The following is a 45,972-nucleotide window of genomic DNA, read 5'->3' as shown; positions in this document are numbered from 1 at the left end:
AGTATTAGATATCCTATTCGCTTCAACATGAGCTTGGCAATCATAGCGTTGCTAAGAACCTGTATTTGAATGGTATCAGTATTTTGTTTGTTAAGAGCTAAAAACTGTAACATCTATGTACCTCGGCTTTTATAAGGTTATATGTTGTATATGCAATTGTTTTATAAAAGTTACATTTTTATTGAAATATTACGAATAAATTATGAAAGACTGTACATCCATGCCACTTGAGGCGGCAGTGATGCACATTTCATCTATCATAAAGTTATTGCAAGGAATAATTATTGAAGATATCATGTATATTATCATGATTAATGTGTCTACTATTTTTTAAATAATGAGAACATTATTACAACATATCGATTCATTAGAAAAAAAAGAGCGCTATACTCTTGCTAAAATGCTTGGCTTCCAGGATCCTAAAAAAACAACATCTAAAGATATAGCTTCCCTCATGTCAAGCCATGTAGGTATTGAACTGATTCTTTCACAATGCAATCCTGATGAAATCTCAATACTCAAGCTTTTAGTTAAAAATGATGTGCATTTCAGGGATATTGAACACAACCTGCATATTCCCATCCATCAGATTGAAAAAAGTGCCCAGTTATTGGCCAGTAAATCCATTGTCTACATCCTGAAAAATCGACAGTTACTATCTAACAAATTAGATAAAATATGTTTATACAATGAACTGCGACAAACGCTGAACCTTATTAATACCCATACATTATATGAATATTTCAATGAAATAATCAAACACATCACATCAAATAAATCATATACTGCTAAAAAGCCCCACCTGAGTGAAAATGCATCAAGTTTTTTAAAACTTTGCCTTCAACGAGGGTGTGTTGTTTCAGTAAACTATGCAATAACCACTCTTGGGATTATAAAAGCTAATAGCGTACTGAATGAATTAATTATTAATAACTGCATCAAAATTTTTCATAGTATTTCTTCACATTTTTCAGGCATTATCATGGTTAACCCCGATTATATACACATTAAAAATGAGAGCAAAAATATACATATTCACAATCATTTCATGGCACTTATTGCTATGTTAAAGGCGTATGACTGTATATCATCAAAGGGATTGTTTTTAACTCAGGAGGGAAATTTACGCAAATCAGATGTTGATAAAATCACAAAATCATTGCATACCTTATCAATCCAAACATCAGGAAAGCCATTGACTGTGACTCAAATGACACAATTGGCATTATACTTATTGTTTATCACAAACTCACTATCTGTAACAACAAACAATGTTAACAGTACACTGAAGCACTTACACAAAATGTTATTACACCCTCATCAGATAACTCAGATGATTGTACATGCAGCAGGAAAAGAAAATAACCCTTTATTTCCCAATCCCTTCCCTGTGAATAATGATTTCATAAAAAATGTTTTACGCATTATTAAGAAGTTTACTAACAAGACACCAGATACCTATATACTTATATATTTTTTAGAATCACTTCCTGAAATATTCTCTGATTTGCTGCAACAAATTGATGATTATTATGATAATGTCCGAATTAATGTACTGGCTGCTATTAATTTCCTTTGTATCATAGGTGTAATAGAAATCATCAATAATACTATCCGCTTAAGTGATATTGGCAAAATTATTTCCCAGCAGGATAAAAAAGCAACCCAGATACCAGTAAGGACCATTTATATTAACCCCGACTTTTCCATTGTTATACCATTTCACGAAATACCTTCTGATATTTCATACATTCTTCTGGCGTTTACCGAAATCACATCAACCGATGTTACAATTCATGCAAAAATTTCTAAAATAGCTATACTCAATGCTATCAAGCGAGGGATGAATCCTGAAACTTTTATTTCAGTATTAAAAGAATATGCAAAAAATCAACTCCCACAAAATATACGATTTCAGCTTAATGAGTGGATAGAGCGTACTCCATCAGTAACGATCAAACAAGGGGTAATTCTTCATTCAGATAAAAGGGAATTTATTGATGAGCTATCGCACAGTCTTCCTAAAGGAGCGATAGTTGAGAGGATAAGCGATAATCATCTACTAATCAATGAATCAGCAATAGACACCGTCATAAAGTTTGCACAAAAGAAGGATGTGGTTATGACAATTCAGCTTGTTAAAGAATGATTAAATTACATCAATACGCTGAGTAATTTTCCAGTTAATATATTCACTTAAGGCGTTAATAGTTTTTTCAGTTACAAAATATATATTGCCCCTCAGTTTAACCAGTGCACCTTTGTAATGAGTGAGTTTCATAGGATGGTCAATCCAGCCTATTGGCTCCACCTCCCGCCAGTTATCACATGTCTTCAACACAGGAATCTTTTTTAAGTGTAATTCCTTTATTTTCCCATCCTGTACTGCATCAGATAATATTTTTTGCCATTCCATAACAATATCTTCACTAAATTACAGTATTAAAACTAATTAAATCATTTATAGTAGTATAACTATTTCTATAAGCACTGCCTGCCATCTGTCAAGAACCATTTGCCATTTTGGTAATAAAAATAGATTTTCATGGTAAAATTATTTCCTTTATATGTCAATATAGCGCATTTAAAATCGATTTTCTTATCAACCAGTTCCATCCCATTATCCAAAAATGCAAATAACAAAGATAACGCAAGTGCAATTCTTAGGTAAGCACTATTTTTTATATTTGAAGGCTGGCTATAATGAGGATTCTTCATTACATCAAAAAAACGTATCATAATATCTCTGGATGTTGCTTTGCGATATTGTTCAATGTTTTTATATTGCAGTCTTAAAGCAATTTTATTTTCATCAGTCTTTTCAGCTTTCATTGCGTCAATCAGTTTCATTATATCATTCTTAATATCACCGTGTACATAATTGTCATAGAGCTGCACTAATTCTCTTTGATTAAACATCTTATGCATTTCCACCAATGTATCATCAAGACCTCTGTTAAACCATGCATACACTGGTGATTGAAAATTGATAAATGAGATAATTGAAATTATTAAAACACCAATTAAATGATAAGCCATAATTTACCGTGATTGTAACTTGTGTATTTGTTTTTCCAGAGATTCAATTTTTTTTAACAACTCTTCGTTTTTTTGTTTTTCTTTTTTTAACTGCTCATGTAGTTGCATGGCTTCCAGTCTACCTAATTCCTGGACTGCTTCAGTGGCATGGAGTATTTCAGTTGCATCTTTAAGCTCTTTGCTTGAATATTCAATTACAGCATTCTGTGCCTCAATTATACTCTGAGCATCCAATAATTCCTTCCTTCGTAATTCAGCAAGCATCTCTTCGGCATCTATTCTTTTTTTTAAATCAAATAATTCCTGCTGCCGAATTTTTGCAAAATTTGTTATTGCTTGATTAAGCTTTTTTTGCTCATCAATAATGTGTTTTTCAAAATGTATAATTTTTTCAAAAATATTTTTTTCTTTCTCATCAAAGAATGACTCTTTCCTGTTTATATCCAGCAAATTGGCATATGTTTCCATTCTTTCTCCCGCTTCATGCGAAAAAAGGCTCAACATTTCTTTATATCGCTCAACAATAATAGATTTTTCTATTAATAATGAAAATTCACGTTTTTGTAATGGGCGAGATAGAATTTCCAGATGCATCAATTCCGAGATAAAATGTGAAGCTTTTCGAATCTGTTTTTTATATAACACAAGATATTTCAGAAATTTATGAATCCGTTCGTCTTTTCGAATCATAGCTAAAATTTCTGAAATATCACTATTTACAAGATCAATAATAAATATATTTATCCGCGAAGGGACAATATTGCATGATAAAAAGTTTTTATCCTCAATTAGTGTTATATTCAACCCTAATATCTTTAATGCAGTAAAGATTTCTTTACCTTTATCATTATCTGTACAATACCATATATCAGCACGTTCCATAATGTTTAAAACCCGATTAAAAAAATATTTATCAAATGTTTTTTATCTTATATTAATAAATTATTTTTGCAACCGTTTTTCTTATTAAATAAAAAAAAATAAAGGCCTACTGATAAAGTAAGCCTTTATAAAACTGTAATTGCTTTATTTTTTAATTACTGTTTAGCCTTATCCCATTTTCCTTCACTGCGTAACCTTTCTACTATCTTCTTTGCCTCCTCTTTGAGTAATACATAATCAGTCTTAGCAACCCTGTTGAGAGGAAACTGCCCCGGCTTTACAATCTCAACATGGGAAGGTCTGGAATAGGCTGATATATCATCACAAGCTTTCATAACATCTTCAGGAGTTACCTCTACACCCTGCAGTGGTTCAACAAATGCAATGATTGCCTCAGAATATACATTATGCTCAGCACCTACTACAGCAACCATATTGACTTTACCTTTTAATTTTTCACTGATATGATGTTCCACATCATCAGGGTATACCTGGTATCCTTTTGGTTTTATCACCAATTTTGATCTGCCAGCAAAATGCAATCCTTTTTCATCATAGTATCCTAAATCCCCGGTATAGCATATTCCTTCTTTTGAAATTGTCTTTCTGGTATTATCAGGATCATTGAGATAGCCTAAAAATATCTGAGGCCCGCTAAAGCAAATTTCACCAATTTCCCCTTTTGATTTTTCTCTGCCTGCTGAACCATCAGCATTCATGGGCTCACGTATACTGATTGGGCATAGCGGCATGTCATAACCAATACCCTGAACAATCTCATCAACATCTGCATCAACATCAGTATACGTACAGAAACCAGATGTTTCGGTTAAACCCAAACCTGTGCCAATCCTGGGAGCCATAGATTTCATCTTTACTAAAAATTCACGGGACACTGCCTGACCACCATAAATAGCAAAACGCAAACTTGATAAATCGTAATCCTTATAATTTGGTAGCAGCCATTCCATGTTAAATAATGCAGGAATCTGTCCAAGGCATGTTACTTTATGAGTTTGAATTGCTTCAAGGCTTAGCTTGGGATCAAAAATATGAAGGATGACCGATGTTCCTCCACCAAAAATGGTTGTTGCCAGCTGTTCAGTAGTACAACCAACATGGGAAGGAGGTAGATTAACCAGAAATCTGTCATTTTCATTTAATTCAAAACCAACAGCAAGACCTATATTCTGTACAAGTATTCCTTCATGGCATAGCAATGCAGGCTTTGGAGATCCCGTTGATCCTGTTGTAAAAATTATCAAACATGCATCTCTTTTTTGAACTTTTTTTCGAGCCCTTTTTACGCTGCCTGTAATTAAACTTTTAATAAAAACTTTTTTGATGTCTTTCACAAAATCGGCAACGCCAATAGCACCTTCCATTATAAACTCGGGTTCTTTTTGAAACTGAACCCAGTATTGCACATATGGAGATGTCTTCATTACCTCAGCTATCATGGGTCTGAAGTCTGCCACTGGAGTTTTCCCTAAGAAGAAATACGCTTTAGGTTTCATCCTGTCCAAACAGTATTGTATCTCTTTTGTTTTCAGTCGCAAATCAAGTGGAGCAATTATTATACCAATCCTGTAACAGGCATACATGAGGTAAATATGTTCTTTTAACAGTGGCAAACTGGTTGCTACTATATCACCCTTTTTCAATCCAATGGAAAGCAACTTTGCAGCAAATGCGGATACCGAGGTATTGAATTGCTTCCATGTTACTTTTTCACCGGTATTATGTTCAATGATAGCCAATGCTTTAGGCTTCTTTTTAGCATAATACTCTACATAATCAGCTAAATTAGGAAGCAATTCTTTATATTTCTCCAAACATAACTGATCTTTTTTAGGATCTTTCATATAAACCTCCCCCTTTATAAAATTATTCATAATGCCATTTCAAACCCCAAGGAGTTAAAAATATTGTTCACCCTCATATCATCCTGAAAAGCCCCTATTCTATAGGGACAAGTACAACGAATAGGAGAAGTTAATGTTCCCCTTCTCTTTATCAAAATCAGTAACCATACTTTAATAGGACTCAGTGACCATACTTCATTCTTTGAAATGACATTATTGTCTTAATTCCATCAATTTGATTTAAGCTACCCCGATAATGGTGAAAATCCTCCTCCATAATATTATGATATTGAAAAATCAATTTTTTATCTTATATTACAATATGATAATATATACAAATTAATTGCAAGCAATAAATTATATATAAAATTATGTATAACATTACTATTGTTAATCATTAATTATTCCTAAAGGTGGAAATTTGAACAAAATAATAATGTACACCCTGCCGCCTTCGGCAGTGGGGTGTATACTATATTCATATGAAATTTTTAATGAATTATTACTGATTGTTAATCGTGAATTATTACAGGTTAGTGATGAATTGTTTAAAAGAATACTAATATTACCATATATAAATACTTTCTTTATCAATACTTACCAATGTAGTACTATCCACTATCTTTTTAGTTTTCTTTATTGACAAATATCTATTATTGGTTTTTTGATTAAAAAATTCTTCAGTTCCCTCTACGAAAGTGGTGAGGTTCTACATATTTTTTCTATATATCATTATATAAAACAAGTAAGCTATACACAGCGTTAAACGTATAGTTTTGATTTAACGTATATTACTAAATAACATAACAATTTACTTTTACAAAGAGGTAATCATGGGCATTACATATAAGGATTCTGGAGTTGATGTTGAAGGTGGCAACAGGTTTGTAAAACGTATTAGCACCATAGTAAAAGAAACATTTACAAAAGAAGTTTTAACTGATATTGGAGGATTTGCCGCACTATTTGACGCTACCTTTAAACAATACAAAGAACCCGTACTTGTTTCCAGTACCGACGGTGTGGGAACAAAACTAAAGATTGCGCAGATGATGAACGTACACACAACCATTGGCATTGATGCTGTGGCAATGTGTGTAAACGATATTGTGGTAACTGGTGCCAGGCCTCTATTTTTTTTGGATTACATAGCTTGTGGCAAACTTCATGAAGATGTTTTAGTTGATGTCATAAAAGGATTGGCCACAGGTTGCAAAATGGCGGATTGTGCTCTAATAGGTGGCGAGACAGCTGAACATCCCAATGTTATGCAGCCAGATGATTATGATATAGCGGGATTCAGTGTTGGTGTTGTCGATAGGCATCGCATCATCGATGGAAGTACCATACAACCTGGTGATGCAATTGTAGGCATTGCCTCATCGGGAATCCATTCTAATGGATATTCGCTTGTCAGAAAACTATTTTTTGATATCAAGAAATATACAGTTGAAACAAAACTCAATGAATTGTCAAAACCATTAGGTCAGGTACTGCTTGAACCAACACGCATATATGTTAAACCCATTTTAAAAGCTTTGGAGATAGTTACCATTAAAGGGCTGGTTCACATAACCGGTGGTGGCTTTTATGAAAATATTCCACGCATTTTGCCGGATAGTGCCACTGCATACATTGAAAAGAAATCATTTACCGTACCACCAATATTCCAGATAATACAGCGTGAGGGCAACATTGAAGAAAAGGAGATGTTCACCACATTTAATATGGGTATTGGCATGATATGTGTTGTAAAAAAAGATGATGCAGATTCACTTATAAAAATCCTTACACAACACGGCGAAAAAGCATACATCATTGGTCATATACAATCACGAAGTGGTAGCCCTGTAATTCTTGGCTAACTCAATTCGCTTAGCAATTGTTGGATGGCTGTACAGGAGAAACTCAATGACAGGATGCTGTTCTTTTTGCGAAAGATTCATTGCCGCTAACTTTTCCATTGTTGATATAAAAGACTCAGGATCGCCTGTTACTTTAAGTGCATACATATCAGCCTGTTTTTCATAGTACCGCGACAGGGTGTTGAGCAGCGGCATAAGCAGCATGCTGAAAATTGAAAGATAAAATATTAGTAGTGGCAAAGCTGCAATATCAAATCTGCTTGAATATCCAACAGTATACAATGTTATTTCATACAGGTAAGAACATACATAAAATGACCCAACAATTATAATGCCACTGAGCACAATGTTTTTTACAATATGTTTATACACATAATGCCCTAACTCATGGGCAAATACTGTTTTGATTTCATTAACGTCAAATACATTGAGCATGGTATCACTTAAGATAATCCTTCGTGTTCTACCCAAGCCGGTAAATGCAGCGTTAGCTTTTTTCGTGTCCTTAATCATATTAAACGAAAAAATTCCACTAACATGTAATCCGTGTTGTTGCATGAGTTCATTCAATGAGTTTTTTAAATCATTATTGTCAATGGGTGTAAACGTATAAAATAATGGGAAAATCAATACAGGAGCAATTTTTGCAAGGATAATAGCAAATATAAAAACTACAATAGCAAAATACAGCCACCATAGCGCAGTAACTTTAATCAAATAATAAAACAGCAGTATCAGTGGAAGGCCAATAACAATTGAAACCAGCAAAGATTTTAATTCTTCAATACACCAGTCAAAAACTGTTTGATTTGAAAGTCCAAACGTGTGTTCAATAATGTAGCTTTGATAAAATTCCAGAGGCAAAAGAATAAGTGACAATAAACCGCCAAAAGAAACAAAAAAGGCTAAAAGCAAAATATAATCATTTTTTATTAAGGGCGATAATAACTGGTAAAGTGGCTTTGATATTGTAAACGAACCAACACCCAAAAGAAAAAGTTCCAGCACCATATGCACTATTGAAAGTTTTACTTTTGTCTTTGTATAGATTGCTGACTGGATGTCAGGGTTGGTGTTAGTCATAGAATTGTTTCCTATTTAACAAAAATCCATGGCACAAGATTAACCCATAGAGCAAGGGTTGTTTGTGAAGAATTGTTTTTTATTTTATGTGAACGCAAGCTTTTGAATGCAATGCTGTCCCCCTGCTGTAAATTGTATTCATTATCTTCCAATGCTACTGTTAGCTCACCTTTCATAATATAACCCACTTCATACCCGTCATGGTGATAATGTTCTTCCCCTGTTGAAGCACCCGGAGGAAACTCAATCAAGATAACTTCCATTTCGTTGGAATCGGGATTTAATAAAGTGTATGAAACATTTCCATCAGTAAGCAGTCTTCGGTGTGTATTCTTTCGTATTACAGGGGAAGGTGCTGTTTTTTTTATCTCATTTTCAAAAAATAAGCCAATGGGAACATTGAATACATCAGCAATTGCCTTCAATGTGGCCAGCGAAGGATTTGCTTTCCCATGTTCAATCTGACTAATAAGGCTTGGTGTTGCATGTATTTTTTCAGCTAATTCCTTTAAGGTTATATCATTTTTTTTTCTGAAATATTGAATCTTCTTACCAATATTTTCTATAAGCTGATCCATACAATTCAACCTTCTATTTAATGTATTCTATTCTGATAAATATAATTATTTCATTGAATAATGTCCATCACTTTTTATTTATTGTTTATTAAAATATATATAAATCATGTATTATTCCATACAACAATTAAATACTACATCCATCAGTAATGTTAATACAACTTAACTTTTTTTGTACAATTTTTTTGACATATTATTCCATTTTTGCTATCATGATATGTGACTATTTTTTATTTACTATTTATAGTATATTGTTCATTTAATTTTATATATAATACTTTATAAAAATTAGGAATATTTTAGCGGATGAAAAAACTGCATTACATATCATATTTACTGATTTTTATTATACTCATTGAATTTGTTGACACTAAACTTTTTTGCAAAAATCTCTTAGAATTGTATTCCGATCCTGTGTTCTCAGAAGAAGGATTACAAAATGCAATAAATTATAATCCCGATAATGATAGCATATTCTTACCTAAATTAGAGGGTAAAGATATATTTACTGCTATAAATGATTTGTCCGTGTGTAGAATTCCTGATGTACGAAAATTTTTGTACATTTATCTCACCAGAGGCAGGGAATATACTATAACCGCTATAAAACGTTCACACCTATACATGCCTTTAATTAGAGAACAGATGCAGCAATATGAAGGTATTCCTGAAGATATTGCACTACTTCCACTGCTGGAAAGCGCCTTTAATCCCTATGCTGTTTCCAGGAGCAATGCAGTAGGGATATGGCAATTTTTACCATCAACAGCAAAAATTCTAGGATTACAGATAAACGATTTTGTTGATGAGCGCCGTGATATAATAAAATCAACAAATGCTGCACTACGACATCTCAACCATTTGAATAATACATTTAATTCATGGGAACTTGCACTGCTTGCATACAACGGTGGATGTGGTTATTTATCACGAACAATGAAAGCCAATGGCTATCACCATTTCTATGACCTCATCGAATCTGGAGTTTTACGTAAAGAAACTGCAGAATATATATACCGCTATGCTGCATTAGCACTTATTTATAAATATCCTGAACTATTTTCTATTGAAAAAGATTTACTGAAACCTGATAATGATTATGATATTGAACTGGTAGAAATCAGATACCCGGTAAGGATTAATGTGCTTACTGAAAAATGCAACATTCCTTCTGAATTTATTAAGCTATACAACCCTCAACTTAAAAAAAATATAACCCCACCCAAAGAACGTAATTATATACTGTTATTACCAAAAGGTAGTAAAGAAAAAATAGAAGAATATAAAGATCAAATTTACACATTAAAGTTTACATCTATTAAAACTCATAAAGTAAAATCAGGTGAAACACTGTCACAAATAGCAAAGCGTTACCGGGCAAGCCCACAGACTATTATTACAATTAACAATATAACCCACCCAGATTTTATTCACCAAGGACAAGTTTTATATATTCCAATTAATTGATTATTTTAAATATTTATCATTATCACTGACTTTTGCTTGCTAAATTCTTTAATTCCTCACTAGCCCTGTTAATATAATATTCATTTACACCAATTGTAATAATCTTTTCAAAAAATGTCTTTGCGCAATCATAATTACCTTTTTGTTTATATATAAATCCAATATTGAATAAAACTAAAAGATCTTCTTTATCTATTTCATATGCCTTAAAATAGTATTCTAGAGCTTTATCATATTCCTTATTGTTAAAATACATAAATCCTTTATTTGCATAACCATATTTATTGTCAGGATAGTACTTAATCATTAAATCAATATAATTGTTCAAGAATTTCTGGTTTGAATAAATCTCATCATTATTTACAAATTCATGCAATATATCCTGTATTTTTTCTATAATGAAACCATCAGGATCTGAAATTTTTTTATTATTATTCCAAAAGATATAAGTAAGCTTTTTATCAGAAAAATATTTTAAAGCATCTTCCAACTCACCTATATATTGGTCAAAATCCTTTAATTCTTTTAATGCCCATAATAACCCAAAACGCATTTCATAATGGTCTGGAAATTTTTGAATGCCTTCCTTAATGAATGTTATTGCAGTATTTGCTGTAGCTTTATCATAGACAATTGTAGCCACCATAAATCCTTTGACGGATCCTGTATTTGGGTCTTTTAATGTTAAAATGATTTTTTCCCTATCGCTTGGTGGATTAACCTGAATAACATATCCTTGTGTAATTGCTTTATTCATAAAATAATTAAAGCAACATATATAGTATTGCGGATCAGATTCCTTTTGTTCACCCCAATTATCTATAACAATTTTTGCTTCATCAAGTTTTCCTTCTTTTAGCAAAGTGTTGAACTTATCAAAATTTGTTGTATTTACCTGCAATAACGAAAAACATAGTATAATACTAGCAATACCCATATTACTTTACACCTATTTATTTTTTATAATAATGATATTCTTCAATTGATTATATATATCATCAATTCCTGATTCAGTATTAATTTTATAAACCTGTTGTTCATCATTATCTGGTTTTTCAAACCTATCCTTTAATTGCATAAAAGTTTCAACATCGGCATCTGAAATTGATGCATCCTTTTCCCTTTTCTCTATTCTTCTAAGAAGTTCTTCCTCGGGGCACTGCGCATAAACAAATTGTATACCAATCCCTTCATCTTTAAAAAATTGATAAAAATTTCTTCGTATTTCTTTGCTGTAAAATGTACCATCAAGAATAACAGGCATTCCTGCATGAGCTATCGCCAGAGCTTTTTGTTTCATTGTTGCATACACTTTTTCAGTCATCTGAGGAGTATAAATGCCTTCACCAGCTTTTGATTTTGCTTTATCAAAAACATCAAGACCCGCTAACTTTTTGCGTACCGCATCTGAATTAATGACAATGCCACCTGTTAATGAAGCCAACTCCATGGCTATAGTGCTTTTACCACTTCCGATGTTGCCAAAAACAGTATAAACAACACCTTTTGTATTTTGCTGCATATAATGCTTTGCTAGTTGAAAATATTGTGAAGCCTTTTGTATGCACGCGTCTTTTTCTTGTTGTGTTATCCCTTCATTATCTGATTGGAAGCTATTAATTTTTGCCCTAACCATGGCACGGTATGCCTTATAAAAAGGCAGTACAAGCACACCATCATAATCTCCTGAAAGCTGAATATACTGTGCACACAACCTGTTTGAATCAGCCGTATTTCCATTTACATCTAAGTCCATGAGCAAAAATGCAATATCTGAAATTGTATCTATATACCTGAACCGTTTATTAAATTCAATACAGTCCAGGATGATTATTGTACCATCCTTATAGTAAATATGTTCGCAGTGCAGATCACCATGACAATCGCGCACAAACCCTTGAGCGTTACGATTTTCAAATAACGTTGTGTTGTGTTTGATGAAATTATCAGTCCATTTTCGCATACAGTCATAATCATCCTCAGTAACTATCGCCCCTATATATTTTTCAATTTGGTCAAAATTTTCCAGTGAGTTTTTGCTTATCTCGTTGATACCACCAAATCCTTGTAATCCTTCAGTATTATCTGCTTCTTTATGAAACATATAAATTTTTTGAGCTATAAGCGATAGTAACTGATTATTAATCCCCTGCATTAACATATTCTTAAGTGAATATGTGTCGTCGATATATTTCATTTTTAGACAATATGCTGCGACATTTTTTTCATCATACTTTCCATCTTCAACCAATCTTAACTTTTTTCCATCTTTGACAACAACAACCACCCCAAGATAGATTTCAGGACTAATACGAGAATTTAATCGATATTCCTCAAATGTATAAAATTTTCTGTCTTCAAACGAAACAAAATTTAAAAAACCAAAATCAACAGGTTTTTTAAGCTTATACACATACGGTTTTGCAATAAATACATACGAAATATGAGTCTGAACAACAGTAACTGTATCAACAGGATGATCATAAGCTTTGGGATTTGAAAGGAAAGATACTAATTCCTGCATATGTGCCTCGTATATAAATTTTCATTTAATAAATAATTTTTCATCACACCATCGTTTTGGATAACTAAAGATACAGATGTAGTGCTATTGGCTATAAATGTCAAACATTTAAGCTTTGTAATTGGTGACTTATCAACTTTAAAATTTATAAATACTATAGGGGTGATATCAGGCTAATTCTAATGTTAATTTTTTATTTAGTATTTGTGGGGGTGGCCCCCAGTAAAATTTGCAGCAATGTATGCCTTTTTCTTGATAAAAGTCAAATGTGTAGGATCTATTTTGGTAATAACTAAGATAGTTATCGGTATCTTTTCTTTTTTCAAATTCAATATAATAGTTGATAAATTCAAACAGAACGTTTTCAATACAAAACTCAATACAAAGCGCCAACGACATCTTCCACAGTTTTTTCACATCAAGAATAAATTCGTATTCGGATTGATAAAGTACAAGATGTAATCTGCGCCAGGGTTTTTTATCACGTTTTCTATACGAAATTCTTTTAAATGCTATTGGTTTTCTCTTTTCTTTTTTAGCAGCAAACATCAATAAATATACAATCAATGACCGTAGCGACATATTAAGTTTTTTTGCATACATTTCCAATAATACAACATTCTCTAATGAAACACAAGTAGTTGTCTCAAAATGCATATTTCCCTCCAAAGTCTTATATTATTTAATTAATCACCGTTCTTTACAAGTACAATGATTAATTTGTATTGCTACTATTTATAATCATAATTCAGCAATAATTCCTTAAAAAATTTCATAATGAATATAGTGTACACCCCCGCCGCCTTCGGTGGCGGTGGTGTACACTATTTTATATTTTATTAAAATTTCCACATTTAGGAATAATTAGTGATCATAATTTTATTTTTCAAGTACTTTTTAAATTAAAACTTTAATTTATATACTATCATTTAAAAAAGAATTTGAATTTTTTTAATATATATACTAATCATTCTTATATTTTATAAAAAAAGAGGTATGTCATGATAGAGCGTATTGATCATGTTTCACTTGCTGTCCCCGATTTTGAGAAAGCAAAAAATTTTTTTGAAAGCTTGGGTGCTGTTGCCGGCGTTGGAGCAAAAGATGATAATACAAAATTTTACTGGCAAATATTTTCCCTTGGCGATATGAGCAGAATTGAGTTAATAACACCAACCGACAAAGGAAGCTTTTTAGATGGTTTTATGGAATCACGAGGAAGTGGCGTTCATCATATAACACTGCAGACTCATGACATTAAAAAAGCTATTTCAAAATTAGATCAAATGGGAGTCCCTTACTTTGGTTATCATGAATACCCAGGTGGGGTATGGAAAGAAATCTTTATTCATCCAAAACATGCATTTGGTGTGTTGATACAGATTGCGGAATTCAATGCTGATGACTGGTTATCGCCTGAGGTAAAAATGCCGGATGGGCAGTATAAAATCGAGGTGAACAATGATAAGGTTTTATTAATACTGCCTCATCCGGGTGGAGGTACGGCAACAATTCAACTTACAAAAGAGCAAGCAAAAAACTTAGCACAGAGTTTATTGTCATATACTGAAGCATAACTAAAATTCAATTTTTTCATATGGCATATTGAATGCTTCTGCAACATGGTCATAAGTAAGCTTACCTTTATACACATTAAGTCCTTTATGCAGTGCTTTATTTTTCTGCATTGCCTTTTCCAGGCCTTTATCCGCTAATTCTAGCACGTATGATAACGTTGCATTAGTTAAAGCATAGGTAGAAGTACGTGGCACTGCACCCGGCATATTTGCAACACAGTAGTGCACAATACCTTCTTCAATATAAATGGGATCATCGTGGGTTGTGGGTTTGCTTGTTTCAGCACAACCACCTTGATCAATAGCAATATCAACCATGGCTGAACCCTTTCTCATTGCTTTAAGCATATCACGGGTGATTAGCTTCGGAGCTTTGGCACCAGGTATTAATACCGAACCAATAACCAGATCAGCCTTTGTTACAAAATCCCATATATTTGCCTTATTTGACATGACAGTAATCACCCTGCCCTTGAATATATCTTGAATGTATCTCAATCGTTGTGCACTGATATCAAGAATGGCCACTTCAGCACCCACTCCAACAGCTAAATGGCATGCATTGGTTCCTGCAATACCTGCACCAATAATAGCTACCTTTGCGGGCGGAACACCAGCAACCCCTGAAAGTAATATACCTGCACCACCATTTTTTGCTTCCAAGCACATGCACCCCATCTGTATGGAAAGCCTTCCTGCAACTTCACTCATAGGCGCTAAAAGGGGCAAGCTACCATCATCCAGTTGAATGGTTTCATAAGCCACACCTATTACCTTTTTATCAAGAAGTTCGCGGGTTAATGCTTCATCAGCAGCTAAATGCAGATATGTAAAAATAATCTGACCTTCTTTCATTCTTTCAAATTCCGGTCCCAGCGGCTCTTTAACTTTCACAATCATTTCAGCTTCATTCCATACATCATCAGCATTTTTCAAAATTTTTGCACCTGCTTTTTTGTATTCATCATCTGAAAAACCCGAACCTTCACCTGCGTGGGTTTCTACAAACACAGTATGTCCATGAGCAACTAAAGCATTCACTCCCGATGGTGTCAGAGCCACACGATTTTCCTTAATCTTTATTTCTTTAGGTACCCCTATTTTCATAATTCCTCCTTTTTTTTCTAATATACATTTTTATCAAATTTTATTCAAGTTGTGCGATAGTTCCTGGTATCAGCACATAGATTAAATAATGAGTGAGTGCTTACTCACTTTTCAATATATTGAACTATACCCTCTTATTGTCAAGAATTAATTTAAAAAATTTATCTAATTGAATTGACATTTTTTGCAACCATACATACTTCAAACAAAAAATTAATAACGCAATCGAGGATTAACCGTGGATACCTATTTAATTAAAGGCGGCAAAAAGCTTAATGGTTCAGTAACTATCTCCGGTGCTAAAAACGCTGCACTGCCAATTATTGTGGCAAGCCTTCTTGCTGAGGGTACTACCGTGTTACACAATGTACCCAATTTAAAAGATATTCAAACAATTTTAAAAGTTATTGAATGCTTAGGCGCCAATTATGAATTTGATACTGAACACAATACGTTAAAAATCCATGTAAATTCTTTAAAAAACGCCGAAGTACCCTATGATTTAGTTAAAACCATGCGTGCTTCCATATACGTTATGGGCCCGCTATTAGCACGGTGTGGCGAGGCCGATGTATCAATGCCCGGTGGTTGTGCCATTGGCGAACGTCCTGTAGATATTCATCTTTCAGGTTTTGAAGCTCTCGGTAGCACCATAACCATAGAACATGGATATATTAAAGCGCGAGTTCAAAAGCTTCAGGGTAATCGCTTCATTATGCGAAAAGTCTCCGTTGGTGCCACTGCAAACATTATGATGGCAGCAGTCCTTGCCGATGGGCAAACCATACTGGAAAATTGTGCAATGGAACCAGATGTGGTTGATCTGGGCAACTTCCTCATAAAGATGGGCGCAAAGATTCAAGGGCTGGGAACAGAGCGCATTATTATACATGGTGTAAAGAAGCTTAAACCTGTCACCTATTCCATTATTCCTGATCGCATTGAAGCAGGCACATTTTTAATTGCAGGAGCTATCACACGGAGTAACATTACCATAAACAATGTCATCCCCGAACATTTCAAGGCTTGCATTGATGTACTGTCTGAAATGGGTTTTGTTATTTCAGGCGGCGATAGTTCCGTTACAATAGAACCTTCTAAAAAATTGCAGGGTAGCATGATAAGGACCCTGCCATACCCCGGTTTCCCAACCGACCTGCAAGCACCCATAATGGCATTGATGTGCACTATACCAGGAATCAGCGTGATTATTGAAACAATCTTTGAGAACAGATACACACACGTTGGCGAACTGCGCCGCATGGGTGCTGACATTGAAATAGAAGGGAATGTTGCTGTTGTCAAGGGTGGGAAACAATTACAGGCTGCGCCGGTTCTGATGTCTGATCTGCGTGCAGGAGCTTCGCTGGTACTTGCTGCACTGGTAGCAAAAGGACAAACTGAAATACGCCGTATATATCACACTGACAGAGGTTATGAAAATTTTGAGCAAAAGTTACAGAGCTTAGGTGCCGATATACAAAGAGTAAAAGGAGGAAAACCATAATGGTACGAGGATTGTATACCGGCGCAAGCGGCATGATAGCACAGGAAGCACGTTTAGATGCTATTGCCAATAATTTAGCAAATGTTGACAAGACTGCGTATAAAAAGGACTTAACGTTATTCAAAGCCTTCCCGGATATGATTATTCGACGCCTGAATGATGATGGTCTTGGGATAACACCTGCTGGAAGCTATGATACCATGCCATTTGTTGGCAAATTAGGTACCGGTGTCGAAGTCAATGAAGTATATACACTCTATGAACAGGGTTCACTTATGCGTACGGAAAACCCATTTGATGTTGCACTTGATGGCAAGGGTTTTTTTGCTGTAATGACCGAACGTGGTGAACGATATACCCGCAATGGCGCTTTCACACTGAATAAAGACGGTATACTCGTCACTCATAATGGGCTGCCAGTCCTTGGTGAAAATGGCATCATTAAATTACAAAAGAACAATTTTATGATTAATGAACGTGGCGAAATACTTGTTAATGCTGCCCTTTCGCTTGAACCAACTGATCTTGTAGGCATGACACAGAATAACTGGGAACAGCCTGTGGTTATTGACAAACTTAAAATTGTTGATTTTGAAAATATTCGCGAATTGAAAAAAGAAGGCGAATCTCTTTACCGTGAAACCGAGTATTCAGGCCCTGCACTTCCAGCAGAAGAATACAAGGTTGTTCAGGGGTTTCTGGAAAAATCAAATGTAAATGCTGTACGCGAGATGGTAGACATGATTGAAGTTCAGCGCAGTTACGAAGCAAATCAGAAAGCAATGCTAACGCATGACCAGGAGTTAGGCAGGCTTATCAACGAAGTTGCACGATAAATTCACGTTACAACAGCAATTAACGGGCAAGTTCACCAATGGGCTTGCCTTTCTTATTTATTGAATCCCAGTAAGGCGATATCTCAAGTAACTGGTTCACCACTTCTGGCATAACCCTCAGTGTATAATCAATCTCTTCTTCAGTAGTATATCGGCTTAAGCTGAATCGTATTGAACCATGTGCTGAGGTAAACGGTACGCCCATTGCTCGCAATACATGCGATGGTTCAAGTGAACCCGAAGAACATGCAGAACCAGATGAAGCTGCTATCCCTTTTTCGTTCAGGTACAGTAAAATGGCTTCGCCTTCAATAAATTCAAATCCAATGTTGGTGGTATTATCCACACGCTTGTCCTTATTGCCATTGAGATGTGCATTGGGGAATTGATTTAACAGCCCTTCTTCAAGCTTATTTCTCAACTTTTTAACTCTTTGCACTTCATCCTTATTTGCTAAGTGATGTATGACCAGTTCAGCCGCTTTTCCAATTCCTATTATACCTGGCACGTTATGTGTTCCAGGCCTTCTGGCTTTTTCCTGATGCCCACCATATAAAATTGGACGTAGTCTTGTACCTCTACGGACATAGAGTACACCAATACCTTTTGGTGCATGAAATTTATGTCCTGAAATGGCCAGCAAATCACACTGAATTTTATTCACATCCACAGGAATCTTCCCAATTGCCTGCACAGCATCAACATGGAACGGCACCCCACGTTTTTTACAAAAAGCACCAATTTCTTCAACAGGAAATATCACACCTGTTTCATTGTTGGCATACATCACCGATACTATCGCCGTATCATTAGTTATTGAATCAAAAAGATAATCTATATCTAAATTGCCTTCCCTGTCCACCGGTACATAGGTAACTGAATATCCTTCCCGTTCCAACTGCCGGCACAAATTGAGTACTGCAGGATGTTCAACTTTTGTTGTAACAATGTGTTTTTTATCACGGTAATACTGCAATGTCCCCAGTATAGCCATATTATCGCTTTCGGTGGCACCACTGGTAAAAACTATCTCATAATCATAATCAGCACCAAGCATTTGTGCAACGCTCTGCCGCGCCCTCTCAACATCATGCGCTACATCACCGCCAAAATCATGCATACTGGAAGGATTACCATAACGCTCCATAAAAAAAGGCAACATTGCTTCCAAAACTTCAGGAGCAACCTTTGTTGTAGCATTATTGTCCAAATATATAATAGTATTCATCACTTCACCTCAATGACTTCAATATCCTGTTCAACAAACTCACGTAATTTTTCCTGAACCAGATTTTTCATGGTAACATCTGAAATAACACAATGTGCACAGTGACCACGTAATGCCACATACACCTTTTTACCATCAATATCAATAAGTTCAATATCACCACCATCCCGCATAAGCACTGGACGTATTACATTCTGTATGGTTTCTTCCACCAGCTGCATCCTTTTGAGATTTGACATAGACTTTGTACCAGCAGTGGCTTCAGGCTTAGCAACAACTTTAGCCAATTCTTCTTTGATAATATCTTCAATTTTGGGTATACAGGAACCACAGGCACCACCAGCTTTTGTGTAATTGGTAACCTCTTCAACTGTGGTAAGATTATTTTCTTTGATAACGCGCCTGATTAAATTTTCCGAAACACCAAAACACTGGCACACTATAGCACCCTCATCTTCATGCTCATCCTCAACCTTTTGGCCTTTGATTTTCTTTATGGCTTTTTCCAGTGCCTCCTGTCCCATAACCGAACAGTGCATCTTCTGGTCAGGCAGTCCTCCTAAAAATTCAACAATATCTTTATTGGAAATTTTTGCAGCTTCTTCAACTGTTTTTCCTTTAATCATCTCGGTTAGCGCTGATGAAGAAGCTATTGCACTGCCACATCCAAATGTTTTGAACTTTGCATCAACAATTTTATCACCATCAAGCTTTAAATAAAGGGTCAGAGCATCACCACATACAATGCTGCCAACTTCCACCACGACATCAGCATCGGGGATTTCCCCAACATTCTTTGGATTTTTATATAATTCCTTAACTTTTTCAGTATATTCCCACATGGTAAATCTCCTCTTGTGCTTCTACAATACCAACAAACCTAACAATAAAAAAAATCAATCTAATTTTGCAAAAGCATTTATAACCTTTAATTACTACCATTATAGTAGTATATCTTGTGTCTGTCAAGATAATTTAAAAAAATTCCAATTTTTTTTCGATAGTCACCTGATATTTTAGATTTCGATAATTTCTCTTTTATCTGATATATAATAGGAACGCTTTCAGATATTCAGTTTCGGGGCAGTATATTGAAATGGGATGATCGGCAGGTTGCATAAATTTTCCTATTATCTGGACGTCACGTCCAGCATCAAATGCTGCACCAAATATGACCTGTTGAAAAAGTTTGCTATCAATAAACCGTGAACACGAACAGGTTAAAAGCAACGAATTGCGTGGGATTTTTTTTATAATTTTAAGATTCAATTCCTTATAGCCACGAAGGGCATGTGGTACTCCTGCTTTATTTTTTGCAAGCGCAGGTGGGTCACACACAACAAAATTCTGAGTAATCATGTGTTCATTGATATAATCAAACACATCTGATTTTACAACCGTATGCTGAACATGCACTCCATTCAGCTGACAATTTTTCACTGCTAAATCTAGAGCACCTTTTGAGCTGTCAACTGATATCACAACCTGTGCACCACCAGAAAGCGCAGCAACTGAAAAACCACCCGAATATGAAAAAAGATTCAACACCTCACTCCCCTGCGCAAGTTGTTTTACCGTTTTTCGATTATCCCGTTGATCACAGAAAAATCCTGTTTTTTGTCCACGCCTGACATCAACATAAAATCTCATGCTATTCTCATTTATTTCAATCATTTCCGGTGTTACACCATACAACTGCTGATTAACTGGATGCAAACCTTCAATTTTTCTTCCTTCATGATCACTGCGCTCAAATATGCTCACTGGATTCAATTCATCCATTATTATCTGCGCGATAGTTCCTTTTAATTGCTCCATGCCTAACGTTAACACCTGCATGACACAATGCCCATTATACCAATCAACAATTATCCCTGGCACCATATCGCCTTCTGAATGGATGAGCCTATATGCATTGGTACATTGTGTAACGCCTGATATTTCACGTAGCTGCAGTGAAGTACGAACTCTTTGTACCAGAAGATCAGTATCAGGTTGGCTTTCACCAAATGTCAGCAATCTCACAGCTATATCTGTACGGCTGTTGTAATATCCCCACGCAAGTATACTGCCATCATGCTTACACACTGCTACCATTTCACCATCAAAGGCCTCTGCATGTTCTATCGCCCCTGAAAAAATCCAGGGATGATGTTGCAATACAGATTTTTCTTTGCCCTGTTTTAAAATAACTTTACGCATAGTCATTGTTCCCTGTGTATTTGATACACCATAACAGAATGATACACAACAATACCGTATGCTACAGCCACATTAAGTGAATGTTTAATCCCAAACATGGGGATCTCAAGTGCTACATCACACATAGAAATTACTTCATTGCTGATGCCTTCAACCTCATTGCCAACCACAATACACAGCGGAAATGAATAATCATATGTATAATACGATATGCTTGCTGTGGTGTGTTCCAGTGCTGCAATGGTAAAACCCTGATTCTTCAACATCCTGATAACGGCTGCAGGTTTGATGGAATGTTCCCATGGTACGCTTTCAGTACTGCCCAGGGCTGTTTTTTCAATTTCTTTACGTGGGGGATGTGGTGTGTAACCACATAGATACATATACGCAATACGTGCTGCATCAGCGGTCCTGAACATTGAACCAACATTATACAGGCTTCGGATATTTTCAAGAACAGTAACTACAGGGAATCGAGGTAATCTGAAAAGATCCTGCAAATCAGGACGATTGATCTTTATATCTTCATATGATAATTTTTTCATTTCACCATTATATATTACAAACTTTTGGTACTGATACCCTGCCACATACCACTGGGTCCCTGCCCTATACGCCAGAAAGCAACATTGTCAATTGACATTGATGAATACAATTTTAGCCTGTCAAATATTGCACGCTGATCAGTAAAATAAACTCGCACTTTCACCTTTTCCTCATACTCAAAATATGCACCATTCTCTGGGTCATAGTGTGGTTGAATGTTTGATGTTTTTATCATTTCCTCTACATGCTTGTAATGAACTGATTTGTTAAAATTTTTGTCCTGCCATGCCCTTCCATATAGTGGCAAACCCATAATGAGCTTTTCTTTTGGTATAAAACTCTTTGCAAACTCAGCTACTTCCCTGCACCATGATAATCCAGCTATTGGACCTGGATTACTTCCTGACCAGTGCTGGTCATATGCCATAATGATAACTCTATCAGCTATTGCTGCTATGGAAGGATAATCATATGCATCGGCTATTCGGGTTCTGCGTGCTGGAAGAGCAACTGAAAGCATTTTATCTTTTCCCAGAGTAGAACGCAACTGTGCTAAAAAGCTAAAGAACCATGCAGCATCCGATGAAGCAACCGATTCAAAATCTATCTGCACTCCATCAAATTTTGAAGCCACTGTGCATATGTCATTAATAAATTTTTTTAAAACAGGCAAATCAGGATTAAGTACAAAATGCATGAGTGCAAAATTATCAAGAACAGCTATGACGATATGATGTCTGATTTTATTGTTAAACTTACTTTCAACTGGTGCATAATCGCCAGTTATCTGCCCTTTTCCAGTTACTTTTGCGCTGAAATAGCAAAGATCAGTAATGGGCTCATCCCCCATAATTTTATCTTCTTCACCTTTCATGAGGTATGCCCACACTTCATTGAATTCAAGATTGTCTGCTATCTGATATGGATTTTGGGTAGATTGTGTTAGGCTTGTATCCTCTTTATGTGATACACCATTTAATGAGGAACATCCTGATATAAGCACCATAAGCAAAACAATACATTTTTTCATACGTGTTTCTTCCTCAATAGTAAAATTTCCAATAAAGTGATACCAACTTCAATTTTTGTATAGCAAAGATTTTTTAAAAAGAATAGTCATTATTGGCAACGTAATTGTTAACCTGATGCACTACTACATTTGTCGGATGGAATTAATTCAAAACAACAGTGTTTGTTTTAGTTTCCTTTCAATAATTTATTAACTTTGTCAATCAGCATGTCTTCATTGATGGGTGCAGCTAAATAATCAGCTGCACCGCGCTCCAATGCATCAAAAACAGCCAGCGGTTCATTGCGGGAAGATACTATAAGGACTGGAATTTGTGCATATTCCTTGACAGCGTACAAACGTTCCAGCAAATAAAGGCCATCTATATGCTTTAAAAAAATATCCATTACTATAAGAGGAGGATTTGTTTCCTTTACTTTTTCAAACAGAGCCAAAGGGTCATTGCAGCGTTCAATTGTATAGCCCGCAGTTGTCAGTACAAACTGCAATAGCTGGGCAAATCTATCATTATCAAAAACCAGCAATATTGGATTCATACCACCACCTATTTAAGCTGTCGCAATAGCATTTCACGAATACGGGTGCTTTCAAATACACGCACAATTCTTCGGCTTGTATCATACCGCAAATCTACAGTTATGTTGTTCAATTTTTTATTTCGCACTACATCGTAAAAGATCATTACTCTGGGATTCATAAAATTAATACGCGATATGTCTTCAATACGTGCTATCTCATATACTCTTACTTTTTTACGGGTATCTAAACTGACCTTTTCAGACTCAAGCATTATGAAATCACCGGTCCGCAAAAATGGATTTCCCTTATTTAGCGAAAGTCCCAAAACTTTAATAAAGCGGTGCACATCATCAGTGGAATAGAGATAATTAGAAAGGTTGAGGATATATCGTAATGCTTTGTCCACCGACATGGGCATTCTGAATGGCGTTGCACTGGTAAGTGCATCATACATATCGCAAATGCCCATGATGCGTGCAAGGTCGGGAAGCTCATTATATTGTGTTTCACGGGATTTATCTTTATCATCATCACGAAATGGATATCCCGGGCTTTGCAACTTACGGTGATGAAACAGTGCCACATATTTTATGATGTTGGGGACAACCTTTCGCCCAGTAGAGTCCACCACGCTATCAAGAATTCTGTAGCCTTCCCTGGTATGTTCCAATACTTTTTTAAATTCATCATACGACAGCAATCCAGGTTTCTGAATTATAGTCTGATCAACTCTCAATTTGCCAATATCGTGAAGGTATCCCGCCAGAGCTGCCAATTTAACTTTATCCCCTGTTGAAAGCTCCTTATACACTAAAATCATTGCCAGCACACCAACATTAACCGAATGCGTGTACGTAATATAATCAAATTCTTTGATTTCTTTCAGCAATGACAACACACCACCTGTTTTATCTTCTGCTCGCAAGCTATCAACTATTGCTGCCAGCTGATTATGTGACTGCAAAAACTGCTCATACGACATTCTGCCTGTTTTACGTATATCAACATACATAGTTGCTGTATCATCAGCAATAGCCTTTAGTTTTTTCATGTCAATAATTTCACGGTCATAAACACCAATGGTTTCCGTAACACGGGGGATAAAAAACTTGACCCCTTCTTCCGATTTCTTTTTCAGCAATTCATCATTAAGTGCCTGCCCTGCGGAAAAAACAGTATTGCCATTTTGATCCAGTACATCAAATGTCAGTAATTTATCGCCGCTCAGTTTCTTTAAATATGATATGGATATTTCCTGAAAGCGGGATGTATCAATTGTGATATTGTCTTTTTCCATAACACATACTAATAAAATTAACTTGATTTAATGTTAATTATGATACAGTATTGTATTTGTTGCAATATTTTTTTTACATTTAAAAGCATTTGTGCGATAGTTTATAATAAATAATCCCATGAAAAAATATCACAGTATAGTAATTATACTATTGCTTATAGTGCCAGCATGCTGCAAGCAATACATGCCAACAACATCCACCTATACTGTGTGGGTACATTCCGATATCCAGCCTGTATATAAAGCCGATAGATGGCACTATAAAAGAGCTATCGAAGATTTAAAAAACATTAAACCATACCCAATCATTGCTATCGTTGCAGGCGATATTGTGCAGCACAAAACGTCAAATGAGGACTTTGAATGGTTTATTGAATTACGAAAACAGGCAAACATTCAATACTGGTATGAAATTGCAGGCAACCATGAATGGAAAAATATAACTGGCTATCAAAAATATATTGCTAAACCTTTAAAATATACAGTTACTTTTGGGAATATAATTTTTATATTTATGTCCAACGAACGTGGAAGACCGCCAACCTATCTTTCCGATGAAACATTTCAATGGTGGAAAAACATTGTGATATCCAATCAGAATAAGATTATTATTACCGTAACCCATGCACCACTGAAAAACAGTAAATTACTTGGGTCATTTTCTCAAAAACACAACATAATCAACTCAGAGCGCTTTGAAAAAGTATTAAAAAAATACCATGTGGACGTATGGATAAGCGGGCATATTCATATGCCAGTATGGTTACAGCAAAATAGTAGATTTGCACCAGAATTTGGGAATGTTCTTTTTATCAATGTATGCGGAATACGTAAAGATCCAACTATGAATGTGGAATCACGGATGTTCTTTTTCCAGGAAGGTTCCAACAAACTTTTAATTAGATTACGTGACCACGAATCCGAATCATATAAAAGTGCTTATGATATTAATGTTACCCTACAACATCCATTTACTTGTAATGGTTGCCTGCCCATAATGTCAGAAGAAATTTTGACTGCTGAATAATAAAAAATACTTGCCATATTTTTATTGTATAAAAAACATATACTTTGTGATAATTCTTTATATTTTAATTTTGCTATTCAGAGGTGATATATGAAAAAGAATGTTGGACCAGCTGATAGGTATATCAGGGTTTTAATTGGGGTTTCTTTTTTACTTCAAATCTTTGTTTTAAAACCAGGTGCAATAGGGACCATACTATTCCTGGCGCTGGGATTAGCAGTGCTGTATTCAGCCTATAGTGGTTACTGCTGGGCATATGATCTTTTAAAGGTTAGCACATGCAAGGAATCATGTGCAGCTGAGGTTGATGCTGAATAAAATTTTTTTTGGTATCATAATCTAAAGAAGCAGGAGACTATCCTGCTTTCTTTATTTTATAAAAAGTAATGTATTAAAACAATTCAGTAATTATTCCTTAGCTTTTTTAAGTGACCAAATGCTTTATTCCCTCCTCCACTAACAGTGGAACTAAATAATTCATTGCTGTATACTTAAAATATTTTTATTAATGAGCACTGAAAATAAAATCACAAAAATATATGTAGATTTGAATTGCTTTTTTTAATACACATTGATATATTTTCAAATATAAATAAATAGGAGGTTTGCATATGAATTATAAATATATTTTTCTAATTGCAGCAATCATTTTTCTTACAAACTGTGGAGATTCAGGTTCTAATTCTGACTCTAATACACCTACAAACTACTGGCAGCAGATTGACTGGGAAACTGCAGATAACGGTAGTTATGCTTCATTCTATTATAATGGATTGTCACCATCCTGCTCAAATCACCCCTCAACTGCAAGCTCAAAGTTTTTATTTTTTGTCCGCTATGGTACAACCAATAAGTTAGTCATTTATTTCCAGGGTGGTGGTGCATGCTGGCACTATAACAATTGTGTGGAAAAACCAACGTATTCAGAAGAGCTTATGTATTATGACAATGCAGATATTCTCAATTTAATAAGCAATGGGCAAGCAAAGTCTATGGGTTATAGTGGAATATTTGATTTTACTAATCCTGAAAATCCTTTTAAAGACTGGAATTTTGTGTATATACCCTATTGCACAGGCGATCTCCACTGGGGGCAGAGTGACACCGAATATACAAAAAATACTTTAAGTGCAACAATTCGCCATAGAGGTCATGTAAATTTTCAGCTAGTACTGCAATGGCTTAAAGACCACTTTAAAAATCCTGATCCAGATGTTATTTTTGTAACTGGCATTAGTGCCGGCTCTTATGGTGCAATATTCAATTTTCCGTATATTGCAGAGGAATTTACTAACTCAGAAATTCACCTTTTGGGAGATGCCGGCAATGGAGTTATCACTAATACGTTCAAACAAAATATTGATACGCTATGGGGTGCTTCCTTGCCTGATACAGGAACTTTTCATGAGTTTGATTCATATAATATTGATGGATTAACCATTGCAGATCTTTATTCAACAATAGCCAATTTTTACAGTAACTATCGCTTTGGACAATACACTGCTGCATGGGATGAAAATCAGGTTTTCTTTTATAATGTGATGCTGAATATAGAAAATCCTGGAACAGATTATGAAAACTGGTATAACCCCCTTGAAAGTGTATGGTGCGATTGGCATGATGAAATGCTATCAATTTTAGATACGACTGTTGCTAATTTGACCACAGATCCCAATAATTATGCCTATTTTATTTCACCTGGCGAGGTTCATACGATACTCATGAACAACGAAGTGTATACACTGACAGTAAATGATGTTCGTTTTGTTGACTGGTTGCGCAGCATTGTTGAAGGAGGTGCAACTTTCACAAACGTTGTTTGTACTGATTGTCAGCAACCGGAAAATGTAGTTTGCCAGTAACCATATTCGCTATTGTGCTATTATATGGAAATGCTCATTCGGTTTTTTTATCACTTTTGGTATCATTATAATATAACGAGCTTACACCAGTAACTATCTCCCGTGTGGAAATCCACATAAAGCGATTTAAATACATTTGAAGTGCAAAAAGTGCCTTTTGAGGATTATCATTCATTCTTTCTTCACTGTTAAATGGTTCTTTTTCGTTTACCATATTGCAATCTTTTATTATTTTTTTTAAATTACCTATGAAACATTAATAACTATAGTATACTACGAAATCAAATAAAAAAAGGGGCTAAGTGTTATAGCCCCTTTAATAATAATTAAATTATTCTTTTGTTTAACACCCCTGCATCTTTTTCTTCTTTACTCCCTGTGGTTTTTGTGGTGCTGCAGGTGCAACATTATTAATTGGTTTTTGCATTTGAATATTGCTCCCACCAAAATATTCTGCAACAGCTTTTTGTTTGGCATACAGCAATACTTCATCATCAGTCGCATTTGACCCAGTTGCAGGATTAAGTACAACAGCATTCCAGCCATTATATCCGCCCTCAAGTATATAACAGTCAAACCCTAATCCTTTCAGCACAACCCATGCCTGCGATGCATGTGAGCTTCCATTTGAATACAATACAATTTTTTTATCATGATTGAGTTCATCAGCTATTACGTTCTTGTTTAAAAGATTTTCAAGGGGGATATTTATTGAACCTTCAATATGTCCTTTATCATATTCATCTTTTGATCGTATATCAATCAATTGATAGTCATTATTCCCTGCTATGATCCACTGCGACAATTCTCCAGGTGTAACATGATCTTCCTTATTCCCAATAATTTGGGCCATTGCATGCAAATCTAAATTAATCTTAGATGGATCAGGACCAGGAAGAAACAGCATAATTATTGCTAATAGAATTGCCGTGTATACAGCTATTTGTTTGTTTTCAAGTTTCATAGCACACTCCTTACTGTATAATTTGGTTACCAAATTTTTCTTCTATCTTTTCAGATCCCCAGAATGCACCAATTGCCACAATTAAGATAATAGCTGCAATGATACCAGGCCGCACACCCAAAAATTCATTCAATGTTATTCTTCCCATATTACCACTGTACTTGCCATGATATAGCTCTTCCAAAATTGGAAACATTTCACCAAACAAAAAGACACCAATAAAAAGGCCTATGATGAAGAAAAGAGCATCCATTTTTAATGTAGATAGACCAACAAAACTGGTGCCCGGACAATAGCCTCCAATAGCAAACCCAACGCCCATGATAGCACAACCTACTATCTGAGCCCAGATATAAGTCTGAGGTACAAACATGCTATTGGTATCTAGCCATCCAAAAGCAGTAAAGAATACTATCCCGGTCATTGCTGTAACCATTGCTGAAAACATAACTTTTAAAACTGTTAGGTCACGGAAGTAAAACTGCATAGCTAATTTTCTTGAATTTCCAAAACCACCCTGTTCCAATGCAAATCCAAATCCAATACCTATTATAAATGAAACCAATAAATCAATTCCATTACTCCAATTAAAATATACTGATAATGGTGCAAACATATCCCCACCCCTTATATCCAAAGTTTTCTAACAAAATACGCTGTGATATAAGCAACTGCAAACATCACCATCATTCCAACCCAGGCACCCAATGCCAGTCCGGCTCCACCAGTTAATATAAAACCACTGGTGCAGCCACGTGCAAATTTTGCTCCAAAACCAAAAAGAGCACCACCAATTATTGCATAAAGCCATCGTTGTTTTGGCGTAATCTGAGGCCCATGATTGATTTCCTTTCTAAATCTTCCTGCAATAATTCCCGAAAGCATACCGCCCACGATAACACCCAACAATTGAAAAACAAGCCAGTTATTCAATGGGTTTGTATCACCTCCACCATACTCAGCAAGATACGCATTATTGTCAACATGCTCCTGTGATATGACTTTTTCAACAGCAACAATAGAACGGGTAATTGCTCCAGAAGCTCCAAGCCCATGGCCAGTAAAGAAAAAAGCTGCCAATAACACCAACCCCAAACCCACTCCAGCTATGTAGGGTGATGCGTAAGGTTTCTTTTCCATACAATATTCCTCCTGAAAATAAATGATATTTAATAAGGAAGCCAGTTAGAAATTTGACCAGCCTCAACAAAGATAAAACGTAATGCCAATCCCCCAATAAGTACTAAAGACGCAGCAATATGTACGGGTATTGCTTTTCCTCTGAGTTCAAGTATCTCAAGTGCTAATGGGATTATCATCCCAATAGCAAATACAAAAGACCAGAATACCGGGGTTAGCTCTCCCCCTAAAATTAATTGTATAGCATCAATATGCTGCAATGAGGAAGAAAGCATTCCAAAAATATACAAAACCAGAATTATAGCTTCAATAGTAATAAAACCTATATCCAGTTTTGTTATAAAAATCCTCTCGTGATGCTCTTTTGCTAATAAAATAATTAATGCAGCACCTGTTGATAAGCCTGAGATCAAAAATAAAAATCCAAGAAGTCCGGAATTCCAGAATGGTCGTGCTGAAAATGCACTTAACAATATCCCGGTATATATCCCCAATAATATTCCCACAGGTATTGCTGCCATTGCTACTGGCTTTTTATATTTCTCTGACCAATTAATCAGTTTTTCAATTATGGGCGATAGTTTATTATATTTTGTTCCTTTCAGCCACGTAGAAAACTTTTGGTAATATTCAGCATAACCCTTTTTAACTGTTGCTAATAGTAACACCATACTTAAAGGATAAACCAGGATTAATATCCAGGCACCCCACGACATTACTGATGTAATGCGAAAAGCTGTGTAAAATCGCCATACATACAATTTATGGTCAAGATCCAGAAAAAGGAAAAACATACCAATACTTAAAATAATTGGTGACAGTAGAATCAATTTATTGGTGGAAAAGGGGAATTCCTTTTCTTTATCTTTTAAAATCATCCATGCTGCAATAATTAGAATTCCTGCAGTAAGTCCACCCAGGAAAAGATATAGGGGCACTTCCCATCGCCATATTCCTAATGAATGGCCAGCTTCTATTGCTTTTTTTGTAGTCAATGCTATTTCATTCATAGTCAAACCTCATATAATTTCTTTAATTTCACAGTAAATAAAATATATTTGGTTCAGTCCCAGCTTCAGGGATAATTGTTTTATATTTTCTTACCTTTAATAATTTAGAAACATGACTCATTTTGTCATGTAAGTTGCCAAATGAAATTGCATGTGTTGGACACGCAGCTGCACAGGCAGGATCCAAACCCTCATCCAATCTGTGCTCACAGAAAGTACATTTGCTGACATATCCATCGGGCATTACAAAGCGTGCATTGTATGGACAAGAAGCCATACATGCTTTACAACCTGTGCATTTATTGGCAGTAACAACAACTATATTTGTCCCTTCTTTACGATGGCTTGCCCCAGTTGGGCAGGAGGTAATGCAGGGAGCGTTGGAACAGTGATTACATCGTTCAGAACGAATCTCCATAGAAAGATTAGGATAAGTTCCTGTAACCTGTTCTACAATCCAATCCCGGTGTAAGCCTTCAGGAACCTGATTTTCCATCTTACATGCTGCAACACATGCTCCGCAACCAACACATAAACGGGTATCTATTACCATTGCATATTTTTTAGTCTTACTATTCATGCTAACCTCTTTTCATTATCTGAAGTATGGTTCAAAAATTGACTAAACTTTAAAGGTAACAAAATTACCATGCATAGCCTGGCCACCCATAACCGGATCAACATTAACTTTAGTTATAAGTTGTTGATCATCAGCGCCTTTCTTAAATGCACGCTTAAGATGCTTTTGCCTACTTCCAAATCCATGAACCATATACACACAATCCGGACGTATTCGTTCGGTTACCTTAACCTTTACCTTATTACTCACTACACTATCCTGATTTTCTAGTTTTACATATTGGCCGTTTTTTAAACCCCATTCCTGAGCAACTGTTGGATGTACCCAAACTGCATTTTCATTTTGTAATTGTGACAGTATAGGGTTATTTATGGTACGCGCAAATGAATGGAAAGGTGATCTGCCATATAACAGCCTATAATAGCCTTTTGGAGGATCTTCATGCTTTGTATAAGTAGGTATAGGATCAAAACCATAACTTGCTAATGTAGATGAATACAACTCAATCTTCCCACTGGGAGTGTCCAAACGTGACAACTGAGAGCCAGTAATATATAGGGGAGTCTGTCGTTCAAAGTTCTTAACCCCAACCTGTTTCATTTCTTCTAAAGATGTGCCAACTGCTTTTAATTTATAATCTAAATATTCTTCAATTGTTTTCCAGGGGAAATAATCTCCAAGGCCCATTTTTTCGGCCAGGTTTTTAGCTATCCACCAGGCAGGTCTGGAATTATATTTTGGATTGAATGCAGGCATTCTTAAAGCAATCTGTGGTGTCCTCCCCTGCGAGGTTCGTATATCATCATATCGCTCTAAATAAGTAGTATCGGGAAGAACAACATCAGCCCAGCCCGTTATTTCTGTTGGCAAAATATCTACAACAACAACCAGTTCAAGATCCTGTAAGGCTTTGATAGTTTTTTCCTGTTGTGGGAGAGCTTTTAGTAGATTAGAACCATAGATAAACCATCCTTCATAAAATGAATTTCCATTCATTACATTATGAATAGTAGCATCACAAATTCCTGATGAAACAATCAAATTTGCCAATTCATATTTATTATTCACGGCATCCTTAAATGATTTTTTTGGATGAGGAAATGGTGGGGTTGGATATTCTGGCAATTCAACTTTTTCAGGATAGAAGAATCCACCTTTTCTTCCCCAGCTACCCAATAATGCATTTAAAATTGCACCTGCTCGTACTCTTTGGGTATCATCACCATACCATACATTATGCCTGCCAGGGTGTATTATTGTGGCAGGAGAGCACTTTGCCATTTCTTTGGCTGTTTCACGTATTAATTCTGGTTGGATTGATGTAATAGGGTATGCCCATTCAGGAGTAGTATTTTTAACCGATTGTTTTAGTTGCTCAAAACCAACAGTATTATTAAACACATAGCGTTTATCAAATAATTCATCATAAATCAATACATGCATCCATGCTAAAAGCAAAGCAATATCAGTACCTGGTTTAATTGGCAACCAATATTTAGCCTTGCTGGCAGCCACTGAAAAACGTGGATCTACTACTATAATACTTGCTCCATTTGCCACTGCCTGTGAAAATTCAATAACCTGCTGACTGTGAGTATTTTCGCCAATATGAGAACCAATAAGCACAAGACATTTGGTATTTTTCATATCGGTACGTTCTGGGGTATCAATTGGTTCACCATAGGTTAAGACATAACCTTCTTCACGAGGACCACGACAATTAGCATAGGAAGGTGCAGCAAAACTATTAGTACCATATGCCTTCAATAATGTCTTAAACCAATGTCCACCTGAGCCATGACTGAATAACGCAACACTTTCAGGACCATACTTTTGCTTAATATATTCCATTTTGTCGGCAATATAGGCAAATGCTTCATCCCATGAAGCTTCTTTAAATACCTGCTTTCCTCTTTCCTTTTTTCTTATTAAAGGTGTTTTCAGCCTATTGGGATCCAAATATGCACCAAGACCTGATAAACCTTTTGTGCACATTCTTCCATAACAATGCTCATCAAGTTCATTACCAACAATTTTCCATGGTGCAGTGCCCTTTTTATATACCCACCCTGCACACTGATATGTACACATTTCACAATAGGTTGGTGTTTTTACTACTGGTCCATTATCATCATTATTAAAAATAACATCACTTGCTAATTTATATAGACTACCACCCACCGCCAGAGCTCCAACACCAGTTCCTGCAATCTTGATAAATTCTCTTCTACTAATTTTACCTAACATTTACATTCTCCTGACGAAGAAAGATATTTAACATATAATTATATAGTAATTTAATTATTTTAGAATTATATTTATTGCTGATTATACCTTGTCAATCTTTTTTTTAAAATATTTTATTTTATATTCATTGTGTAATTATTGCTTATGAAATTTTATATTTAATAGAATACGATTGTAGAAAGATATCCTAATCAAATTCCCTCTAACATAGCACTATCATTCATAAAAAAAGCTTTTGAAAATAATTTGACTTTATCATTTAAATAGTTTATTTTTCAGTAAATCATAGCTTACCAAATAATTATATAATTGTATGATAAAAAAATTTTTTAATTCTAAAAAATGGCATATAATTATTTTAGTATTTTATTAAATATTTACTTTACAAATTATTATTGGGGGTATACAATGGATGTTACCAAAACGTTAGAAGACATTCAGAATCAGATTAAAGAGATTCAGGATGGTCGTAAAGACAAGCTTTCAATGGTTGTATTCAGCGGCGACCTGGACAAGCTCCTTGCAGCATTTATCATTGGTACCGGTGCAGTTGCCATGGGTATGGAAGTTGTTATGTTTTTTACCTTCTGGGCTACACCAGCACTCAGGGACAAGAAGAAAAAAGGAAAAGGCAAAAACCTCTTTGGCAGGATGTTTAGCTTCATGCTGCCTAAAGGAGCATCACAAGTTAAATTGTCAAAGATGAATATGGGTGGCATGGGAACCGGAATGATGAAATACTTAATGAAGAAGAAGAACATGCAGAATCTTGATGGAATGATTGCACTTGCTGCTGAATTGGGTGTTAAAATCTATGTATGTGAAATGTCGATGGATTTGATGGGCTTTAAAATGGATGAGATGATTGATTATCCGGATATGAAATCAGTAGGTGTTGCTACATTTTTACAGGAAGCCTCTGACAGTAAAATTCAGTTGTTTATCTAATTTTTTTAAAATTTCTTCTTGTATTATGTATGTTTGCATTATATTATTCCATTGGTAAAGCTAACTATAACTTTTAATTACAAATTTTAAATTTTGAAAATTTAAGGAGTAAAACTATGAGTGACATTAAAGCAGATGTAACAATGGATTTAAAAGGATTGGCATGTCCACTACCTGTGGTTAAAGTTTCACAGCAAATTAAGAAAATGCAGGTTGGTCAAATTCTTATGGCTGAAACAACTGACCCCGGAGCACTGGCAGATTTCCCTGCATGGGCAAAAACAAGTGGCAATGAAATCATTGATACAGTCAAAGATGGTAATGTAACAAAATTTTTTATTAAAAAGCTTAAATAGCTAACAATAAGGCGAGGTGAATAATGCTGGGCTATATATCCTATTTTATACTTGTTCCAATGGTATATATTGCCTTTGTAACCTTGATTGTAGGGCTTATCTATAAATTTTATGTTATTTTTAAAGCTCCTGTACCAGCCGGGACGGGAGCAATTTTTCCTAAAAAAGGTTCAAAGGTATTGGGGCTTATCTATGATGCCATGATAGTCCCCAACGTGTATAATAAGCAGAAGATATTCTGGTTTATAATAATGATTTTTCACATTGCATTCCTCTTCCTTTTCTTAGGTCATCTTGAACTGGTAGATGATTTTTCATTTATTCAGGTAATACCCCATAAAATCTTTCTGGGTGGCGGTGTTGTTGGTATTATTCTTATAATAACAACACTGTACTTTTTATTCAGGCGTTTTGGTACACCCTATCGTGAAATATCCATCCCAGAAGATTTTGTGATTTTACTGGTACTTTTCTTCTGCATATTGTTTGGCTCTATTCTGCATTTAGCTGAACGCTACAGCGACTGGGGAGCTGTGTTGCGGGTTAACGTAGATGTTTACCGACAATGGCTGCAAAGCATGATTCTGCTTAAACCGGAACTATCGTACAAAATAACTGAATTGTCCCATTATACTATACTGGTTCTTCATGTACTCTTTGCAAATATCTTCCTCATGATGTTCCCATTCAGCAAGATGGTACATTCAGTTTTTACATTTTTAGCACATTATCGTAAAAGGAAATAGCCATGGATAAGGAAAAAGTTTTGGAACTTAAACAGGTTATTGAAAAGAAATTAAACAGGCCCATGCTGTACTATCTGGACCTATGTACTCGATGTGGCCTTTGTTATGATACATGTCATGCATATCAGGGTATCCCCAAAAAGGAATACTCCCCTGTTGGAAGAGCTGAAGTTGTTCGTAAAGTATTTAGAAAATATTTCAAACCAACAGGAAAATTCTTCCCGTGGTGGGGCGACGCACAGGAATTTGACGAAAACCTGATGGAAGAACTCAGGGAAGCTGCATTTTCTTGTACCGGATGCAGGCGTTGTACTATGTTCTGCCCGTTTGGTATTGATATGCCGTATATCCTTGGAATTGCCAAGGAACTACTTATTGCCTATGGCAATGCCCCTGAAGAACTGGTAATGCTTGCCGATGGCGCTGTGGAAAAAGGCAAAAGTGTTGATATGTTCAAAGAAGGATTTAAAGGCGTTATCAAAGACTTAGAAAAAGAGGTTCAGAAGCTTATCAATGCTCCAACCAGTGACGGGCTTATCCCTATGGAAAAAAAGGCGCCAATATACTTTTTGTTGGCCTTTCAGGCGCACACTCAATTGTGTATCCTGCTGCAATCTTCAATGCAGCAAAAGAAGACTGGACACTCAGCTACTTTGAGGCAGTGAACTTTGGTTTCTTTGCAGGCGATAGTGAAAAGGCAAATTTTATTGCCAACAGAATCATTAACGAAGCAAAAGAATTAGGAGTTAAGGAGATAGTTATTGTTGAGTGTGGCACCGCATACAGAATACCTAAATTCTTAATGGGACCTTTGCCCTTTAAAGTATCAAGCATAGTAGAAGTGATTCATCGATACATAAAAGAAGGCAGAATCAAGGTCAAAGAAGGTGTCATCGCTGAACCAGTAACCTGGCATGATCCATGCCAGTTAGGGCGAAATGGTGGTATTTATGATCAGCCACGTGAAGTATTGCAGATGCTGGCAAAGGATTATCGTGAAATGAATCCAACACGTGAATACAACTGGTGCTGTGGCGGCGGCGGTGGACTTGTTGCTCTGGATAATGAAGAATTTAGAATTAAAAGCGGTAAACCCAAAAAAGAGCAGATTGAAAAAACCGGAGCTAAAATGGTGGTAACCGCCTGTGAAAACTGTCACCTGCAACTGTCAACAATAAGTGCAGGCTATGGTATGGGGGTCACCATTGAATCATTTACTAAATTAGTTGGCGAAAATTTAATTGTTTAAAAAAATATAATAAAAAGGCGGGTTTAATTCCCGCCTTTTTCCTCATATCTTCTTTTTAATTATTTCCAAAAAATCATTACTCTTTTTATACGGTTGTATCATCGATAAGTCAGCAAATGTATCCAGTGCTGTCTGGTAATCTTTAAGAGCAAAACATATCTGTCCAAATAAATAATTAAATTCTTTATGTTCAGGTTTTTCCTTCAGAGCTAAGAGTATTGCCTTTTTAGCTTCTTCATAACGCTTATTCTTCATTAGCAATTTAGCCTTAAGATAATTATACGATGCTGAAAGGGGGACTGTTGATATTGAATTTAAGATTGACAGTGCTTCATTGTAATTTTTCTTTTTATATAAAGTAATGGCTTTTTTGAGATAATTTTCAACAGCTACAGGCTCACCTATTTCAATAACACAAAGGGTCACATCATCACGAATGACACCCTCTTCTGATTGAATGAAATTTTCAAGATCTTTAATAATTATATCTATTTGATCCTGCGGAGCAAATTCTCGTGATGCAACAAGAATATTGGTAAATCTTTCATTACCATATAAAAGACCGCTCTTTGACCTGGCTTCAGTTATTCCATCAGAATATAAAATAATACGGTCTTTGGTATTTAGCTCAAAAATGCATTCCGGGTAATTAATATGTTCATCAGCGCCTATAAAAAGTGAATCGGTTGTTAATGGATACACTGTATCATTTAATGTGATAATATAAATATCAGTATGCCCACAGTTGGTATATAACAATTCCATATTGACAAAATCAATGATACCTAAAAACAGCGTAAAGTAAAAACCACTTTCCTGTAATATTGGAGTAAGCTTCCTATTAAGCTGAGTGCAGATTGCTGCAGTTGATCGGTATAATCGTGATAAATTTTCAATCTCAGTCTTAATCATTGACGTAAGTAATGCCGATGGAATCCCATGCCCTGAAACATCAACAATACCAATCAAATAATGCGTGTCATCAAGTTGCTCCAGTAAGAAGAAATCCCCGCTTACTTCCATATATGGCCTGAAATATACTGAAGCATACAATTGATTATTTGCTGGAAGAATAGAAGGCAAAAGCGTTTTTTGAACTGTTTTTGCTAATTTAAGCTCAAATTCAATCTGTTCATTTTTTTTCTGTAGCTGCTCAGTACGTTGCATTACCAGAGCTTCAAGATTATTTTTTAAGTTGGTCAGGCTATGATACATAAGAGAATTAGCGATAGCTATTGAAGAAGAAGATTTAATGTTGTGTAAAAAATCAATCTCATCATTGGATAATGCTTTTAAATTGGCACGTTCAGATAAAGCAATAATACCAATAAATTCATTATGCTCAAGGGGGATAATATATTCTGCAGACAATTGTTCAAACCATGGCAATAAAATACTCTTTACCTGTTCATATTGAGGCTTATTTTCAATCAGTTTTTTCTCAATCACTAATGGATTTTTTAATAAATAATCCTTAACCTGTTCATCTATTACTATAACATCGCCATTGAGATTATATAATTCATTTTCCTTATCTTCAGCTTTAATATAAATTTCCACATTCTTTATGAGCAACGTGCGCTTCAATATGTATGATAGTTCATTTAATAACAGATGCAAATCTTTCAACAATGCAATATCATTAATAAACTGTGATTCAACTTTTTTTAGATTATATTTTCTTCGGTTAAAAACCTGGTCTATGACTGGCTGTACTTTTATAAAATACAGATAGTTAACTGCAAACCAGATAGTTAATAGAAAAAACAGTAATGATTTATCAATAGATTTAAAAAAAGGATACAATATATTGAAAATAATCACATTGGGTACAATAATCACTGATGAAATGCATAACCATATAAATGTGACATGCAATACACTCTGTATATCCATTAATCGATAACGCAGGATACCATACCCCAGAAAAATAAGAGGGATAAACATTAAATTGCTCAGCGGATAAAAATTATACCCAAGCATTGCAGGAACATTACAGGCAGTAAAGATACCAATTAAATTGAGAGCCAGTATAATATATTTTATTTTTAAACGAACCAGCTCGTTCTTTTCTTGCCTTAATTTTAAAATACTGATAACAATACCATATACAAGAACTGAAAAAGCATAAACACCAAAAATCTGGAAAACTATGCCACCCCGTGCAATATGCCCCCATGAATATGTTAATAGACCTGTTATATAATACGGTGTATGGACCAAAATTGCAAATATTGCACTTAAAATAAAAGTTATTATCTCAAGATATGTCCGTTTTATGTTCAACGCAGTGTGATAAAATAACATTCCAATAAAAGGTATGAAAACATAAAGAGTATGGATGGACCTTTCCATTTTTAAAATTGTATTCACATCTTTAATGATAAAATGCCCCAAAAAATTTGGGGTAAGCAGTGCATACCACAAGCAAAAGAGTGCAAACAATATATTTTCTTTTTTCAGTTTCCCTTTCAATATTGCTATGCTGGCAATAACAATGCTGGTAAGCAAGGTTATCAATGGTGGCAACATAAAGATGTTAAGCGATGCTATAATAGTGTGCATATACAACCTCTACAACCGCAAAGATATTGGTAGCACTGTATTTTTAAATAAGCGTATAGTCAATAGTATTTTTTTTAAGGTTAAGGCTTTTCGTCCTTTTTAGAATTTTTCAGTCAGCAGGCTTCATTTCTTTAATTATACTATCGACAATATTCGGAATTTCATAAAAGGAGTGCGCAATCCATCTGCAATGAGCTATCTCGTCATCATTATGGCCAAAAGCACAAGCAATAAAAGGCACATTGTTCTCGTGCGCAGCCATCATATCATTTGTTCTATCACCAACCATAATGAGAATGTCACAGTTGGGCAAAGATTTTTTATAATATGCCAGTAATTGTGTTTTATTGTGTAAATTTTTGTCTTCCAGTGCTGTTATAGTTAAAAAGTATGGCGATAGTTCATAGGCATTAAGCACAGCCTCAACATATTCCCTTCTTCCATTTGATGCTGTTAAAAGGCCATATCCCTTATTATACAAAACTGGTATTGTTTCAACAACTCCAGGCAAAATATTTCCTTTCTTTTGCAAAACAAGATGTGACAGTTTAGCAGTACAATAATCATTAAGCGTTTGCGATAGTTCCTGTGAAAGTGCTGGAAAGAGTGAGGCAAAAATTTCATCAACAGGTATACCAACAAGCTTCATGATTTCATCAGTGGATGGTTTGCGCAGATTGAGCTTGGGATGTTGCACTAAAAATGCATCAATACCCTGTTCAAACGCCATGCCAACAACTGGAGAGCAATCATATACTGTTCCATCAATATCGAATGCAATATATATCATGGTGGGAAATATTTTTTAATTACAGGTTTTGGCAACAAATTTTTGCTTCAATAATTTATTTTCTTGACTCATTTGTGGTATAATTATACTTCACAATTGCAAATTACAACTATGCTGCTGGAACAACCGTGAATCTTTCTGTAACAATTGGCAATTTACAATTAAAAAACCCTATAACCGTTGCATCCGGTACTGCAGGCTATGGCCAGGAACTATCGCAATTTGTTGATATTGGCAGCCTGGGTGCAGTTTTTACAAAAGGGTTATCCTTAAAACCACGTGCTGGCAACCCTGGACCACGCATAGCAGAAACACCTTCAGGAATGCTTAACTCTATTGGACTTGAAAATGTGGGACTGGAAGCATTCCTATCGCATAAATTACCGTATTTGTTAAAAGCTAATGCCACAGTTATTCCCAATATTGCAGGACACTCAGTTGAAGAAAATGTTGAACTGGCACAAACACTTTCACACACAAATGGCATAGCAGCTATTGAACTCAATGTATCATGCCCCAATGTAAAAGAAGGCGGGATAGCATTTGGGCAGGATGTTACCGTATTTTCAAAACTACTGGAAAAAGTTCGTGATGTAACCCGCGGCGTTTTAATTGTAAAGCTTTCGCCAAATGTTACTGATATTACACAATTTGCACGAGCAGCTAAAGAAATTGGCGCTGATGCTGTGTCAGCGGTGAATACTTTTATAGGAATGAAGATCGATATAACGACTGGCAAGCCATACTTTGCAAATACTTTTGCAGGATTAAGTGGCCCTGCAATTAAACCGTTAGCATTACGTATGGTATATCAGATTGTTCAAAACGTTGACATACCGGTAATTGGCATTGGTGGTATATTCAGTTTTGAAGATGCATTAGAATTCTTAATGGCTGGTGCACAAGCCATACAGATAGGTACTGGAAATCTTATTCATCCTGATATATCTGCTGTTATTCTGAAACAGTTAGAAGATTACATGAAAACGCATTCTATTAATATGGTAAAAGACCTGATTGGCATTGCACAAAAAAGGAGTAACCAATGAAGTACTGGAACAAACGTCTACAGAAAATGACCGAATACATTCCCGGTGAACAGCCCGATAACCTGAATGAATTCATTAAACTCAATACCAATGAAAATCCATTTCCACCTTCACCGGTTGTACTTGATGCCCTGCAAAAAGCGTGCAATGGGGATCTACGCCGCTATCCCAATCCCAATGCACAGATGGTACGGGAACTATTTGCCAAAAAGAATGCAATAGCAGCCGACAATGTATTTGTTGCCAATGGCTCTGATGAAATATTTACATTGCTGTTCAGAGGATTTATTGAACCAGATGGCATTGCAGCGTTCCCCTATCCTTCGTATGCACTCTATTATACTATGGCCGAAGCAAACGGAATTTCGTATGATAAAATTACCCTTGATGATAACTTTGATATACCATTTGATGAATTCTTAAAAAAGAAATATAATTTGGTCATCATTGCTAATCCCAATAACCCCACCGGAAAAGGAGTCCCTATTGACCAGATAAAAAAGTTTTGCAGTAAATTCAAAGGTTTGCTTGTTGTTGATGAAGCATATGTTGACTTTTACAATGAAACAGCTCTTCCACTTGTCAAAGAATTTGACAATATTGTCATAACCCGTTCATTTTCAAAATCATATTCACTGGCAGGTTTACGAGTAGGCCTGGCCATAGCTCATAAAGAAATTATTCATGGCTTCATTAAACTAAAAGACTCATATAACGTTGATAGAATTGCTCAGGCAGGAGCTTATGCTGCCCTGCTTGATGATAAAGGCTTTAAATATAATATATCGATGGTGCGTAACAATAAAGAATATTTGGAAGAGTCACTGGAAGCATTGGGCTTTATTAATGTTCCCTCCAGAGCTAACTTTGTGTTCACAAAACATCCTGACATTGATGCTCGTACTCTATACGAAAAGCTAAAAGAGCAAAAGATATTAGTGCGCTATTTTGCAGGCCCCATTCAATCAGAATATATTCGTATTTCAGTGGGGACAATGATGGAAATTAAAAAACTAATTAAGGTGCTTTCTGAAATAATATCAGGTTAATTATTTTACCATCCAGCCTGGTGGTTGTGCTGCGTGCAATAAGCTCAGGATATATTATTTTATTCTGCATATATTGTTCAATGTCCTTTTTTTCTATCCATACTATTATCCCTTCAGGCCCTTCAAAAAACCAGTAAAAGCTTATGACAAGTCCTTGAATATTTTCGTCCTGTAATATCTGATGAAGAATTTTTGATTTTGCCAATACAGGATTAAGGTTTTTAAAGATAATATTCCATGCACGCAGTGGAAATGAATCGGCACCAGTAATGGTACCCCCCACATCACAGTCAAATCCCAAATATAATCTATTTTTTTCTTTGGTTTTATTATCATAGTAAAAACCAAATGTCCTGGTTCTGGGCACTAATGGCTCAATCTTTTTTATCTCCAAACCAAAATCATTAAGCTTGGTGTTATACATAGTATTTAATTTTATACCCTCCTGTGTGGTATACTGGAATTCCGGTACGGCATATTCATTATTGACAGCAGACTGTTGCGTTGAGTTATCGCCTACTGTTTGTGGTATAATTTTTTCATTAGCAGTGGCACATGCGCTAACAATGAACAATGATAAAACAACTAAGATAGACAATCTTTGCATACACTCCCTCATTATAAAACACACTTTTAATGTTTTTTTAGCACATCAACAGGTATTGAAAGCATTGCAGTTGTGTTATTGATTGAAATAACTGTTACTGCTTTTTCAGGATCAATGCCTAAATTGTACAGATAGCTGTCAATCTTGGCATACCCCAGGCCAAAACCAGAATCACTGGTATCAATATTATTTATAAAAAACTCATATTCCCTTCCTTCTTCCTTATATCGACGGTATTCTTCGCGCTTTGCATAAATTCGTTGTAAATCATGTGAAAGAATGGGGGCTGTATTTGTAATTTCTATATAAATATAATCATCACGCAATTCAATCTTTAAAATTATTCTGATATCATATTGTTTCAACTTTTTTTGCAATTCTACAAACAGTTTTAATTTTTCAATTGATTGCAAATCATCAGTGGTCAACGTACGATTTTCACTAAAGGCTTTATTCTTAATAAGTAAAAACATTCCCTCCTGATTTAAAACTTCCCTAACCTTTTGTGCAATATTTTCTTTTTTTAATACTATTGAAGCCAATGTATCAAACTGTATTTTGTCTTTAAGAATATCTTTGATATATTCCTGCACCTGTTGGGTTGTTTTGTCTTTGTATTGCAACTGGAATTGCCGTTGGAGAGCTTCTACAATTAAAAGGTGCTTATAGTTTGCTTTTACTGCATTTTTAATCAGTTCATCAACACAGGCACCAATATCATCCAGATGCTGTTCAACTCCCGCTGCTTTAAATATTGCCAACCCTGCGTTGTAAATCTGGTCACGTGCTCTCCGTGTATAATGTCTGATTATCCCTGTAATGCGAAGCGAGTTCATAACTATTATTTATACAGAAACTCCATGAACTTTTGTAAAGCCTCAGGTAACGTTCCATCATCACGCTGGTATTTTTTAAATTTTCTTTCATAATTTCCTACTTCACGGTTAAAAACATTCCTGAACCTGTTAGCTATTTCTGTATATGCAGGCATATTTTCAAGCTTTTCGCGCAATTCCTTCTTAAATGGTATGTGACGATAAAACATATCTCTAACAACATTATTCAACTTCATAATGCCATCTTTTTCGTACAGAACCCACTGTATGTAGTCATCTGCAAATCTGTCGCGGTTATTGCGTATACTCTTGAAACGCTCAACAACCTTCTGTTTGGCTTCAAGTGATAGTTTTGGGTTCTTTTTAAATGTATTGATATAATCAAAGTAAGCTCCTGTCAACCCACCTTCTATTGGGTCAGCCCACATCCCTCCCATAATGGTACGGTTAAGCTCCCACCGGAATGTGGCAAATGTATGAGCCATTGTGGGCATCATATCCCCCATAAATAATATGGGCACTACTATACGGCCGCGGGTTCTTCTATTAGTCCCATCCAGTTCCTGCCACAGCATTGTTTTTGTACCAAAGGATGGCAATAATATAAAATAAGGAACTATCTCTTCTTTTATAAGCTCCTTTGTGTTTCCAATCATTACTGCTGTTTCACGATAGAAAACAGAATAATCAATATCCCGTAATGTATTAATGATTGATTCTAATTTCTTTTTTGATATATAGTAATGTGATATACTACCACGCATGTTCATTGATGTTAGTATTGGAAATGATGTAGCTGTAGAACCAGAACAAACCGAAGAAGCAGTTGCAATACGGTGATTTATTTCATAAATGACTTTCTGTACATTATCTGATTCTTCTTTTACATTACTACCTTTGATGTGTTTTTGTTCTTCCCTGAGATGTGCTTCATATGATAAACCCATTTCATTGATGCTGGGATTTTCTTCGCCATTGAATATTTTTGTTAAAAATTCATCTTCATATACTATTGGAATATCTGTTTGCTCTGTCCTCCGCATAGAGATTTCATGCAACTCAGCCAACTGTTCAGCTTCAATCATGGTTTCATCTAAAAAACCAAACCTGAGCATCAGTTTCACTGGCTGAGGCACAGCAGGCTCTGACTGGCTTCGCACAAAAACCTTTGCATAGATATCATAATAAAATCGTGCAATCTGCCTTCTTATTTTTCGTGCATCAATTTCCGATGAAAGGGGGTCTTTCATCTTTTTAAATTCTGATAATAATTTCAAAAAATTTTTCTGGTTTTCTTTTTCTATCAAACCAAACTCAAAAATTTGATAAATGGAATTTTTATAAAGCTGGCTTAAATTCTGAGGGATTCGCGAAGGCCTTGGTACTTCTTCTGCGGTTTTTGGCTGTTCTTTAATAGCCTGTACAAAATTACTGAGCTTTTTAAAGCTATCATATTTTTCTGATAAAAGCTCGCCCGAAATATCTTTGTAAAATTCGTGAATTTTATTAGCAATAGATACAAATCCTTTCAGGAATTCATCACTTACTCTGCCTGATGCAACCCATGTTTTTATCTTTTGTTTATCAATTAAATACGGAATAAAACCATTGTTGCCAAAAAGATATTCAAGTTCAGAATCTATTTCGGTATGCACTGACTCTATGCGGTCTAAAAGCTTTACAAGGTTTTCTGATGCACAGTTGAATATATAGATAGGAATGTTAGGGTCGCTTCTGAACATTGGGATAAGTAAATGATTATCAAGTCCTACTATCTTCTTTAAAAAATTGCATT

46 protein-coding genes are annotated in these 45,972 nt (G+C 35.4%); 17 read left to right on the top strand and 29 right to left on the bottom strand.

The window, feature by feature from the left end:
• The first annotated feature begins 202 nt into the window (after positions 1 to 202).
• Complete coding sequence (locus tag AB1444_09615; protein MEW6526911.1) at positions 203 to 334, top strand: hypothetical protein; 132 nt, start codon at positions 203 to 205, stop codon at positions 332 to 334.
• A 3-nt stretch (positions 335 to 337) separates the two neighbouring features.
• A complete protein-coding gene (locus tag AB1444_09610; GenBank protein MEW6526910.1) occupies positions 338 to 2,149 on the top strand; it encodes a helicase-associated domain-containing protein in 1,812 nt (603 codons plus the stop codon).
• Here the strand turns inward: AB1444_09610 and AB1444_09605 are convergent, their stop codons facing one another.
• From AB1444_09605 to AB1444_09590, 4 genes are all read right to left on the bottom strand, one after another.
• Positions 2,150 to 2,416: a hypothetical protein gene (locus AB1444_09605; protein ID MEW6526909.1), complete on the bottom strand. Its 267-nt coding sequence runs from the start codon at positions 2,414 to 2,416 to the stop codon at positions 2,150 to 2,152.
• A gap of 65 nt (positions 2,417 to 2,481) precedes the next feature.
• Entirely contained in the window at positions 2,482 to 3,039 is a 558-nt protein-coding gene (locus AB1444_09600; protein MEW6526908.1) for a hypothetical protein, read from the bottom strand.
• A gap of 3 nt (positions 3,040 to 3,042) precedes the next feature.
• Positions 3,043 to 3,921, bottom strand: a complete 879-nt coding sequence (locus AB1444_09595; protein ID MEW6526907.1) for a hypothetical protein — start codon at positions 3,919 to 3,921, stop codon at positions 3,043 to 3,045.
• Positions 3,922 to 4,076: 155 nt separating this feature from the next.
• The gene (locus AB1444_09590) at positions 4,077 to 5,786 is read right to left on the bottom strand and encodes a class I adenylate-forming enzyme family protein (protein ID MEW6526906.1); all 1,710 of its coding nucleotides are present in this window, start codon (positions 5,784 to 5,786) and stop codon (positions 4,077 to 4,079) included.
• 839 nt (positions 5,787 to 6,625) lie between these two features.
• Here AB1444_09590 and purM point away from each other — a divergent pair.
• On the top strand, positions 6,626 to 7,651 hold the full coding sequence (gene purM, locus AB1444_09585; protein MEW6526905.1) for a phosphoribosylformylglycinamidine cyclo-ligase: 1,026 nt from the start codon (positions 6,626 to 6,628) through the stop codon (positions 7,649 to 7,651).
• Here the strand turns inward: purM and AB1444_09580 are convergent.
• Together AB1444_09580 and AB1444_09575 are read right to left on the bottom strand one after the other, a co-directional pair.
• Entirely contained in the window at positions 7,619 to 8,734 is a 1,116-nt protein-coding gene (locus AB1444_09580) for a M48 family metallopeptidase (GenBank protein MEW6526904.1), read from the bottom strand. The genes purM and AB1444_09580 overlap by 33 nt on opposite strands.
• A gap of 11 nt (positions 8,735 to 8,745) precedes the next feature.
• Positions 8,746 to 9,312: a cupin domain-containing protein gene (locus AB1444_09575; GenBank protein MEW6526903.1), complete on the bottom strand. Its 567-nt coding sequence runs from the start codon at positions 9,310 to 9,312 to the stop codon at positions 8,746 to 8,748.
• A 306-nt stretch (positions 9,313 to 9,618) separates the two neighbouring features.
• Here AB1444_09575 and AB1444_09570 point away from each other — a divergent pair, with 306 nt between their 5' ends.
• Positions 9,619 to 10,779 carry a transglycosylase SLT domain-containing protein gene (locus AB1444_09570; GenBank protein ID MEW6526902.1) on the top strand — a complete coding sequence of 387 codons (1,161 nt, stop codon included), beginning with the start codon at positions 9,619 to 9,621 and terminating at the stop codon, positions 10,777 to 10,779.
• 22 nt (positions 10,780 to 10,801) lie between these two features.
• On the opposite strand, the gene AB1444_09565 is transcribed toward AB1444_09570, so the two are convergent.
• From AB1444_09565 to AB1444_09555, 3 genes are all read right to left on the bottom strand, one after another.
• Positions 10,802 to 11,716, bottom strand: a complete 915-nt coding sequence (locus AB1444_09565) for a hypothetical protein (GenBank protein MEW6526901.1) — start codon at positions 11,714 to 11,716, stop codon at positions 10,802 to 10,804.
• Between the two features lie 12 nt (positions 11,717 to 11,728).
• Complete coding sequence (locus AB1444_09560) at positions 11,729 to 13,303, bottom strand: AAA family ATPase (GenBank protein MEW6526900.1); 1,575 nt, start codon at positions 13,301 to 13,303, stop codon at positions 11,729 to 11,731.
• Positions 13,304 to 13,471: 168 nt separating this feature from the next.
• The gene (locus AB1444_09555; protein MEW6526899.1) at positions 13,472 to 13,960 is read right to left on the bottom strand and encodes a hypothetical protein; all 489 of its coding nucleotides are present in this window, start codon (positions 13,958 to 13,960) and stop codon (positions 13,472 to 13,474) included.
• Between the two features lie 344 nt (positions 13,961 to 14,304).
• Between AB1444_09555 and AB1444_09550 the strand changes: the two genes are divergently transcribed.
• Entirely contained in the window at positions 14,305 to 14,880 is a 576-nt protein-coding gene (locus tag AB1444_09550; protein MEW6526898.1) for a VOC family protein, read from the top strand.
• Here AB1444_09550 and ald read toward each other — a convergent pair whose 3' ends face one another.
• The gene (ald, locus tag AB1444_09545) at positions 14,881 to 15,987 is read right to left on the bottom strand and encodes an alanine dehydrogenase (protein ID MEW6526897.1); all 1,107 of its coding nucleotides are present in this window, start codon (positions 15,985 to 15,987) and stop codon (positions 14,881 to 14,883) included. It abuts the gene before it with no gap.
• 238 nt (positions 15,988 to 16,225) lie between these two features.
• Here ald and murA point away from each other — a divergent pair, with 238 nt between their 5' ends.
• Both murA and flgF read left to right on the top strand, forming a co-directional pair.
• Complete coding sequence (murA, locus tag AB1444_09540; protein MEW6526896.1) at positions 16,226 to 17,494, top strand: UDP-N-acetylglucosamine 1-carboxyvinyltransferase; 1,269 nt, start codon at positions 16,226 to 16,228, stop codon at positions 17,492 to 17,494.
• The gene (gene flgF, locus AB1444_09535; GenBank protein ID MEW6526895.1) at positions 17,494 to 18,330 is read left to right on the top strand and encodes a flagellar basal-body rod protein FlgF; all 837 of its coding nucleotides are present in this window, start codon (positions 17,494 to 17,496) and stop codon (positions 18,328 to 18,330) included. Before murA ends, flgF begins: the two co-directional genes overlap by 1 nt.
• A 19-nt stretch (positions 18,331 to 18,349) precedes the next feature.
• Here the strand turns inward: flgF and nifS are convergent, their stop codons facing one another.
• The 7 genes from nifS to AB1444_09500 all read right to left on the bottom strand — a co-directional run bounded on the left by nifS (position 18,350) and on the right by AB1444_09500 (position 25,152).
• Positions 18,350 to 19,558: a cysteine desulfurase NifS gene (nifS, locus tag AB1444_09530; GenBank protein MEW6526894.1), complete on the bottom strand. Its 1,209-nt coding sequence runs from the start codon at positions 19,556 to 19,558 to the stop codon at positions 18,350 to 18,352.
• Positions 19,558 to 20,400, bottom strand: a complete 843-nt coding sequence (gene nifU, locus AB1444_09525) for a Fe-S cluster assembly protein NifU (GenBank protein ID MEW6526893.1) — start codon at positions 20,398 to 20,400, stop codon at positions 19,558 to 19,560. The genes nifS and nifU overlap by 1 nt, the downstream gene beginning before the upstream one ends.
• Positions 20,401 to 20,596: 196 nt before the next feature.
• Complete coding sequence (locus tag AB1444_09520; protein ID MEW6526892.1) at positions 20,597 to 21,760, bottom strand: class I SAM-dependent rRNA methyltransferase; 1,164 nt, start codon at positions 21,758 to 21,760, stop codon at positions 20,597 to 20,599.
• Between the two features lie 2 nt (positions 21,761 to 21,762).
• Positions 21,763 to 22,305: an RNA methyltransferase gene (locus AB1444_09515; GenBank protein MEW6526891.1), complete on the bottom strand. Its 543-nt coding sequence runs from the start codon at positions 22,303 to 22,305 to the stop codon at positions 21,763 to 21,765.
• Between the two features lie 14 nt (positions 22,306 to 22,319).
• A complete protein-coding gene (locus AB1444_09510; protein MEW6526890.1) occupies positions 22,320 to 23,336 on the bottom strand; it encodes a glycosyl hydrolase family 18 protein in 1,017 nt (338 codons plus the stop codon).
• A 167-nt stretch (positions 23,337 to 23,503) separates the two neighbouring features.
• On the bottom strand, positions 23,504 to 23,872 hold the full coding sequence (locus tag AB1444_09505) for a response regulator (protein MEW6526889.1): 369 nt from the start codon (positions 23,870 to 23,872) through the stop codon (positions 23,504 to 23,506).
• An 8-nt stretch (positions 23,873 to 23,880) separates the two neighbouring features.
• Entirely contained in the window at positions 23,881 to 25,152 is a 1,272-nt protein-coding gene (locus tag AB1444_09500) for an HD domain-containing protein (GenBank protein ID MEW6526888.1), read from the bottom strand.
• Between the two features lie 184 nt (positions 25,153 to 25,336).
• On the opposite strand from AB1444_09500, the gene AB1444_09495 reads away from it, so the two are divergent.
• From AB1444_09495 to AB1444_09485, 3 genes are all read left to right on the top strand, one after another.
• A complete protein-coding gene (locus tag AB1444_09495) occupies positions 25,337 to 26,179 on the top strand; it encodes a metallophosphoesterase (protein ID MEW6526887.1) in 843 nt (280 codons plus the stop codon).
• A 90-nt stretch (positions 26,180 to 26,269) separates the two neighbouring features.
• Positions 26,270 to 26,497 (top strand): DUF2892 domain-containing protein, encoded by a 228-nt coding sequence (locus AB1444_09490; GenBank protein ID MEW6526886.1) that lies wholly within the window; start codon positions 26,270 to 26,272, stop codon positions 26,495 to 26,497.
• A gap of 293 nt (positions 26,498 to 26,790) precedes the next feature.
• Positions 26,791 to 28,041 carry a pectin acetylesterase-family hydrolase gene (locus tag AB1444_09485; protein ID MEW6526885.1) on the top strand — a complete coding sequence of 417 codons (1,251 nt, stop codon included), beginning with the start codon at positions 26,791 to 26,793 and terminating at the stop codon, positions 28,039 to 28,041.
• A gap of 34 nt (positions 28,042 to 28,075) precedes the next feature.
• Here the strand turns inward: AB1444_09485 and AB1444_09480 are convergent, their stop codons facing one another.
• The 7 genes from AB1444_09480 to AB1444_09450 form a co-directional block, all read right to left on the bottom strand.
• On the bottom strand, positions 28,076 to 28,255 hold the full coding sequence (locus AB1444_09480; GenBank protein ID MEW6526884.1) for a hypothetical protein: 180 nt from the start codon (positions 28,253 to 28,255) through the stop codon (positions 28,076 to 28,078).
• A gap of 129 nt (positions 28,256 to 28,384) precedes the next feature.
• The gene (locus AB1444_09475; protein MEW6526883.1) at positions 28,385 to 29,005 is read right to left on the bottom strand and encodes a rhodanese-like domain-containing protein; all 621 of its coding nucleotides are present in this window, start codon (positions 29,003 to 29,005) and stop codon (positions 28,385 to 28,387) included.
• A gap of 10 nt (positions 29,006 to 29,015) precedes the next feature.
• Complete coding sequence (locus AB1444_09470; protein MEW6526882.1) at positions 29,016 to 29,621, bottom strand: YeeE/YedE thiosulfate transporter family protein; 606 nt, start codon at positions 29,619 to 29,621, stop codon at positions 29,016 to 29,018.
• A gap of 11 nt (positions 29,622 to 29,632) precedes the next feature.
• The gene (locus tag AB1444_09465; GenBank protein MEW6526881.1) at positions 29,633 to 30,145 is read right to left on the bottom strand and encodes a YeeE/YedE thiosulfate transporter family protein; all 513 of its coding nucleotides are present in this window, start codon (positions 30,143 to 30,145) and stop codon (positions 29,633 to 29,635) included.
• A 29-nt stretch (positions 30,146 to 30,174) separates the two neighbouring features.
• Entirely contained in the window at positions 30,175 to 31,155 is a 981-nt protein-coding gene (gene nrfD, locus AB1444_09460) for an NrfD/PsrC family molybdoenzyme membrane anchor subunit (protein ID MEW6526880.1), read from the bottom strand.
• A 28-nt stretch (positions 31,156 to 31,183) separates the two neighbouring features.
• Positions 31,184 to 31,735 (bottom strand): 4Fe-4S dicluster domain-containing protein, encoded by a 552-nt coding sequence (locus AB1444_09455; GenBank protein ID MEW6526879.1) that lies wholly within the window; start codon positions 31,733 to 31,735, stop codon positions 31,184 to 31,186.
• Between the two features lie 42 nt (positions 31,736 to 31,777).
• Positions 31,778 to 33,982, bottom strand: a complete 2,205-nt coding sequence (locus tag AB1444_09450; GenBank protein ID MEW6526878.1) for a molybdopterin-dependent oxidoreductase — start codon at positions 33,980 to 33,982, stop codon at positions 31,778 to 31,780.
• A 408-nt stretch (positions 33,983 to 34,390) separates the two neighbouring features.
• Between AB1444_09450 and AB1444_09445 the strand changes: the two genes are divergently transcribed.
• The 5 genes from AB1444_09445 (at position 34,391) to AB1444_09425 (ending at position 37,281) form a co-directional block, all read left to right on the top strand.
• On the top strand, positions 34,391 to 34,930 hold the full coding sequence (locus tag AB1444_09445; GenBank protein MEW6526877.1) for a DsrE/DsrF/DrsH-like family protein: 540 nt from the start codon (positions 34,391 to 34,393) through the stop codon (positions 34,928 to 34,930).
• Between the two features lie 116 nt (positions 34,931 to 35,046).
• Entirely contained in the window at positions 35,047 to 35,286 is a 240-nt protein-coding gene (locus AB1444_09440; GenBank protein MEW6526876.1) for a sulfurtransferase TusA family protein, read from the top strand.
• 23 nt (positions 35,287 to 35,309) lie between these two features.
• On the top strand, positions 35,310 to 36,032 hold the full coding sequence (locus AB1444_09435) for a respiratory nitrate reductase subunit gamma (protein MEW6526875.1): 723 nt from the start codon (positions 35,310 to 35,312) through the stop codon (positions 36,030 to 36,032).
• Between the two features lie 2 nt (positions 36,033 to 36,034).
• Positions 36,035 to 36,697: a (Fe-S)-binding protein gene (locus AB1444_09430; GenBank protein MEW6526874.1), complete on the top strand. Its 663-nt coding sequence runs from the start codon at positions 36,035 to 36,037 to the stop codon at positions 36,695 to 36,697.
• The gene (locus AB1444_09425) at positions 36,631 to 37,281 is read left to right on the top strand and encodes a (Fe-S)-binding protein (GenBank protein ID MEW6526873.1); all 651 of its coding nucleotides are present in this window, start codon (positions 36,631 to 36,633) and stop codon (positions 37,279 to 37,281) included. The genes AB1444_09430 and AB1444_09425 overlap by 67 nt, the downstream gene beginning before the upstream one ends.
• Positions 37,282 to 37,323: 42 nt before the next feature.
• On the opposite strand, the gene AB1444_09420 is transcribed toward AB1444_09425, so the two are convergent.
• Both AB1444_09420 and AB1444_09415 read right to left on the bottom strand, forming a co-directional pair.
• A complete protein-coding gene (locus AB1444_09420) occupies positions 37,324 to 39,846 on the bottom strand; it encodes a SpoIIE family protein phosphatase (protein MEW6526872.1) in 2,523 nt (840 codons plus the stop codon).
• Positions 39,847 to 39,955: 109 nt separating this feature from the next.
• A complete protein-coding gene (locus AB1444_09415; GenBank protein MEW6526871.1) occupies positions 39,956 to 40,636 on the bottom strand; it encodes an HAD family hydrolase in 681 nt (226 codons plus the stop codon).
• 128 nt (positions 40,637 to 40,764) lie between these two features.
• On the opposite strand from AB1444_09415, the gene AB1444_09410 reads away from it, so the two are divergent.
• The gene (locus AB1444_09410) at positions 40,765 to 41,685 is read left to right on the top strand and encodes a dihydroorotate dehydrogenase (protein ID MEW6526870.1); all 921 of its coding nucleotides are present in this window, start codon (positions 40,765 to 40,767) and stop codon (positions 41,683 to 41,685) included.
• On the top strand, positions 41,682 to 42,734 hold the full coding sequence (hisC, locus tag AB1444_09405) for a histidinol-phosphate transaminase (protein MEW6526869.1): 1,053 nt from the start codon (positions 41,682 to 41,684) through the stop codon (positions 42,732 to 42,734). Before AB1444_09410 ends, hisC begins: the two co-directional genes overlap by 4 nt.
• Here hisC and AB1444_09400 read toward each other — a convergent pair.
• From AB1444_09400 to AB1444_09390, 3 genes are all read right to left on the bottom strand, one after another.
• Positions 42,703 to 43,341 (bottom strand): hypothetical protein, encoded by a 639-nt coding sequence (locus tag AB1444_09400; protein ID MEW6526868.1) that lies wholly within the window; start codon positions 43,339 to 43,341, stop codon positions 42,703 to 42,705. The genes hisC and AB1444_09400 overlap by 32 nt on opposite strands.
• 26 nt (positions 43,342 to 43,367) lie before the next feature.
• Positions 43,368 to 44,177 (bottom strand): hypothetical protein, encoded by an 810-nt coding sequence (locus tag AB1444_09395; GenBank protein ID MEW6526867.1) that lies wholly within the window; start codon positions 44,175 to 44,177, stop codon positions 43,368 to 43,370.
• Positions 44,178 to 44,182: 5 nt separating this feature from the next.
• The coding region (locus AB1444_09390) for a hypothetical protein (protein ID MEW6526866.1) at positions 44,183 to 45,972 on the bottom strand (1,790 nt) is incomplete at its 5' end.

The sequence above is a fragment of the Spirochaetota bacterium genome, from assembly GCA_040756435.1.
GTDB lineage: Bacteria > Spirochaetota > UBA4802 > UBA4802 > UB4802 > UBA4802.
Note: the sequence above shows the minus strand (reverse complement) of the source record. Positions and strands in the feature narration are given on the sequence as shown.

Coding starts and splice junctions, on each gene's coding strand:
- AB1444_09430 (MEW6526874.1), top strand. CDS start 36,035: ATGGATAAGGAAAAAGTTTTGGAACTTAAACAGGTTATTGAAAAGAAA.
- AB1444_09500 (MEW6526888.1), bottom strand. CDS start 25,152: ATGGAAAAAGACAATATCACAATTGATACATCCCGCTTTCAGGAAATA.
- AB1444_09605 (MEW6526909.1), bottom strand. CDS start 2,416: ATGGAATGGCAAAAAATATTATCTGATGCAGTACAGGATGGGAAAATA.
- AB1444_09615 (MEW6526911.1), top strand. CDS start 203: ATGAAAGACTGTACATCCATGCCACTTGAGGCGGCAGTGATGCACATT.
- AB1444_09570 (MEW6526902.1), top strand. CDS start 9,619: ATGAAAAAACTGCATTACATATCATATTTACTGATTTTTATTATACTC.
- AB1444_09395 (MEW6526867.1), bottom strand. CDS start 44,177: ATGAACTCGCTTCGCATTACAGGGATAATCAGACATTATACACGGAGA.
- AB1444_09465 (MEW6526881.1), bottom strand. CDS start 30,145: ATGGAAAAGAAACCTTACGCATCACCCTACATAGCTGGAGTGGGTTTG.
- nifS (MEW6526894.1), bottom strand. CDS start 19,558: ATGAATACTATTATATATTTGGACAATAATGCTACAACAAAGGTTGCT.
- AB1444_09420 (MEW6526872.1), bottom strand. CDS start 39,846: ATGCACACTATTATAGCATCGCTTAACATCTTTATGTTGCCACCATTG.
- AB1444_09520 (MEW6526892.1), bottom strand. CDS start 21,760: ATGCGTAAAGTTATTTTAAAACAGGGCAAAGAAAAATCTGTATTGCAA.
- AB1444_09440 (MEW6526876.1), top strand. CDS start 35,047: ATGAGTGACATTAAAGCAGATGTAACAATGGATTTAAAAGGATTGGCA.
- AB1444_09510 (MEW6526890.1), bottom strand. CDS start 23,336: ATGAAAAAATGTATTGTTTTGCTTATGGTGCTTATATCAGGATGTTCC.
- AB1444_09600 (MEW6526908.1), bottom strand. CDS start 3,039: ATGGCTTATCATTTAATTGGTGTTTTAATAATTTCAATTATCTCATTT.
- AB1444_09445 (MEW6526877.1), top strand. CDS start 34,391: ATGGATGTTACCAAAACGTTAGAAGACATTCAGAATCAGATTAAAGAG.
- AB1444_09415 (MEW6526871.1), bottom strand. CDS start 40,636: ATGATATATATTGCATTCGATATTGATGGAACAGTATATGATTGCTCT.
- hisC (MEW6526869.1), top strand. CDS start 41,682: ATGAAGTACTGGAACAAACGTCTACAGAAAATGACCGAATACATTCCC.
- nrfD (MEW6526880.1), bottom strand. CDS start 31,155: ATGAATGAAATAGCATTGACTACAAAAAAAGCAATAGAAGCTGGCCAT.
- AB1444_09480 (MEW6526884.1), bottom strand. CDS start 28,255: ATGGTAAACGAAAAAGAACCATTTAACAGTGAAGAAAGAATGAATGAT.
- AB1444_09490 (MEW6526886.1), top strand. CDS start 26,270: ATGAAAAAGAATGTTGGACCAGCTGATAGGTATATCAGGGTTTTAATT.
- AB1444_09485 (MEW6526885.1), top strand. CDS start 26,791: ATGAATTATAAATATATTTTTCTAATTGCAGCAATCATTTTTCTTACA.
- AB1444_09495 (MEW6526887.1), top strand. CDS start 25,337: ATGCCAACAACATCCACCTATACTGTGTGGGTACATTCCGATATCCAG.
- AB1444_09550 (MEW6526898.1), top strand. CDS start 14,305: ATGATAGAGCGTATTGATCATGTTTCACTTGCTGTCCCCGATTTTGAG.
- AB1444_09505 (MEW6526889.1), bottom strand. CDS start 23,872: ATGAATCCAATATTGCTGGTTTTTGATAATGATAGATTTGCCCAGCTA.
- AB1444_09400 (MEW6526868.1), bottom strand. CDS start 43,341: ATGCAAAGATTGTCTATCTTAGTTGTTTTATCATTGTTCATTGTTAGC.
- AB1444_09590 (MEW6526906.1), bottom strand. CDS start 5,786: ATGAAAGATCCTAAAAAAGATCAGTTATGTTTGGAGAAATATAAAGAA.
- AB1444_09435 (MEW6526875.1), top strand. CDS start 35,310: ATGCTGGGCTATATATCCTATTTTATACTTGTTCCAATGGTATATATT.
- AB1444_09450 (MEW6526878.1), bottom strand. CDS start 33,982: ATGTTAGGTAAAATTAGTAGAAGAGAATTTATCAAGATTGCAGGAACT.
- flgF (MEW6526895.1), top strand. CDS start 17,494: ATGGTACGAGGATTGTATACCGGCGCAAGCGGCATGATAGCACAGGAA.
- AB1444_09610 (MEW6526910.1), top strand. CDS start 338: ATGAGAACATTATTACAACATATCGATTCATTAGAAAAAAAAGAGCGC.
- AB1444_09565 (MEW6526901.1), bottom strand. CDS start 11,716: ATGGGTATTGCTAGTATTATACTATGTTTTTCGTTATTGCAGGTAAAT.
- ald (MEW6526897.1), bottom strand. CDS start 15,987: ATGAAAATAGGGGTACCTAAAGAAATAAAGATTAAGGAAAATCGTGTG.
- AB1444_09470 (MEW6526882.1), bottom strand. CDS start 29,621: ATGTTTGCACCATTATCAGTATATTTTAATTGGAGTAATGGAATTGAT.
- AB1444_09455 (MEW6526879.1), bottom strand. CDS start 31,735: ATGAATAGTAAGACTAAAAAATATGCAATGGTAATAGATACCCGTTTA.
- AB1444_09595 (MEW6526907.1), bottom strand. CDS start 3,921: ATGGAACGTGCTGATATATGGTATTGTACAGATAATGATAAAGGTAAA.
- AB1444_09580 (MEW6526904.1), bottom strand. CDS start 8,734: ATGACTAACACCAACCCTGACATCCAGTCAGCAATCTATACAAAGACA.
- nifU (MEW6526893.1), bottom strand. CDS start 20,400: ATGTGGGAATATACTGAAAAAGTTAAGGAATTATATAAAAATCCAAAG.
- AB1444_09475 (MEW6526883.1), bottom strand. CDS start 29,005: ATGAAACTTGAAAACAAACAAATAGCTGTATACACGGCAATTCTATTA.
- AB1444_09560 (MEW6526900.1), bottom strand. CDS start 13,303: ATGCAGGAATTAGTATCTTTCCTTTCAAATCCCAAAGCTTATGATCAT.
- AB1444_09555 (MEW6526899.1), bottom strand. CDS start 13,960: ATGCATTTTGAGACAACTACTTGTGTTTCATTAGAGAATGTTGTATTA.
- AB1444_09515 (MEW6526891.1), bottom strand. CDS start 22,305: ATGAAAAAATTATCATATGAAGATATAAAGATCAATCGTCCTGATTTG.
- AB1444_09575 (MEW6526903.1), bottom strand. CDS start 9,312: ATGGATCAGCTTATAGAAAATATTGGTAAGAAGATTCAATATTTCAGA.